Source organism: Hydrogenophaga sp. (assembly GCF_036675665.1).
Classification (GTDB): Bacteria; Pseudomonadota; Gammaproteobacteria; order Burkholderiales; family Burkholderiaceae_C; genus Hydrogenophaga.
The window spans coordinates 1-54389 of record NZ_JAKFEO010000037.1 but is presented as its reverse complement, the minus strand read 5'-3'; the positions used below and the strand labels follow the sequence as shown (position 1 = coordinate 54389).

Below are 54389 nucleotides of genomic sequence, written 5' to 3'. Positions count from 1 at the left end.
GATCGCGCCGAAGGTGGCGGTGCCGATGCCGCCCAGGCCGAACTGGCCGAACTTCAGCGTGTATTCGCCGGTGCCCAGAATGATCGGGATGGCGGCCACCAGCAGGTTCTTGTTGTCCGAGAAGTCGACCTTGTTGTCGACCCAGATCTTGGCGCCGGCAATCGCGATGAGGCCGAACACCACGATGGACACGCCACCCATCACGGCCAGCGGAATCGCCTGGATCAGCGCGCCGAACTTCGGGCTGAAGCCCAGCACGATGGCAATGCCCGCAGCCACCACGAACATGGCGGTGGAGTAGATCTTGGTGGCGGCCATCACGCCGATGTTTTCGGCGTAGGTGGTCACGCCCGTGCCGCCCGCCGCGCCGCTGACCATGGTGGCCACGCCGTCGCCAATGAACGCCTTGCCCAGGTAGGGGTTGAGGTCGCGCCCGGTCATGGCGCTCACGGCCTTGATGTGGCCCAGGTTCTCGGCCACCAGGATCAGCGCCACCGGCGCGATCAGCAGGATGGCTTGCACCTGGAACACCGGCGCGGCAAACGTCGGCAGGCCGAACCACGCGGCATTGGCGATGCCCGAGACGTCGATGGGTTTGCCCAGGCCCAGGCCGTTGGTGAGCACGGCGTAGATCAGGCTGGCCACGATGAGGCCGACCAGGATCAGCAGGCGCTGCGTCATGCCGCGCGCGTACACGGCCACCAGCGCCACGCTGATGAAGGTGATGGCCTGCATCCAGGCGTCGAACCCGGTGGGCGCCATGTTCTTGATCGGGATGGCCGCGAGGTTCAGGCCGATCACGGCGACCACGGTGCCGGTGACCACCGGCGGCATCAGGCGCTCGATCCAGTGCACCGCCACGCCCTCGTCCACTTCGTCCACCTCCATGCCGGCGATGGGCGTGGTCTTGTGGTGTTTCACGTTGGTGGCGTGCACGATGACGCCGATGACGGTGTAGACCAGGCCGCAGACGATGATGCCGCCCAGCGCCACGCCCAGGTTGGCGTTGGGGCCGGGGCCGGCGTAGCCGCTGGCGGCGATCACCACGCCGATGAAGGCGAAGCTGGAGCCGAGGTAACTCGGCACCTTGCCGCCGGTGATGAAGAAGAAGATGAGCGTGCCGATGCCGCTCATGAGGATGGCCACGTTGGGGTTGAAGCCCATGAGCAAGGGCGCCAGCACCGTCGCACCAAACATGGCGATGACGTGTTGCACGCCCATCATGGTGGTCTGCGGCCAGGGCAGGCGCTCGTCGGGGGCGATCACGCCGCCGTTGTCGAGCGTGGTGGATGTCTTCTCTGTCCAGTTGAACAGGCCCATCGGGTGGTCTCCTTGGTTGTTGTTGAGGCCGGCCGCACCGGCTGGCAGGCATTGTGCCGGCAAAACCGATGTGCGCAGCCGGGCGCCACGGGCAGCGCGACCGTGTTTAACGACTCCGATTGTGGGTATCCTGCGTTTTTTCGTTCAAATCAAAGTCAGGCGCCATGCAGCCCCCGACCCCTTCACAGCTTTCCCCATATGCACACACTGAAAGCAGCCATGCGAATAGTTGCGGCGGCGCTGATGGCCTTGCTCATCAACCATGGAACAGCGGCCGAAGCAGTCGTTGCCTGGCCGGACAAGGTCGTCACTCTGGAAGAGTTGCGCCCGCTGACGAACTTCAGCCTGAAGATTCCTGGCATCGTCGTGAAGGGACAGGTGCGCGGCCCGTCAGTCCTGCGGGTTCACGTAGACGCCTCTGGCGAAGTCGCAAAGATTGCGCTGCTGGAGTCCTGCGGAAACGGCGATCTCGACGAATCTGCGATGCGGGCAATGCGAAGAATGAAGTTCGCGCGGTACACCGTCGGCGAGGTTCCTGTGGAGGTTTCGCTTGTGGTTCCCATCCACGTTCCCAAGAACCTCGGCCGGTCTCGGTGAGGACGCCAACACGATGACGCCTGGCCAGTGCCTGACCATTTGGCACGCTGGGCCTCATTTCACGACCACGATTGGAGACATTGATGAGCCCTGAGACAACGGCTGGACTCTTTGGTTTGTTGGGCGTCCTTGTCGGCGGCCTGCTGTCCTGGTGGCTTCAGAAGGATCGTGCATCCACCGATCTGCAGATTGCGCTGGAGTCGATCAAGACCGAACACATGGCGGAAAAGACGGTTCAGTACTACTTGAGCCACAAGGGCTACACCGACCGGTCCTTTGATCTTCTGAGAAAGCGCCTGGGTGGCTTCGACGATGACGAGCTTCGACGGATTCTCGTTCGGGCCGGAGCGGTGCGCTACATCAGAGACGATGGTTCCGAATGGTGGCAACTGCTGTCTCGCTCGGCAGAGGCCTGGGACAAATCCCGCGCCAAAGCGCCCGGGAAGGACAACGACGACCTCTGACCATCCGTGCATCCGGGGCCGCCTGGCCAACGCGCGATCATCGCCCTACCTGGTTGGCCAGCCCACCTCACCCGATGGCCGGCAGCACCTCACCCCGGCTCTCACCAAACCCGATGCGCGCCGCGCCCGGCTTTTCGCACCAGCCGCGCAGGATCACGGTGTCGCCGTCTTCCAGGAAACGGCGTTGCGCGCCGATGCCGGGCAACGGCACGTCCTTCGTGCCGCCCACGCTGAGTTCGACGATGGCGCCCGCCTCGGCCGGCGTCGGGCCCGAGATGGTGCCCGTGCCCAGCAGGTCGCCCGGCTGCAGGTTGCAGCCGCCCACGGTGTGCTGTGCCAGCATCTGCGCGATGGTCCAGTACTGGTGGCGAAAGCTCGTGGCCGAGAGGCGGTCGGGCGCGATGCCGCGTTCGCGGTGCTCGCGCGCTTCCAGCCGCACTTCGAGCTGCACGTCCACCGCGCCGTGTGCGGTGTTGGCGGGGCTGTCCAGGTAGGCCAGCGGCTGCGGTTCGTCGGCCGGGTGCGCGAAGGGCGCGCGGTAGGGCGCGAGCGCTTCCATCGTCACGATCCAGGGTGACACGGTGGTGCAGAAGTTCTTGCCCAGGAAGGGGCCGAGGGGCGCCATTTCCCAGAACTGGTGGTCGCGCGCCGACCAGTCGTTGAGCAGGCACATGCCGAAGATGTGCTGTTCGGCCTCCGTGATCGGGATCGTCTCGCCCATGGCGTTGCCCGGGCCGATGTAGAAGCCCATCTCCAGCTCGTAGTCGAGCCGGCGGCAGGGGCCGTAGACCGGTGCGGCGGCGCCCGGCGCCATGGCCTGGCCCATGGGGCGGCGGAACGCCGTGCCGCTGACCACCACGCTGGAGGCGCGGCCGTGGTACGCGATCGGCAGCCACTGGAAGTTGGGCGTGAGCGGGTCGTCGGGCCGCATCACGCGGCCCACGTTGCGCGCGTGGTGGATCGAGGTGTAGAAGTCGGTGTAGTCGCCGATGCGCGTGGGCACGCGGTGTTCCACCTCGGCCTGCGGCACCAGGCTCGCGCGCAGCGCGTTCATGCCGGGGCCGCTGGCGCCTGTCTTGAGCAGGTCGAACAGCGCGTGGCGCAGTGCGCGCCAGGCCGTGGGTCCCAGGGCCAGGAAGTCGTTGAGCGCATCGCCGGTGCAGGCATTCAGGGCCTGCGCGGCCGGGCCCGACACCGCGTTGGCGCGCGCGATGGCCGCCAGGTCGATCACCTGGTCGCCGATCGCCACGCCGCCGCGGAAGGCCTCGCTCGTGCCCTGGCGGCGGAACACGCCCAAGGGCAGGTTCTGGATCGGGAAATCGGTGCCCGGTGCGTTGGCCGATTCGAGCCAGCTGCGCGCTTCGGGGTCGTGGGTGTGGTTCAGTTCCATGGTGTTCAGGCCGTTGCTTGAAGGGCGTCGTCGAAGATGGCCACGGCGCGCGTCCAGCCGGCGGAAGCGCCGCGGATCTTGTGCGGGAAACACGAGATGAAGAATCCATCGGCCGGCAGGGCTTCGAGGTTGTGCAGCTTCTCGATGTGGCAGTAGCCGATGTCGCGCCCGGCCTTGTGGCCTTCCCAGATCAGGCTGGCGTCCTTGGTCTCGCCATACTTCTGCGCGGTGTGCACGAAAGGCGCGTCCCAGCTCCAGGCGTCGGTGCCGGTCAGGCGCACGCCGCGCTCCAGCAGGTACATGGTGGCCTCGTAGCCCATGCCGCAGCCGGCGGACACGTAGTCGTTGTGGCCGTAGCGCGAGCCGGCGCGCGTGTTCACCACCACGATCTCCAGCGGCTTGATGGTGTGGTTGATGCGTTTGAGTTCGGCCTCGACGTCGTCGGCCGTGACCACGTAGCCGTCGGCGAAGTGGCGGAAGTCCAGCTTCACGCCGGGCTGGAAACACCACTCCAGCGGCACGTCGTGGATGGCGATCGCGGGCTTCTTCTCGCCCAGCGCCTTGTCCATGGTGGAGTGGAAGTGGTAGGGCGCATCCAGGTGCGTGCCGTTGTGGGTGGAGAGCTGCACCAGCTCCACCGCCCAGCCTTCGCCGTCGGGCAGGTCTTCCTTTTTCAGGCCAGGAAAGAAGGGCTCGATCTGCTCGAAGGTGTGCTCGTGCGTGAAGTACTGGATCTTGGGCGCGAAGGCGGGCGGATCGCTCAGCACGTCGTTTTCAAGGTAGATGGACAGGTCGACGAAGGTGCGTGGCATGGAGGGCCTCTTTCTGAAGCGGAATGATCAAGGGAGGGTGCTACCAGTGCACCATGGGCAGCCCCGCCACCGGGGACTGGAAGTACGGAATGCGGGTGCCCAGCAGGCTGCCGAGGTAGACCGTGCGCAGGTCGGGCCCGCCGAAGGTGAGGCTGGCCATCCAGGGCGCGATGCCGCCCTGCGCACGCTGCATGTCTTCGGCGGTGGCCGTGCCGTCCGTCATGCGCTGCACCAGCGTGCGCGCCGGCTCACCGTTGCTGTCGTCGAGCAGCAGGCGCTGGTCACCTTGCGGTGTGAGCGCGATCAGCTGGTCGACCATCACCAGCGTGCACCAGAGGTTGCCGAAGCTGTCGAAGGCGATGCCGTCGGGCGGGCCTCCCAGGTGCGCGGGGCCGAACACCTCGCGCCCGGTCAGCCGCACGCCGCCCGGGCCCGATTCGTCCAGCCGCATGCGGGTGATGTGCGGGCCGGTGGTCTCCACGATGTAGAGCCATTCCTCGCGCGCGTCCAGCCGCACCTCGTTGGTGAAGTGAAAACCCTCGGCCACCACGCGCAGACCGTGCTCGTCGACCACCGCGATGTAGCCGTCCTTCACGCGCCGTGCGGCGGCGGCCGTCCACGGGTTCACGCGGGTCGAGACGGTGAGCCAGAGGCGGTTCTTGCGATCACGCAGCACGAAGTTGACCTTGCCGATCGGCAGGCCATCGATGCGGTCGTGCAGCGTGCGGGTGCGGCCGTCGCGCGCCATGAGCTCCAGGCAGTCGGTGCCGAAGTTGGCGATCAGGATGTCGCCCTGGGCATCGAAGGCCAGGCCGTTGGGCAGCGTGCCCTGGGTGAACTTGGCCTCGAACGCGTCCGTGCTTGTCGCGGCTGCGGTGGCAAAGTGGTCGTCGGCGCGCTGGCCCACGAACTGCTGCGAGCCGTCGGGCGCGATGCGCGTGACACCGCCGCGCGCATCGGCCGCCCACAGCGTGCCGTCGCGCTCGGCCAGGATGCATTCGGGGCGCTGCAGGTCCTGGCCGACATAGCGGATGGCGGCGCGGTCCACCGTGAAACCGTCCAAGGGATTGGGCGCGGTCATTTCAGCAACACAAGGCTGAGTTGCGGGAAGACCATGAGCAGCAGCAGCACGCCGATCATGATCAAGGTGAACGGCGCGGTGCCACGAAAGATGTCGCCCAGCGTGATGCGCGGATCGTTGAGTGAACTCTTGACCACGTAGGCCGAGAGGCCGAACGGCGGCGTGAGCAGGCCGATCTCCACCGCCACCACCGTGACCACGCCGAACCAGATGAGGTTCATGCCGAACTGCTCGGCAATCGGCAGCATGAGCGGCAGCACGATCAGCAGGATGGACGAAGAGTCGATCACCGTGCCCAGCAGGATGACGATGGCCACGTAGACCAGCAGGAAGGCGAATTCACCGAAACCGGCCTGTCCGATCATCTCCATGAGGAACTGCGGCATGCCCGACATGGCGAGCATGCGGGTGTAGATGCTGGCGCAGATGATGAGGAAACTCACCGCCACGGTGACGTGACCGGTTTCGCTCAGCACTTCCCAGAAGGTGCGCGCGGTGAGCTTGCGCCGCAATACCGCGATCAGCAACGCCAGCGCAGCGCCCACCGCCCCGGCCTCGGTGGCGGTGAACAGCCCGCCGTAGAGGCCACCGAGCACGCCGCCGATCATCAGCACGATGGGCACGAGCTTGAGCAGCAGGGTGGCGGGTCCCATGTCGTCGCCATCGGGCACCGGCATTTCACCGCCCGCGTACACCAGGGACGGCTTGAAGTACGCCGCGAGCACGATGCCGGTTGCGAACGCAAACGCCAGCAACAGACCGGGCACGATGCCGGCGGTGAACAGGTCACCCACCGACTGGTTGGCCAGGAAGCCGTAGAGGATCATCAGCAGACTGGGGGGAATCAGCATGCCCAGCACCGAAGAGCCGGCCACCACACCCACCGCAAAGCGGGGCTGGTAGCCGAAACGCATCATCTGCGGGACGGCCACGCGGGTGAACACCGCGGCCGATGCGATCGAGATGCCGGTGATGGCGGCGAACACCGCGTTGGACGCCACGGTGGCCACGCCCAGCCCGCCGCGCAGTCGGCGCAGCAACTGGTTGGCCACCTCGAACGCGTCCTTGCCGATGTCGGCCTTGGCGACCAGAAAACCGGTCAGCACGAACAGCGGCACCACGCCGAAGATGTGGCTGGCGATGGCGTCGCTGGAGGCCTGGGCCAGCAGGTTGGCCGCCACGCCCACATCGTCGCGGATGATCCAGATGCCGATGAAGGACACCAGGCCCAGCACCACCGCCACATGCAGTCCCCCCCAGATCAGCAGCAGCATCAGGCCCAGCGAGAGCACCGCCACGGTGGTGGCGCTCATGAAGGCACCCCCCCGGCCTGGGCGGCAAGGTGCCGGGCGCGCTTCACGTCCATGGCGGCCAGCAGCACGAAAGTCAGCGCGGTCACGCTCAGGCCCACCAGCATCATCAGGCGCACCGGCCACACCGGCGCGGTGAAGTCGCCGAGCGCGCCCACGTATTCGCGCATGCGGATGGACTCCACCAGCGAAGGCCAGGCGGCCCAGAGGATGATCAGCATCAGGGCGGCGCCCAGCAGGTGGTAGACCGCCTGCAGGGCCGCGGCCAGCGGTGCACGGGTGCGTTTGAGCCGGTCGAGCAGCATGTCGGCGCGGGTGAAGCGCCCGCTGCGCAAGGTGTCGGCGAGCTGCAGGAACACGATGCCCACGATGGACAGCGACACCAGCTCGGTCACGCCGCGCACCGGCGCGTCGAACCCGGTGCGCCCCACGATGTCGGTGTTGATGAGCAGCATCAGCCCGATGATGATCAGCGTGCCCAGGGCATTGAGGCCCTGCGTGAGGCGGTGCAGACCGAAGGGCAGCGGCTGGTTGTAGGCGTCTTGCGAGGCCGCGTCCGGGGTGGACGCGGTCTCGCCGGGGATCGGCGTGGGCACGGTCATGCAGGCTCCGGCTTTACTTGGCCGACCAGTCGCGCGGCAGGTTGGCGCCGCTCTTCTTCAGGCCGTCCATGTAGGCCTTGAGCACCTCCTGGCCGGGCGCGCCCTTGCTCTGCAGGTCGGCGGCCCAGGTCTGCGCGACGTTGGGGATGGTCTCGGCCCAGCGCGTGCGCTCGGCAGCGGGCAGTTCGCTGATGGTGGCACCGGCCTCGCCCATCTTCTGCAGCAACGCGTTGGCGGTGGCGTTCTGGGCATCCGCGAAGCGCTTGTCGTACTCCATGCCGACCTCGCGGAACACCTGCTGCACCGCGGGCGGCAGGCCGTCGAAGCGGCGCTTGTTCATCACGACGGCACCCGCGTACATGGAGCCGAAGTTGACCTTGGTGATGTAGGGCGCGACCTCGTGCAGCTTGGCGCCCCAGGCCCCCGTGCTGAAGGTGATGGCGCCGTTGGACACGCCGGACTTGATGTCTTCGTAATAGGTGGGCAGCGAGCCGGCCACAGCCACCGCGCCGGTGTTGCGGATCCAGTTCGCCGACGGGCCGGGCGCGCTGATCTTCTTGCCCTTGAGGTCGTCGATCGACTTCACCGGGAAGTTGGTCCAGAGGTGGTAGGTGTCCAGCGCCGTGCCGCCCAGGTACACCAGCCCGTTCTTCGTCCAGGTGTCGCCCATGGCCGGGATGGACTTCTGCATGTCGCCCACGATGGCGCCCACGGCGCCGAGGTTGTCGGTGCCGAAGGGCGTCACGTAGCTGACGTTCTGCATCGGAAACCGGGCCGCCTCGAACAGCGTGCCGACGAAGCCGAAGTCCGCCACGCCATCGGCGATGCCCTTGGACTCGCTGCCGATCTTGATCAGCGTGCCGCCCCAGGCTTTGGTCCACTCCACCTTGTGCGCGTTGCCGGCCGCGGCCAGGCGGCGGTCCACTTCGGGGATGTAGAACTCGTCGAGCAGCTTGACCCACAGGAACACCGGCGGGTGGCCGCCAGCGGCCGTGAGCTTGATCACCTGTTGCGCCTGCGCGCTGCTCAGGCCACCCAGCGTGAGGGCGGTGGTGAGCAGCGTGGTCTGGAAGATTCGACGGTTCATGGTTGTCTCCTGGGGGTGGAAGAAGTGGGCGCTCTGCGGCGCGGGGTGCGGGAAACGGGCAGCAGCGCGGACACGCCGGCTGCGATGAAGTTGATCAGCAGGACGCCCGCGGCCGGGTCGTTGTCCTGGTTGCACCCGAGCGAAAGCACGGGCATGCGGTGGTCGCTGATGTGGTGCAGCAGCGCGCCCAGGGCGAACTGGTAGGCCCAGGCGGCCATCGCCCGGTCATTGCCGGGCCTGGCTGCGTGCAGCGCGTCGATGAAGCGGTGCGCCAATGGGTCGAAGAACTGGCTGAGCACACGCTGGGTCTCCGGCGTCTGGTGCGCCAGCTCGCGGGCCACCAGTTGCGCGTAGTACTCGCCCTCGGCGCTGGCGCGCTGCTCCAGCACCGGCAGCACAAAGGCTTCCACCACCTGGCGCAGGCGGTCGCGCTTGCTCGGTGATTGCGTGGCCTCGTGCAACAGCGCCAGCCGCTGCTCGGCGGTGGCTTGCCAGTGCACGAAGATGGCATGAAACAGCTCGTGCTTGGGACCGAAGTAGTAGGCGACCAAGGCCAGCGGCACCGAAGCTTCTTCGGCAATTTCGCGGAGGGTGACTGCGTGGTAGCCGCGTTGTGCAAACAGCTTCTCGGCCGCCAGCAGGATGGCGTGCTGGCGGTCGGGGCGCTGGGCACCGCGGGGTGCCGCTGCGCGTTGGCGCGTGCGGGGGACGTCTGTTGACGGACTGAGGCTGCGGGGCATGGCGGTATTGAACGGCTGTACAAATAAATTGAACATGCGTACAAACCCTGTGCAGAACCGATCGCCGGCGCTGGTCTGCGCTGTTAATCTGTGGCCAAAAAGGACAACAACATGAACGAGACAAACCCACCCCCCTTCACCCCGCAGATCCGGCTCTACCAACAGTGGCTGGCCGACCAGCGGGGGCTGCATTTCGACAGCTACGACGCGCTCTGGCGCTGGTCCACCACCGAGCTCGAAGCGTTCTGGCAAAGCATCTGGGACTACTTCGACATGCGCTCGCCCACGCCGCACACCGCCGTGCTGGAGCGCAACGTGATGCCCGGCGCCCAGTGGTTCCCGGGTGCGCAGGTCAACTACGCGCAGCAGGTGTTTCGCCACGTGCAGCCCGCGCACGAGGCTGGTTTCATGGCCATCGTGAGCCGCAACGAGAAGGGCCGCCATGTCGAGATGAGCTGGCCCGAGTTGCGCCGCCAGGTGGCCTCGCTCGCGCTGCACCTGCAGGCCCAGGGTGTGCAACCCGGCGACCGCGTGGCCGCTTACCTGCCCAACATTCCCGAGGCGATGGTGGCGTTTCTGGCCACGGTGAGCATCGGCGGCGTGTGGAGCATCTGCGCGCCCGACATGGGCACCAGCGCCGTGCTCGACCGCTTGCGTCAGATCGAACCGGTGGTGCTGATCGCGTGCGATGGCGTGACCTACGGCGCTCGCGACTTTGACCGCCTGGCCGTGGTGGCCGAGCTGCGGGCGGCCTTGCCCACGGTGCGCCATGTGGTGCTGCACACCAACCTGGCCGCCGACGCCGACGATGCCGCCGAGGCGGCTGAGCGTGCGCTCAAGGCCGCTGCACCCTGCACTTCGTTTGCCGAGGCCACGGCGCGCATGGACGCCGCCGTGGCGCAGTTCGAACCGCTCTGGCTGCCTTTCGACCACCCGCTGTGGATCGTGTATTCCAGCGGCACCACCGGCCTGCCCAAGCCCATCGTGCACGGCCACGGCGGCACCACCATCGTGGCGCTGGCGCTCAAGATCCTGCACAACGACATCGGCTGCAGCTACGAGCCCAACAGCTGGGGCGAGCGCTACCACTGGTACAGCTCCACCGGCTGGGTGATGTGGAACGCGCAGGTGGGTGGCCTGCTGGGCGGCACCACCTGCGTGATCTTTGATGGCAACCCCGGTGGTTCCCGGGACCAGCCCGACTGGACCACGCTGTGGCGCTTCGCGGCCGAACAGGGCGTGACCTTCTTCGGCGCGGGCGCGGCGTTTTTCGCGAACTGCCTCAAGGCCGGCGTGGACCTCTCGACCTGCGGGGATCTCTCGGCGGTGCGCGCGTTGGGCACCACGGGTTCGCCGTTGTCGGAAGACGCGCAGAAATGGGGCACATCGCAGTTCGCCGCCATCGCCCAAAGCGAAGACCAACGCGACATCTGGTGGTGCAACATCAGTGGTGGCACCGACTTCGCCGGCGCCTTCATCGGCGGCAACCGGGAACTTCCGCAGACGCCCGGGCGCATGCAGTGCCGCCTGATGGGTTGCGCGGTGGAGGCCTGGAACGAACAGGGCCTGCCGGTGGCCGACGAGGTGGGCGAGCTGGTGTGCACACAGCCCATTCCGTCGATGCCGCTGTACTTCGTGGGCGATGTCGACAACAAGCGCCTGCTCGGCAGCTACTTCGACATGTACCCCGCCGGCCACGGCCGCAAGCCGGGCGGAGGTGACCTCAATGCCAGCGCCGGTGCCGTCTGGCGCCACGGCGACTGGCTGCGCATCCACCCCGACGGCTCCTGCGTGATCTACGGCCGCTCGGACGCCACCATCAACCGCCACGGCCTGCGCATGGGCACCAGCGAGCTCTACAGCGCGGTCGAGGCGCTGCCCGAGGTGATGGACTCGATGGTGGTCGACCTCGAATACCTGGGGCGCGAGAGCTACATGCCGCTGTTCGTGGTGCTGCGCGAGGGCGTGGTGCTGGACGAGGCGGTGCGCGCGCGCATCAACGAGAGCATCCGCACCGCACTCTCGCCGCGCTTTGTGCCCAACGAGGTGTTCCAGGTACCCGAAATCCCGCGCACGCTCTCGGGCAAGAAGCAGGAGTTGCCGATCAAGAAGCTGTTGCTTGGCCAGCCGCTGGAGAAGGTGATCAACCGTGAGGCGATGGCCAACCCCGGCTGCCTGGACTGGTATGTGAAGTTCGCGGCAGAGCGCGCCCAGGCTTAACAGCGGACAAGCCCGATCCGCCGCCGGGCCGCCCCAAGGCGGATCAGCCCCCTCGGGGGGCAGCGACCCGCGCAGCGGCGGAGCGTGGGGGCCTGACGATCCGCCGCCGGGCCGCCCCAAGGCGGATCAGCCCCCTCGGGGGGCAGCGACCCGCGCAGCGGCGGAGCGTGGGGGCCTCAGTTCGCGACGGTGAAGCGCTGGCGCGTGTGCTTCGGTTTTTCGATTTCGTCAACGATCGCCACCGCCAGATCGGCCACCGAAATGCCGGCAGGCGCTTCGCCCGTGCCCGGCAGCAGCTGGTCGCCACCCACGCGGTAGCGGCCGGTGCGTTCGCCGGGCGCCAGCGCGATCGGAGGTGAAACAAAGGTCCAGTCCAGCGTGGTCTCGCCGCGCAGCCGCGTGAGCAGATCGCGCGCGGCCAGCGCGCCCTGTTTCCATTCGGCCGGGAATTCGGGTGTGTCCACCAGCTGCAGGCCGGGCGCCACCTCCAGGCTGCCCGCGCCGCCCACCGCCAGCACGCGTTTCACGCCGGCCTGTTTCGCGCCGGCGAGGATGCCGTCGTAGCCCAGGCCGAACAGGCGGTGGATCTCGGCCTCGCCCCAGCCGGGGTTGTAGGCGCTGACCACCGCGTCGTGGCCGGCGACAGCGCGCGCCACCTGGGCCGCGTCGGCCACATCGGCCTTCACCACCTCCAGCCCGGCTTGTGCGCCGAATTTTTCAGGGTGGCGCGCCAGCGCGGTCACGGCGTGGCCGCGCGAGAGCAGTTCGGTGAGCACGGCGCTGCCGACAAAGCCGGTGCCACCGATGAGGGCGATCTTCATGACGAGGTCCTTTCAAGGGGTTTGCAGATGGCACTTAGTGTCCCTGCTGCATAAAATACGCGGTAGATGGCCATTTCGGCTTTCTTTTTGTAGAAAATCTAATGAATGAGTGATGCCGCCAGCTGGACCGACAAGCTCAAGCGCATGGCCTTGTTCGCCGAGATCGTCGACAGCGGCTCGATCAGCGCTGCCGCGCGCCGCGTCGGCAGCACGCCTTCGGCCCTGAGCCAGCAGCTGCGGCTGCTCGAGCAATCGCTCGGGCTGGTGCTGCTGCACCGTTCCACCCGCCGCATCACCCTCACCGAGGCTGGCGAGCGCTACTACCCGGCCTGCGCCGCCATGGTGGCCCAGGCCCGCAGCGCCGACAGCGCGCTCGAGCGCCTGCGCGACGAGCCCGAGGGCGAACTGCGCCTGGCCGCGCCCATCGGCTTCGGCGAGCTGCTGGCCACCGCGCTGGAGCCGCTGCGCCGCCACCCCAGGTTGCGGCTGCACCTGCTGCTCGACGACACCCCGATCGACCTGATCGCCGAGCGGGTGGACCTGGCCCTGCGCGTGGGCCGCTTCACCGATTCGGCGTTGGTGGCGCGCCGCCTGGGCGAGCTGCAGCGCCAGCTCTGCGCGGCGCCGCGTTACCTGGCCGAGCGCGGCTGGCCGCGCCATCCCGATGAACTGGCCGGGCACGACTGGCTGGGTCTGCCACCGCGGGGTGCGGGGGCCGACTCGCTGGCGTTCGAGGGCCCGGGGGGCGAGCAGGCCGTGGTTCGGGTGGAGGCGCGCCGGCTCGCCTCGCAGGTGACCGCGCTGCAGGCGCTGGCCGTGGGGGGCTGGGGGCTTTACGTGGGCATGGCCGACGACGTGCGCCAGCCCATGGTCGAGGGTCGGCTCGCGCCGGTGCTGCCCGAGTGGCGGCTCGCGCCGGCGGCGGTGTACGCGGTGACACCGCGCCGCGACGAACAGCCGGCCAAGGTGCGCCACGCCTTGCAGGCCCTGCAGCAGCACTTTGCCGCGCGGTCGGGCTGAAGCCTGCCGCGCGGGCGCCCAGTCACGCGCGAGACTGCCTGCGGGAAGGCCCGGGGCCAACCCGCTTTCGCGGCCTGCGCGCTTGCGCTAAGTTGTGGTGTTCATCCACACAAGGAGACCCGCATGCGCCCCACCGACCGTTCCCTGAGCCGCCGCCAGGTGCTGACCGCCGCCGCCGCCGTTGCAGCCCCCGCGCTGCTGCCCGCGGGCCTGCGGGCCCAGGACAGGTTTCCCTCGCGCCCCATCACGCTGATCGCGCCCTGGCCCGCCGGTGGCAGCAGCGACGGCGTGATGCGCGCGCTCGCCCAGAGTGCTGGCAAGGCCCTGGGCGTGCCGGTGGTGATCGAAAACAAGCCGGGCGTGGGCGGCACGCTGGGCGCCAGCGCCATGATGCAGGCCAGGCCCGACGGTTACACCCTCACGCAGCTGCCGCTGGGCATCTACCGCCTGCCGCACATGCAGACCATGTCCTTCAACCCGGTGACCGACATCACCCACATCGTCTGCCTCACCGGCTACACCTTCGGCATCGCCTGCACGGCAGATGCGCCGTTCAAGACGCTCAAGGACATGGTGGCCTACGCCAAGGCCAACCCGGGCAAGCTGGAGTACGGCCACACCGGAACCGGCACCACGCCGCACCTCGCGATTGAAGAGTTCAGCGAGAAAGCCGGCATCCAGCTCAACCCGATTCCGTTCAAGGGCTCGGCGGAGATCATGAGCGCCATTCTGGGCGGCCACATCCGCATGATGAGCGGGACCACCGAGTTCGCGCCGCATGTGCAGAGCGGCAAGCTGCGGCTGCTGGCCACGCTCGGCCGGGAGCGCAACAAGGCATTCCCCGATGTGCCCACGGTGAAGGAAAGCGGCTGGGACACCATCTCCGAGTCGCCCTTCGGCATCGGCGGCCCCAAGGGCATGGACCCGGCCGTGGTGAAGGTGCTGCACGACGCTTTCAAGACCACGCTGGACGACCCCGAGGTCAAGGCCACCTTCGACAAGTTCTACCAGCCCACGATCTACATGAACACGGCGGACTACACGGCCTACGCGGCGCGCACGTTTGCGGCGGAGAAAAACACCATCGAGCGACTGGGGCTCAGCAAGAAGAGCTGAGGTCGCTGGGGCGGCATCGGGGTGCACTGGTTACCAGAACGGAACTCTGGTGTGTCCATGAGCCCGTCGCACGAGCCCGCGTCCCTGCGCATGGGGGTCATGGCGGGTCGTGCCGTCGCGGTGCTGAGTCTCGCGTACGCGGCCATCCTGGCGATCGGACTGCTGACGCTGCCAGCGCCGGACCAACCCATCCAGAACCCCTGGTTCACGCTGCTGGAGGTTCTGATCCTCGCGATCGCGCCCGCCATGGTGGCCTTGATGGCGGCGTTCCATGCCTGGGCGCCCGCCGAGGGCAAAGCCATGGCCGTGCTCGGCATCGCCTTCATGGGCATGTGCGCCGTCCTCACCTGCTCGGTGCACTTCGCCGTGCTCACGCTCAGCCCGCAGCCGGCCTTTTCGACGGGCGACTGGCCCTCGCTGGTCTTTGCGTTCCGCTGGCCGTCGGTGGCGTACGCGCTCGACATCCTGGCCTGGGATGTCTTTTTCCCGCTGGCCGCGGTGTGTGCCGCTTTCAGCCTCCGGGGAGCCGGACTTTCTGCTCTGGTTCGGGGTCTGTTGTTCGCCAGTGCGGGCTTCGCGTTCGCCGGGTTGGCCGGCGTGCCGCTGGCCAACATGAGCGTCAGGAACGTCGGCATCATCGGGTACGCCGTGCTCTTCCCGTTCGCTGCCGCCCTGTCAGCGGTCATCTTCCGCCGTGCGATGGCAACAGCGTCGGCGCCTGAAGTGGATCGCCGCTGAGCCTGCCGGGCACCCTCAGCGTTTCGAGACCAGGACGATACCGACGGCCACACCCACCAACGCCAGCACCAGCTGCAGCGTGAGCGGCTCGCTCAGCAGCACCACGCCGAACACCAGCGCGAACACCGGCGTGAGGAAGGTGAAGGTCGACATGTGGGTGGCCGGGTACACGCGCAGCATCCACATCCAGGTGAGGTAGCTGGCGAAGGCGCCCACCACGGTCTGGATGCCCAGCGAACCCCAGGCGCGCGCCGAGTAGTCGAGCGACCACGCCTCGCCCAGCGCGAGCGAGACGAAGGGCGCGACCGCCGCCGTCACCGCCACTTGATAGAACAGGGTCTTCTCCGCGCTGGCGCTGGACAGTTTCGTGGCGCGGATGGTCAACGTGGTCAGGCCCCAGAGGGTGCCGGCGGCCAGCGCCATGGCGTCGCCCAGCCACTGGCCCGCCACCGGTGAGCCTTGCGTGAAGCCTTCGCTGAACGCCACCGCGACCGCGGCAAACGCGATCGTCAAACCGATCCACTGGATGCGCCGCAGTTTTTCACCCGGCACCACCCGTGGCAGCAGCAGCGCCACCACGAACGGGCTCGTGTAGAGGAACACCGTGAGGCGTGACGCGGTGGTGTGCAGCAAGCCGAGGTAGATGAAAGCGAACTCACCCGCGAACAGCGAGCCCGCGAGCAGGCCGGCCTTGAGCGTGCCGTCGCGTTCGAACAGGCGCACGCCCCGCGCGGCGCACCACAGCCAGATCAGCACCGCGGCGCCCCAGAAGCGCAGCGAGGCCTGCCACAGCGGCGGCACTTCGGCCACCGTGTCCTTGATCAGGATCTGCTGGAAACCCCAGAAGGCACAACACACCACGAGCAGGGTGATGGCGAGCGAGTCGAGGTGGGTTTTCCGGACGGTGGTGGGGCTCATTTCACAGCGGGTGTTCGGTGTAGAACCGTCCGCCGTGAAACAGCAGCGGTGAGGCTTCCGCCCGATGGCTGCAGCGCTCTACCTCGCCCACGAAGATCACGTGGTCGCCCTCGGCGTACTGGCTGCGGTTGAAGCATTCGAAGGAGGCGGCCGCGCCGTTGAGCAAAGGCGCACCGTTGCCGCCTTCGCGAAACGCCACGCCGGCCCAGCGGTCGGTGTCCTTGGCGGCGAACTGTTCGGCCAGCGCCTGTTGATCGGCGGCGAGCACGTTGATGGCGTAGTGCCGCCCGTTGGAGAACGCGGCCATCGAACCGGCCGCCTTGCCCAGGCTCCAGAGCACCAGCGGGGGGTTCAGCGAGACCGAGTTGAATGAGTTGGCCGTCAACCCGACCAGTTCGCCGCTGTCGGTGCGCGCGGTGACGATGGTCACGCCGGTGGCGAACATGCCCAGCGAGGCGCGGAACTCGCGCGCCGAAAAATCGGGCGCGCGGGCCTGCAGGACAGGAGGGCGGGCAGAAGACATGGTGAACGTGGATCCAGAACGTGCGGCGATGAATCCTTGATTCTCGGCGATCGCTGTCTTTGCACGGTGCCGTTCATAAAATGCCGTGATGTCACGCAGCCCATTGTTTCGAGCGAATGCCTGTCCGCCGTTGTCGCGGGTGCTGGCGCTGATCGTCGGGCTGGTGCTGGCCACGGGCGTGCAGGGCGCCTCGTTGCTGCGCGGACCACCGCACCACCGCACCACCGTGCCAGCCACCGCCGCACCCTGTGTGCACTTGTCGGCCCGCCTGCCGCACATGGGGCGCGCGCTGTGCGATGCTGCCGGTCTTGTTCCCACCGAGGGCCGTTCAACGCAGGGCCGCACGCTGTACGCACGCGACGTGGTGGCGCCGCAGGTGCGCTTGCGTGTGCTGGTGGTGGGCGCCATGCACGGCGACGAGATGTCCTCGGCTTCGGTGGCGCTGCACTGGATCCAGCACGCGCTGAACGACCCCGCCGACACCCATTGGCGCTTCATTCCCGTGCTCAACCCCGACGGCCTGCTCGCGCGCCCCGCCAGGCGCGTGAACGCGCGCGGCGTGGATCTCAACCGCAACTTCCCCACGCCCAACTGGGCCAGCGACGCCCCGGTGTACTGGGAGCAGCGCACGCGCAAGGACCCGCGCCGCTGGCCCGGCCCGAGCCCGCTGTCGGAGCCCGAGTCGCGCTTCCTGCATGACGAGATGGCGCGCTTCCAGCCGCACCTGGTCGTGAGCATCCACGCGCCCTACGGCGTGCTCGATTTCGACGGCCCTGGCGCGCCTCCGCCCAAGCTCGGGCGGCTCTACCTGGACCAGGTGGGCATCTTTCCGGGCAGCCTGGGCAACTATGGCGGCGTGCACCGCGGCATGCCGGTGGTCACGATCGAGCTGCCCAACGCCTTTCGGGCGCCGCTTGAGGGCGAAATGCGGCAGATGTGGACGGACCTGCAGCGCTGGATGGTGGAGCGCCTGCGGCCCTGAACCCGCTGACCCTATGGTGCAGGCCGTATTCACACTGCACCGCGGCATGGGAACACTGGGCCTCCCTTTTCAGGAGATTCACCATGTTCATGACCGGTTGCCGTCGCGCCAGCTTCGTGCTGGCCAGCGCTCTTCTTTTTGTCCATCTCCCTTCACAGGCTGCGGAAATCGTGCGCGACAAGTTCGGCGTTCCGCACATCTATGGCGACAGCGTGCCCGATGCGTTCTTCGGCTATGGCTACACGGTGGCCGAAGATCGCCTGTTCCAGCTGGAAATGCGCAGACGTCAGGCCACCGGGCAACTGGCGGCCGTGCTGGGCGCCCAGATCAAAGGCGCCACTGGCACGACGGTGAACGTCCTCGCCATGGACGTGCAGACCCGTGAAGGCTACGACCCCGCCAGCTTGATGCGCCAGTTCAAGGGCCTCCCAACGAACGAGCAGGCCCTGATCCAGGCGTACCTGGACGGCGTCAACATGCGGATCCAGGAGGTCCTGGCCAGCGGCGGCAAGCTGCTGCCGCGGCAATTCAACGACGTGTGGGGCGAGCAGCTTGCCAGCAGCGAACTGCGCCTGTGGACGCTGGACGACATGCTGGCGGCAACCACGAACGCGCTCACCTCCTACTCGTCCCACACCACGGCGCAGCAGAACGCCGCCCTGCACGCGGCCCTGCAGAAGAAATACCCGAAGGACTTCCAGAAGGTGTTTGACACCCTGATGTGGATCAACGATCCGTATGCACCGACAACGCGCGCGGACAACACGGTGATGAAGCTCGCCGAGGCCGCTCCGGCCGGCACACGGCTGGCAGGGGTGCCTGCATCCACGGCGAATGTGACCGTGGTGCCGTCCGAGGGGGCGCCATTCGAACCCGAAGCGGTGACCACCAGCATGGCCCTGCTGTTGGGCAAGGACATCACCGGAGGGAAGTCGATACAGCTCAACGGACCACAGCCCGGCTGGTTCCAGCCCGGCTACTTCTACACCGTGGGTCTGCACGCGCCCGGCTACGACGTCGTGGGTCATGCGCCTGGAGGGATGCTGGCCGTCACCACCGGGGACAACGGCCACATCGCCTGGGGCAGCACCTCGGCCGGGGGCGACCACACCACGATCTTTCAGGAGAGCCTGAGCGGTGACAAGAGCCATTACGCCTTCCAGGACAAGTTGCTGCCCGTGCTCTCCGGGAAGGTGATGATCCAGATCAAGGGAGGCGCGCCCAAGGAAGTCGTCATCAACCGCACGCACCGCGGACCGTTCACCACGCCGCTGGACGCACCGGTGGTCTACAGCAAACAAAACCTGTGGAAGGGCCACGAACTCACGTCGGTGATGGCGTGGCAGCGGGCCTCGCAAGCGAAAGACTGGAAGACTTTCCACACCGAAGGACAGCTCATGGCGATGGGCTACAACTGGTTTTACTCGGACAAGGAAGGCAACATTGGTTGGCTGTTCGGCGGTTACTTTCCCAGCGATCTGTCGGCCCAGGGCGGGGATCCGCGCCTGCCCGTGGTCGGCCAGCAAGGCGAACGGCCAGGGCGCAGTTACGCGGGCGAGATCTTTCTCTACAACCCGCCGGCGGGTTACCTCGTCAACTGGAACAACAAGCCGGCGAAGGACTATGCAAACCGCGATCTGCACATCCCGCGCTGGTCTCAGGGCGACCGCGCGAACATCCTCGCGGACCTCATGCAGGAACGGGTCAAGACACACGCGCCCATGACGGAGGACGACGTGCGCCGGATCTACCAGAAAGCCACCACGGCCGACGTCAACTTCTACCACTTTGGTCCGCTGCTGCGACGCGTGGACGCCTCATTGGTTGCCAAGGCAGACCCGTCCACCCAGCAGGCGCTGGCCTTGCTGCAGCAATGGGACGGCGCCCGGGTGGCCGACCCGTCGGGCAACTACTACGCCAGTGCGGCGGTGCCGATCTTCCAGGCCTGGCTGGACCAGTTCGTGGGGCTCACGGTGGGCGCCGTGCTGAGCCGCGACGAGTTCTCCGGCATGCCCGCCTACACCGGGACACTGCAACTCAACTACATGAAGAACAGTGTGAACCTGTCGATGGGCACCAAGATCGCGCTTCGGGGGTTGCAGGCTCGCATGGGCCTGCGGCCCGACGACGTGCCACCCCACGATGTATTGCATGGGGAGGAGCCTTCCTCGCTGATGCTCAAGGCGTTGCAGGCGGCTGTGGCCAAGATCAAGCCCAAGGACGGCGCACCCCTCGCCAGCCTGCGCCAGGGCATGGTGCAACAGACCTTCTTCCCCGAGAATTACGAGTCGGTGCCCACTGCTTCGCCCAATGAAAGGCCTGCGCTTGCGCAGTCCGCCAACCGCGGCGTCATGCAGCGCCTGGCCATCGGCGACGGCACCCGGCTCCAGAGCACCGATACCAACCCGCCAGGGGTGTCCGCCGATCCCGCCAGCCCGCACTACCAGGATCAGTTGCCGCTGTATGGCGACTGGGGCTTCAAACCACTGCCCCTTTCTTCGCAAAAGACCGGTTCCGGCAAGGTGGTGAAGCCGCTCGCCAAGCTGTGAAGGAGGACAACGCCTCAGGCGCTGCGCCGCAACTCGTCGACCAGAGCGCGCAGTCGCGCGTCGCGGTCGGGCTCGTGGGCACTGGCGTAGCGTGGCTCGGGGTACACGGCCAACTGCACCACGGCCAGTCGCTCGGCGCGGTTGACGTAGATCCGCTGACCGCAATGGCCCATGGCCCACATGCCGCCGCTGCCATCGAGCCACCAGCTGTAGCCATAAGCCACCAGACCGAGTGCCCGGCGGCTTGCGCTCATGGCGCCGCCGGCGGGCAGGGCATGGGCCGGTGTGGCCGCCGCCTCGACCCAACCTGCGGGCAACACCCGCAGCCCGTCGTGCATGCCATCGTTCATCACGAGCTGCGCAAAGCGCCCCATGTCGCGCAAGGTCATGCCGGCACGGCTGCCGCCGATTTCGGTGCCTCCGTCCGACTCCAGCGTGTAGTAGGCATCGAACTCCATGCCGCAGGGTTGCCAGATGCAGTTCGACATGGTGTCGGCCAGCGTGCGTCCGGAGGCCGCACACAACAGGGCGCCGAGCAGGTAGGTGTCGCCGGTGTTGTAGCACCAGGCGCTGCCCGGGGGGTGTGCGCGCTGGAGACCGCACATCAAGGCCAGCACCCCTCCCGGAACCTTGGCCGCGAGCGAGCGGCTGTAGCGATTCACATCGGAGTTGCGATCGCCGTAGTCCTCCGACCATGTCACGCCCGAAGACATGGTGAGCAGGTGGCGCACGGTCACCCCCTCGTAGAACGAGCCCCGCAGTGCGGGCAGGTAGCGAACCACGGGATCGTCGATGCTCTTGATCGACCCCTCGCCCAGCGCAGCGCCCACGAGCATGGCGGTCATGGACTTCACGGTGGACATCGTGCTCCAGCGCTCCTCGGCCCGAAGTCCCAAGCCATAGCACTCCAGCACCAACTCATCACCCCGGATGACCAGCAGGCCCGACACGTTGTTGCCGTCCATGAACTGGCCGAGAGAGAGGCGTTGTCCGCCCACGGGTATATCGATGCCGATCTCGGCGCCACGGCGAAATGGTTGGCCTCGCCCTCGGTGAATCGTGCGGGTGGCAAACAGCTGGTCAACGATGCGGTAACCGTGCGACTGCAGGCAGGGAGGCCACATCAGGAACTCCTCGCCGTCGGGCAGGTGCTGCCGGGGCAGCGCCGCACCCGGCGGCGAGGAAGGTGCGTGAACGGACGTCATGAGGCCTTCACTCGTTCTGGATGCCGAGTTTGTTGATGATCGGGCCCCACACGGCGGCCTCGCGCTGCATCATGCGTGCGACTGCTTCGGGACCGTTGTCTTCCAGCGGTTCCATGTAGAGCATGTCCATCCGCGCCTTCACAGCCGGGTCTGCCCAGAATTTGCGGGTCTCGGCGTTGAGTCGCTCGATCACCGCCTTGGGCGTGCCCTTGGGTGCCATCAAACCATACCAACCGCCGATCGGAAAATCCTTCACACCGGCTTCGTGAATGGTGGGCACGTCGGGCAGCGCTGGCGACCGACGCGCGCCGAACACCACGATGGGCACGACCTTGCCCAGCTTGGCCTGGGCTGATGCCGTCACGATGGCGTCCGACATGAACTGGGTATCGCCGGCCATCACACCCATCAACGCAGGCGCAGCGCCCCGGTAGGGAACATGCGTGAGATCAAGCCCGAAGTGCTGCGCGATGAATTCCACGTTCAGGTGGGTCGAATTGCCCTTGCCGGCCGAGCCGAAGTTCAGCCCACCGGGCTTGGCCTTCGCCAGCCGCACCAGGTCGTCGAGAGACTTGATGCCCGAGTTCGGATTGGCCACCAGCACCTGGCTGGACGTGGCCAGCATCAGCACGGGGTCGAAGTCGCGCGTCGGGTTGTAGGGCAACGACTTGTAGGAGAACGGGTTGAGCGACATGTTCGAGGTGCTGCCGAACAGCAGTGTGTAGCCATCGGCCGGCTGTTTGGCCACGAAACCGGCGGCCACGCTGCCGTTGGCTCCGGTCTTGTTGTCGACCACGACGGGCACGCCGATGGATTTGCTCACCTGATCGGCCCAGGCGCGGGCCAACGCGTCGAAGGCGCCGCCTGCTGCCACCGGGACCACCGCGGTGATGGGTCGTTTGGGGTAGTCCTGCGCGCTCGACAGCGTCGGCAGCAAGACGGCAGCGCTGGCGCACACCAGGGCGGACAGGCGCGTCATGGCGCCACGGCGGTTCAAAGTCATGTGAGGTCTCCTGTGGTTTGAAGGGGAAGGACAAGAAGCTCGCGCGAGTGCCGCGTCGAGGGTGGCGGGAGGGGGCTGCATCCGGAAGGCCAGGTTCCTGCCTTGCGCCTTGCACGAAGGGTGGTAGGGGTGCGTGTGTGACAAAGACATGGATCGCATGATCGACGTGCGAAGTTGGCTTGTAAAATGGAAAAAAAGTCTGAACTCATCCATGAGATCAATCAATATTTCCATGCGTGACTTCGACGCCTTTCTGGCGCTCGCGCAGACGCAGCACTTCACCCGCGCTGCCGAGCGCTGTCACTTGTCCCAGAGTGCCTTCAGCCAGAAGATCGGCCGAATCGAAGCCAGTGCCGGTGTGCGTCTGTTCGAACGATCAACCCGGCACGTGACGCTGACGCCGGAAGGCGAGGTCTTTGCCGAAGAGGTGCGCCGCATTCAGGCCGATGTGCAGCACGCTTTCTCCGGGCTGCAGGATCTGGCCCATCGGCGGGTGGGCCGGGTGGCGGTGGCTGCGCTGCCGTCGGTGGCGGCGGAATGGATGCCACAGGTCGTCGCCCGTTACCGGGCGGACAATCCGCAGATCAAGGTCGAGTTGTTCGACACGCTCGCCGGGCCGGCGCTGTCCATGCTGCGGGAAGGCCGTGTGGACATGGCCATCACCTCGGGTGAAGACCTGCGCGAATTCGAGTGCATGGTGTTGCGCCTGGAGCGGTTTTTCTTTGTCTGTCGTGACGACCACCCGATGGCCGACAAGGCCTCCGTCAGCCTGTCGCAGGTGGTGGGCCCGGACATGATGCACCTGGCTCGCAGCAGCAGCGTGCGCCAGCACCTGCAGACGCAGCCTGCCATGCTCGCAGCGCCGCCACACGGCCTGGAGGTGGAGCACCTCGCTACCTTGGCCGCGTTGATTGCGCAGGGTCTGGGCGTGAGCGTGGTGCCCGAGCTCACGCTGTTTCACTTCCGCCGGCAGCGACTCAAGGCCATTCCGATCCGTGACCGGCAGTTGCGTCGCCCGATCGTGCTGGCGCGCCACAAGGCGCGGGCCTTGTCCATCGCCGCCCGGGTCATGTTCGACGAGGTGGTGGCCCAGGCTCGCGCCTGAACCGCCTGGCTCAGGCGCGGGTGGGCGGCGTGGTCATTCCGAAGCGCCGGTGCCCGCGGGGCGACTGCGCGGGAAGGCCATGAAACCCAAAGTCCATCGCGGGACGTTCACCGCTGATCAGCTCGGCCAGGGCCTTGCCGGAGCCCGCGCCGTGGGTCCAGCCCAGCGTGCCGTGGCCGGCGTTGATCCACAGCTTGCGCAGTTTCGTGCGACCGATCAGGGGAATGTTGGTCGGCGTGGCCGGGCGCAGACCGCACCAGAACTGCGGGTCGCCACCTTGCTCGGGTGTGCGGGTGTCGGCCACGCCGGGGAACACCTGCTCGATGCGGCGCACCAGCATCTCGCAGCGCTTCTTCGCCAGCGGCGTGTCCAGCGAGAGGTCAAAGCCGCCGAGTTCGATGGTGCCCGCCACGCGCAGCTGGTTGCCCAGGCGCGAGACGGCGATCTTGAGCTGGTCGTCGATCATGCTCACGCTGGGCGCCTGTCCGGGCTTTAGCAGGGGCAGCGTCGCGCTGTAGCCTTTGCCCGGGTAGATCGGCACGTCCACGCCGACGGACTTCAAGAGCGGCGTGCTGTACGAGCCGCAGGCGACCACGAAGGCGTCCGCCTTGAGCACGCGCGCCTGGCCGCTGTGGCGGTCACGCACCCGCACCTCGCGGATTTCGCGGCCGTCGCTGTCCAGACGCTCGATGTCGTGACCGAACATCAGCCGCGCGCCGCGCTGGCCGCACAAGGAGGCCAGCTTCTGCGTGAAAGTGCGCGCGTCGCCCGACTCGTCGCTCTGGGTGTAGGTGCCGCCCACAATGCGATCGGCAAAGGCCTGCAGCGCGGGCTCGATGGTGAGCAGTTCGTTGCGCGACACCACCCGGCGCTTGACGCCAAAGCGCTGCATCACGGCGGCGGCGTCGGTGGCGCCGTCAAAGGATTTCTGATCGGTGTAGTAGTGAGCGATGCCACGCTCCAACCGGTGGTAGTCGATGCCGGTGTCGGCCACCACGGCCTTGAGCGCGGCGTGGCTGTAAGAGCCCAGCGCCACGAGCTGTGCCACGTTGCGCTCGAAGGCCGCGTCGTTGCATTGCGCCAGAAACCGCAGGCCCCAGCGCCATTGCGCCCAGTCGAGCTGCGGACGGAACAGCAGCGGCGACTCGTCGGAGAACATCCACTTCAAGGTTTTGAGCGGCGCGTCCTTGTTGGCCCAGGGCTCGCAGTAGCTCACCGAGATCTGTGCCGCGTTGGCAAAGCTGGTCTCCAGCGCCGCGTCGGTTTGCCGGTCGACCAGGGTGACCTCGTGCCCGCGCTGCAGCAGGTGCCACGCCGTGCTCACGCCGATGATGCCCGCGCCCAGAACGGTGACTTGCATGACCCACTCCTTCAAACGATGAAACTGGTGTGCAGTATCGAAAGAAGGTGCTTCGAAGTGAAGCGGAATTAAACTAAAATTTTGGGCATCAGATCAGCTTATAGACCTCATGAGCACTTTCGATCCCGACGCCCTTGAATGCCTGGCCGCCATCATCGAGGAGGGCGGCTTCGAGCGCGCCGCGCAGCGCCTGTCCATCACGCAGTCGGCCGTGTCGCAGCGGTTGCGGGCCCTGGAGGCGCAGGTCGGCACCGTGCTGATCGTGCGCAGCCGGCCGCTCAAGCCGACACCGGCGGGCCAGCTCATGCTCAAGCACGCCAAGATGATGCGGCTGCTGCGCGCCGATCTGGAAAAGGACCTCAAGGAACTCGCGCCCAGCTCCACCGGCAGTGGTCGCGAGGAAGAGCGCATCTCGGTGGCCATCAACGCCGACAGCATCGCCACCTGGGCGCTGCCCGCGCTGGATGCGCTGGCGCAAAACGGCCTGCCGATCGAAATCATCACCGACGACCAGGAGTTCACCCACGAGTGGTTGCGCGAAGGTCAGGTGCTGGGCTGCGTCACCTCGCTCGGGCAAGCGTTGCGGGGTTGCAAGATGGAGGCGCTCGGCACCATGGACTATGTGGCCGTGGCGCGTGCCGATTTCGCTGCGCAGCACCTGCCCAAGGGCCTGAACGCGCACAACTTCCACAAGGTCCCGTTCGTGGCCTTCAACCGCAAGGACAACCTGCAACACGGCTTCGTGATGAAGGCTTTCGGCCTGCCACGGGTGATGCTCAAGCAGCTCTTCGTGCCGTCCAGCGAGGGCCAGGTGCGCGCCGTGCAGGCCGGCTGGGGGGTGAGCGTGCTGCCCGCGCTGCGTGTGCGCGACCTGATCGAATCGGGCGAACTGATCAATCTGGCGCCACGCCACCGTCTGGGGGTGGCGCTGTACTGGCATTGCTGGAACCTGAGCTCCGACGTGCTGGACGCCCTGAGCATGGCCTTGCGCACCGCGGCAGCCCACAACCTGCGCCCGGGCGTCGACGCCAAACTGCCGAAGCAGTGACTGACGGGTCTTCAACACTACTTTTCAGTAGTGATATCGACGGATTCGTCAAAGTGAAGCAAAATTCCAGAGCCACCCAAAGGTTCTCCATGACCAGCGCCGTTCACAAATCACCGTCCGAAGCCCCTCCAAAACGCAGCTTTCGCCAGCAGATGCATCTGGTCCGGGAAGATGCCATCGTCTCGGCGGTGAACCGCCTGCTGGCTGAAAAGGGTTTTGATGCCATGACGGTGGACGCGGTGGCCGCCGAAGTCGGCATCGCCAAGGCCAGTCTCTACAAGCACTTTCCCAGCAAGGAAGATCTGGCCGCCGCGGCCATGGTGCGGGTCATGGACCGTGCGCGAGCATTCCTCGACAGCCTTGAGGGCCGCCCCGGCAGCCAACCCATCGAACAGCTCCGGGCCGTGGCCCGCTGGACGATGGAGGTGCAGCTCGCTGGCGAAATGCCTTCATTGCCCAGCGCCAACTCCAGCCTGCGTGCCTCCCTGACGAACAACAAGGCCTATGTGGACGGCCTCATGGACGTGAGCGAGCGCCTGGGTGGCTGGATCACCCAGGCCCAGGCCGACGGCAGCCTGAACAGCAGCCTGCCCGCCATCGCGGTGCTCTACACGCTGTATGCACGGGCCTGCGATCCGGTGCTGGGCTTTCTCAAGGGTTCAGGGCAACACAGCAATGAAGAGATCATCGAGATGGTGCTCAGCACCTGCTTCGACGGACTGAAGTCACGCTGATTCCGGTCCATTCGCCCATGAAAAAGGCCGCGGATGCGGCCTTTTTCATGGGGCACAGGTGGGGTCAGCGAACCAGCAACACCGGCACGCCGCAATGGGCCAGAACAACGGTGGCCACCGAACCCATCACCAGATTGCCCAGCGCGCTGTGGCCGTGTGAGCCCATCACCAGGAGGTCGAACTTGCCGCTGTCAGCGGTCTTGGCGATCACTTCGCCTGCCGACCCAACCTTCTGGATGACAGTGGCGTCCATGCCGTGGCGCTTGAGGAATTTCACCACCGGTGCGGTGATCTTGGCGGCTTCATCGGCGTAGTAACCGTTGGCCACTTCGGCGCCGACCGCGGCGCGCGCCCGCGGAGGCAAGGGGGCTTGCACCGTGATGAGGGTCACCGCGTTGCTGCTGCCGAACATCTCGTCGTGGGTCGCCAGGTAGGCCAGCATCTTCTTGGTGTACGCGCTGCCGTCGACTGCGAGCAGGATCTTCATGAGGTTCTCCTTGTTGGGTCAGGGGGTGAATGAGCGAGTGTAGGGTCTTCGCGGGGCCGCCATTTGCGCTGCCTCAAACAGCCTGCACCTGGCTGTGCGGCGCTGCGCTCGCGCTCACGCGGATGCAGCATGCGGGCATGAAGCCGGCCTGTTCGTTCTTGTCTTGGTAACCCAGCGGGTTGGCCACGATGCGGCAACGCCCCACCTGCACATCGGTCGGGCAATGCAGGTGGCCGTGCAGCCACAAGTCGGCCAGCGGCAGCAGTTCGTCCAGGCCGTTGCAGAAGCCCGCCGTGCCGGGGCTTCTGCCGTAGCGCGGGTCCATGCTGTGCAGCGTGGGTGCGAAGTGGGTGATGACCACCGTCGGGCCATCGAAGGGCTGGGCCAGCGCATCGCGCAGCCAGGCCTGACAGTCCAGCGCCAGCGCGCGCATTGCCTCGGCGTCGAACAGTCGGCCGTGGCGTTGGCCCCCCATCTTCACCAGGTAGTGGTTGGCGGCACGGAAGGCCTTTTCGCGCTGCTGGAGACGGTGGGTCAGCGGATCGGGCGCCCGTTTCGGCGGTACCGCACCGGCCCGGCCGTGTCGAGCGGGCGTCGGAGTCGGGGCATGTTCACCCAAGGCGTCGTAGTCGCTCCAGAGCGTGGTGCCGATCAGGCGCACGCCCTGCATCTGCAGGGTTTCACGCTCCAGCCACTGGATGCCGAGCCGGTCACAGACCTTGCGCAGTTCGGCGTGCGCCTTGTCCAGGTCCAGCGCGTCGTACTCGTGGTTGCCGGGGACGTACACCACCGGCGCGGGCCAGCCCGCGTATTGGGGCAGGGGAGAAAAGCGCTGCAGACCCCAGTCCGGCTCGCCCATCACGCTGCCATCGCGCCGCACCTGGTAGGAGCCGATGTCGCCGGCCAGCACGAGCAGATCGGCGTCTCCCGCGGGCACGGGCACAAAGGTGGGGTTGGCTTCGAGGTGCAGGTCGCTGAGCAGCTGGATGTTCATGCGGTCATTGTCGGCCAGGGACCGTCAACCCCCATTTTTAACCTTGTGCGCCCCCGTGTGCGCCGGCACTGCCTTGACATTGTGGAAGCCGACCGCAGACGCCCGCTCAACCGCTTGCCGCAGCCAGCGATGCGCGCTGTTGTGGGTGGCCTGTCGGTGCCACAGCGCGTCCACATGCACGGCCGGCACCTGCAAGGGCAGGTCGACCAGGGCGAGCTCGTGTTCGATGCCGGTGGCGCCGACAAAGTGCCGCGGCAACACCGTGAGCAAATCGGTGGTGGCCACCACGCGTCCGGCGGTGAAGAACTGGTTGACCGTGAGCACCACGCGCCGCTGGCGGGAGAGCGCGGCCAGGGCTTCGTCCACGAAGCCGAACGGGCGTCCCGAGAAACTCACCAGCAGGTGGCGCGCGTTGCAGTAGGCGTCCAGGCTCAATGGCTGTCCGGCCAGGGGGTGGCCTTTGCGCATCACCACCACGTACTCGCCGTCGTACAGGCGCTGGTGCAGGAACTGCGGGTTGTTCTCCTGCAGATGCAGGGCTCCGAGCTCGGCCAGCGCGCCTGGAAAATGCCCGATGGCCAGATCGGCCGAGCCGTTTTCCAGCAGGTCGCGTGGGTCGCGGGTGGTCAACGGCACGACCCGCAGGTTCACCCCGGGGGCTTCGGTCTCGAAGATGTCCATGAGGCCGGGCACCAGCTTGGCCGCCGTGGCATCGGCCATGGCCAGCACGAATGCGTTGTGCGCACTCACGGGATCGAAGGTGCCCGGCGCCAGGGATTCGCGCAGTAGGTGCAGGGCGTCTCGCACCGAGGGCCACAGGCTCAGCGCCAGCGGCGTGGGTTCCACGCCGTAGCCGGAGCGGCGCACCAGATCGTCGCCCACCACCTCGCGCAACCGTCGCAACGCATTGCTCACTGCGGGCTGCGTCATGGCCAGGTTGTGCGCTGCGCGGGTGAGGTTGCGCTCGGTCATCACCTCGTCGAACACCCGGAGCAGGTTCAGATCGAGGGTGCGGAAGTTCAGGCTATTCATCACCATTGTGAATGTAAAGCATCACAAAGATAAATTGGCAATAACTGCGGGTTAACCCTAGTATTGCGCTGTCCAAAAGACATTTATCCCTCCTTAGGAGTTCGCCATGAGCACCCTCGCATCCACCCCCTCTTCCGTTTCACTGGGCCACGGCCGTGCACAGTCGGCCAAGCAGCCCCGCCGTCACACCGACAGCTCGCGCGGCCTGGCTGCCCTGTTGCTGGCCGCCGTGGTCGCCGCCATGGTCATCCTGGCCGATCGCGTGGTCAGCACCTGGGCCGATGGCCACCTCTTGCTCGCCTGGGTGTTCCTGTGGGTGGTCGTGTTCGCCGGGATGGCGTTGTTTGCCGACTCGGCCCGCCGCCTTGCTCGCCGCGGCATCGTGGTGCTCGACAGCTGGTCGCAGTCGATGGCCGAAGCCCGCGCGGAAACCCGCTTGTGGGAGATGGCCCGCCTCGACCCCCGCCTGATGAGCGAGCTGACCCTGGCCCGCAACCGCGCCGAGCTGGACGAACCTGTCGAAACGTTCGACGCTGCACTGGCACCGCTGGGTCTGCCCGCGCGGGCTGAAGCCGCAGCGCCCACCGAGTCGTACTGGGAACGTCTGGGCAAAGCACGCGCAGCACGCCACCTGCACAACCGCTACCTCTGAGCGCCAACGCGCCCCGGGCTCGCGCCCACAAAAAAGCCACCGGGTCCGGTGGCTTTTTTTTCGCCCGGGCTTCTTGACCCGGGAGGCTTCAGGTGCGCCGCAGATCGTGCAGCACACCCAGTCGGGGCTTTGGCCTCAAGCGGCCAGGCGCTTCTCGATCTTCGCTTTTGTCTCCTCGAGTTCCCGTGGCAGGTGGTGCGCCAGCTGGGTGAACAGCTCGCTGTGCAGTTCGAGTTCTTTCATCCAGGCGGCGCTGTCGATGCGGGTGACGGTCTTGTACTGGTCGGCCGAGAAACTCAGGCCATCCCAGTGGATGTCTTCATAGCGCGGGCTCACGCCGAAGGCGTGCTCGGTGCCCTGGCCGCGGCCTTCCAGGCGATCGATCATCCACTTGAGCACGCGCATGTTTTCGCCAAAACCGGGCCAGACGAACTTGCCAGCCTCATCCTTGCGGAACCAGTTCACGCAGAAGATGCCGGGCAGCTTGGCGCCCTGGCTCGTGAGCTGGTTGCCCATGTCCAGCCAGTGCTGGAAATAATCGCTCATGTTGTAGCCGGTGAACGGCAGCATGGCGAACGGATCGCGGCGCACCACGCCCTGCGCGCCAAAGGCGGCGGCGGTGGTTTCCGAGCCCATGGTGGCGGCCATGTACACGCCTTCGGTCCAGTTGCGGGCCTCGGTCACCAGCGGCACCGTGGTGGAGCGGCGGCCACCGAAGATGAAGGCGTCGATCGCCACGCCGGCCGGATCGTCCCAGGCCGGGTCGAGCGCCGGGTTGTTGGTGGCGGCCACAGTGAATCGGGCGTTGGGATGTGCGGCCTTGGCGCCGGTTTCCTTGGCCATCTGGGGCGTCCAGTCCTTGCCCTGCCAGTCGATGGCGTGGGCGGGGGCGTCGCTCATGCCTTCCCACCACACGTCGCCGTCATCGGTCAGGGCCACGTTGGTGAAGATCACGTCGCGGTCCAGGCTGGCCATGCAGTTGGGGTTGGTCATGGTGTTGGTGCCTGGGGCCACGCCGAAATAGCCCGCTTCCGGGTTGATCGCGTAGAGGCGGCCATCGGCGTGCGGCTTGATCCAGGCGATGTCGTCGCCGATGGTGGTGACGCTCCAGCCTTCAAAGCCCTTGGGCGGGATCAGCATGGCGAAGTTGGTCTTGCCACAGGCGCTCGGGAAAGCCGCAGCCACGTGGTACTTCTTGCCCTCCGGGTTGGTCACGCCCAGGATGAGCATGTGTTCGGCCAGCCAGCCTTGCTGCTTGCCCATGGTGGAGGCGATGCGCAGCGCAAAGCACTTCTTGCCCAGCAGCGCGTTGCCGCCGTAACCCGAGCCGTAGCTCCAGATCTCGCGTGTTTCGGGGTAGTGGACGATGTACTTGGTGGTGGGGTTGCACGGCCAGCCGGTCTGGTCCGTCTCACCTGCGGCCAGCGGCGCGCCCACGGTGTGCACGCAGGGCACGAATTCGCCGTCGGTGCCCAGCACGTCGAACACGGGCTTGCCCATGCGGGTCATGAGCTTCATGTTGACGGCCACGTAGGCGCTGTCGGTGAGCTCGATGCCGATGTGGGCAATCGGGCTGCCCAGCGGGCCCATGCTGAACGGCACCACGTACATGGTGCGCCCGCGCATGCAGCCATCAAACAGCGGTTGCAGGGTGGCGCGCATCTCGGCCGGTGCCTTCCAGTTGTTGGTCGGGCCGGCGTCTTCCTGCTGTTCGCTGCAGATGAAGGTGCGGTCTTCCACGCGGGCCACGTCCGACGGGTCGGAGCAGGCCAGGAAGCTGTTGGGGCGTTTGATCGGGTTGAGCCGCTTCATCGTGCCGGCGCTCACCAACTGCTCGCACAGGCGCGCGTATTCCTCGTCGCTGCCATCGCACCAGACCACGGTGTCGGGCTTGCACAGGGCGGCCATGTCGGCCACCCAGGCGATCAGCCGGGCATTCTTCACATAGGACGGGGTGTTGAGGGTCAGGCCCTGCATCACGGGAGAGTTCATGGAAAAGACTCCAGAAGTTGATAACCGGTGGGCACCAGAGACGCCGACAGCCGCGGGCTGCAGAAGTTGCAGCTGGGCGGCTGTCAGGGTCCCTTGTGCTTGAAAGGGGCGGTCGGCGCTGGTGGCTGTGGAGCGGTTGGCGCCCGGCAGCAAGAGGGACAAGGGGTGGGTTGGTGTGCCCGCGGCTCGGTCCGTGTGTCGTCCTTGCCCCGATTTTATGAAAGTGGGCGGCAGGTTACGAACGGGTTACATGCAAAACTTGCATAACGTGATGCATTGAACGGCTATTGGAGGGTCCTCGCCGCCAAACAAAACGGCCGAACGCCCGCAGGGGGCGTTCGGCCGTGCAGCCGGAGCGCGCTGGCTCAGGCCATGAAAACGGCGATGAAGGCCAGCAGGAACATCAGCACACCGCCAGCGATGGGCAGCACGATGGGCATCAGGGGAACGATGGACTCCACCATGTCGTGGGGCTGGTCGCTGGGGGTGTCGTGGTTGTGCTGGGACATGGGGCTCTCCGCAAGGTGGATCAAAACTCCGGCGATTTTAAGGCAGACGTTTCAGAGCAAAGCGTAGGTGGTGCTGGCGCGGCACACGCTGCGCCCGTCGGCGGCGCCGGCGATGTCGATTTCACCGAACACCAGGCTCTTGCCGGCCCGGATCACGCGCGCGGTGATGCGGGCGTCCTGGCCGGAAAGCGGTTTGAGGAAGCTGGTGTTGAGCTGCACCGTGGTCATGGGGCGCTGGTCGCCCAGCTGCGTGACGATGGCCAGCACCATGGCGGTGTCGGCGGCCGACATCATGGCCTGGCCGCACAGCATGCCGCCCACGCGCGAGAGCTGGTCGCTTTGCGGCAGACGCAGGGTGACTTCGCCGTCGGCAAACGACTCGACCTGCAAGCCCAGCGCCTGGATCCAGGGCGCAAACCACGCGGACAGCAGGCCTTGCAGCGATTCAACGGATATGGGGGGCGACGGAGCATGGGTCATTCAGTCCTCTTTGCGGAAACGGGCGAGCCAGTGGTCCATCAGTTTGCCAGCCGCCTCGCGTCCGCCCAGACCGAACGACAGCGCCACCGCCACCGCCACCGCGCCCAGCGTGAGGCCGAAGGCGAGATTGACGATGTCGTCGGCGAGGCCCATGGCGCGCAGACCCATCGCGATCACCAGCGCCAGGATGGCATAGCGGCCGATGCGCGCGAGCCCATGGGTGCGCGCGCCGCTGGCGCGGTCGATGGCGTCATGGGCCACGTTGGCCAGCCAGAAGCCGATCACCAGGATCGCGGAGCCCAGCAGAATGTCGCCGCCGAAACGGATGAAGCTGGTCACGATGTCGCTGACCTGGTGGAACCCGAGTTGCGCGGCCGCCTCCACCGTGGCGAACAGCATGGCGAAGAACAGCACCACCCGGCCGACCACCCGTGAGGCGCTGGTTTTTTCGAACGCGTGGGCCAGCCCCACGCGTGCCGGCAAGGTGTCGAAACCCAGCGTGGCGAGCAGGCCGACCAGCAACTGACTGGCAAAGCTGGCCACCAGCCAGGTGATGACGAGGATCAGGCCGGCGGCAAGGATGTTGGGCACGGCCTGCATCAGCGTGCCCAGCATGTCGGTCGCCGGGCGCGAAATGGCTTCGATCTTCAGGGCGTCCAGCGCGGCGATGAGCGAGGGCAGGAACACCGCGATGAAGACCAGCATGCCGATCGCGTTGGACACGTGCACCGCCTCGGCCAGGCCTGCGCGGGCACCCAGCTTGTCGACGCCCGCCGTGCGGCTGAGGTGCGTGCTGAGCTTGCGCAGCACGGTCGCCACGATCCAGCCCACGCCGCCGATCACGAAGGCCGCCACCACGTTGGGCAGCATGTCCAGCGTCTTGGTCACCATGTTGCGCAGGGGATCCAGCAGGCCCTCGAGCTGCAGCGCGCCCAGGATGGCCGGCACGAACAGCAGGATCACCAGCCAGAACAACGCGCCTGCCAGGCCTTCGCTCATGGGCGCCATGTCGGCGTGTTGCGAGAGCTTGTCGTCCAGCGTGGTCTTGTCCAGCAGTTTCTGCGTGAGGGCTCGCACCACGCTGGCCACCAGCCAGCCCACCAGCGCCAGCACCAGGCCGCCGAGCAGGCGCGGTGCATATTCAAACAGCCGCGTGGCGAAAGCCGAGAACGGACCGGAGACGATGGCCAGGTCCAGCGAGTTGAACACCGCCATGAGCGTGAGCAGGATCACCACCCAGAACAGGCCGAGTGCCACGGCACCCTCGATGTCCACGCCCGTGCCGGTGAGCTTGCCGAAGCGGTGGTTGACGCCGATGAAACCCAGGCTCTTGCGTGTGGCCGCCCGTATGACCACCGCGATCAGCCAGCCCAGAATGAAGATGGCCAGCGCCCCGAGCAACTGTGGGATGTGGGTGCCCAGGTTGTTTTGCAGCGAGTCCCACAAGGCGTTGGTGTTCATGGTCTTCCTCCGGTTGGTGTTTCAGGATCGGGCCATGATGCAGAGCGCCTAGGCCAGCGTCAACCGTGGCTGGCACCGGAGTTCACAACAGTGCCGTGTCGAAGCCCGCTTGCTGCAGGCGTTCGATCACCTGCGCGATGTGCTCGCGCCCGCGCGTCTGCAGCACGAGTTCGATCGCCACGTTCTGCGCGGCCAGCAGCGTGAAGGCACGCTGGTGGTGCACTTCGTCGATGTTGGCGCCGGCGTCGGCCACGGTGGCGGTGATGCGGGCCAGGTTGCCCGGCACGTCGCGCGCATTGACCTGGATGCGCGCCAGCCGACCGGCACGCACCATGCCCCGTTCGATGATGGAAGCCAGCAGCATCGGGTCGATGTTGCCGCCGCACAGCACCAGGCCCACACGTTTGCCGGCAAAGCGCTGGGGGTGTCTGATCAGCGCGGCCAGACCGGCGGCACCCGCGCCCTCCACCAGCGTCTTCTCGATCTCCAGCAGCATCACGATGGCCTGCTCGATGTCGCCCTCGTCGACCAGCAGCAGGTCGTCCACCTTCTGGCGCACGATGGCCTCGGTGATCACGCCCGGCGTGCCCACGGCAATGCCTTCGGCGATGGTGCTCGTGCCCTGCGGCAGGTGGGTGCCTTTGATGGCGTTGACCATGGCGGGGAAGCGCTCGGTCTGCACGCCGATGATCTCGATGTCCGGGCGGATCGCCTTGGCCGCGGTGGCCATGCCGGCGATCAGGCCGCCGCCACCGATGGCCACCACCAGCGTATCCAGGTCGGGCTGCTCGCGCAGCATCTCCAGCGCCACCGTGCCCTGTCCGGCCACGATGGCTTCGTCGTCGTACGGGTGCACGAACACCAGCCCTTGCTGCTTCGCCAGCTCGCGGGCGTGGGTGCGCGACTCGTCCAGCGTGTCGCCGTGCAGCACCACCTCGGCGCCGAAGCCGCGCGTGCGCTCCACCTTCACGCCAGGCGTGAAGCGCGGCATGACGATCACCGCTCGCAGGCCCAGGCGGTGAGCGTGGTACGCCACACCTTGCGCATGGTTGCCCGCGCTCATGGCGATCACGCCGCTCGCCCGTTCGTCGGCGCTCAGTTGCGCGAGCTTGTTGCAGGCACCGCGCTCCTTGAACGAGGCGGTGTACTGCAGGTTCTCGAATTTCAGGAACACCTGGCAGCCGGTGAGCTGCGAGATGGTGCGCGATTCGACGAAGGGGGTGTCCAGCACCTGCCCGGCCAGGCGCGCGGCGGCGGCTTGAATGTCTTTGAGTTCCAGCATCGCGCGATTGTGAACTGGCGGCCCGGACCGCGCGCCACCTTAAAGCCGGACAAATCCCACAAACACGGTTCATCACTCTCTTCCATGATTCATCAAGCTGGGTTATGGTCCGCTGAAATGCCGGCTCCGCCCGGCATGGCGTCACTGGATGGAAGGCAGTCCTGGAGGTGGTTGGATGACCAAGCGCTCGTTGCCGCCTGCTGCAACCGCAACCCGCACCGTTCTCGATGCGCGCGAAAGCCGCGGCCCCTTGATGGCCGAGGGCCGCGTGTTCGTGCCGCACGGCCTGCGCCAGGCGCCGGTGCTCGACCTCATGTGCTCGCACTTCGTGCTCACCCTGGCCGCGCGGCAGGGCCCGCGCTTCAACGTGCGGCGCGACCTCAACACCTTGCTCTCGCTCGCCGGCCGCCACCTGGTGTGGCCGCAGACCGTGCTGCTGCGCCTGCGCGAATTCCTGCAGCGCCGCTGCAAGGACAACGAACTCTGGAGCGGCCACGACCGGCTCGCGACCAACGCCTTCATGGAGCGCTACGGAGTCTGGCGCGGCCCATACGAAGAAGGCACGCTGTTCTTCTACCTGGACGAATACGCCAAGGAGTCGCCCAAGGACCTGCTGTCGGTGCTGGCCGTCACGGGTGAATGGCTGAGCCACTCGTTGAAGAAGCAGTCCACGCTGGTCGAGAAGAACATCGACGCGCTCGCCGGCCTGCTGCAGCTCAACCGCGCCGAACGCGCGCTGTTGCTTTACGGCACGCTGGCGCGCTACCAGCGCGACCTGCGTTCCATCCTGGTCGAGTTCAAGGTGAACAACGCGCCCGAGGCCTACGCGGCGATCGCCGACGTGGCCGGCGTGAAGGCGAGCGAGGTCGGCGAGGCCTTGCGCGCCGGCTCGCGGCTGGAGCGCATCGGCATGGTGGAAAACCTCATCTCCGAGCACAACATCACCGACCTGGCCGATCTCATGAAGGTGAGCGAAAAACTGCCACCGGTGCTGATGCGCGAGTACCGCACGCAGAGCGAACTCATGGCGGTGTTCACGCGACCGGCCGCGCGCTCGGCGCTGAGCGCGAAAGATTTTGACTACGTGGGCGAGGACGTGCGCCTGCTCTGCGGCCTGCTGCGCGAAGCCGTGGCGCGCAAGGAGCCCGGCGTGAACGTGCTCATGTACGGCCCGCCCGGCACCGGCAAGACCGAACTGGCGCGCGTGGTCGCGCAGGCCGCCGGCCTGGAGCTGTTCGAGGTGGAGTACGCGGACCGCGACGGCAACGCGCTCTCGGGCCGCGACCGCTACCGCTCGCTGCAGATCGCCCAGGTGTTCCTGAAAGGCACGGCGCATTCGGCGCTGCTGTTCGACGAGGTGGAAGACGTGTTCCCCCCCATCTCCAGCGAGGCGGCGCAGATCATGGCGCGCGCCGAACACGTGGCGGCCTCGCACACCGGCAGCGTCAGCGGCAAGGCCTGGGTCAACCAGATCCTGGAGACCAATGCCGTGCCCACGCTGTGGGTGACCAACCGCATCGAGCAGATCGACCCGGCGTTCCGCCGCCGCTTCGCCTACCACCTGGAGCTCAAGAGCCCGCCGCCCGGCGCACGCGAGCAGCTGGTGCGCAAGACGCTGGAAGACGCACCGGTGTCCGACGCGCTGGTGGCGCGCCTGACCGAGCGCAAGGGCCTCACGCCGGCGCAGATCCGCACCGCCCTGCGCTTCGCCCAGCTCGCGGCCAGCCCGGCCAAGCCAGCGGCGCGGCGCAGCGCCAAGGCGCGCGGCGCCGCGGCGCCGGTGCTGGACGACCTGATCGAACGACAGCTGAAGAACGCCGACCTGGCCCTGGGCCGCAAGCCGGACCTGGTGCAGCGTCCCAGCGTCACGCAGTACAACCTGGACATGCTCAATGTCGAGTCGCGCTACGAGCTGCCGCGCGTGATTGCCGCGCTCAAGGCACGCGGCCACGGCTGCCTGTGTTTCCACGGTGCGCCGGGCACCGGCAAGACAGCGCTGGCTGAACACCTGGCCCAGCAGCTGGAGCGTCCGCTGATGATCCGCCGAGCCAGTGATCTGGTGAGCAAGTTCGTGGGTGAGACCGAGCAGCAGATGGCGGCGATGTTCCGCGAGGCCGAGGCCGAGAAGGCCGTGCTGCTGCTCGACGAGGCTGACAGCTTCCTGCAGGACCGGCGCGGCGCGCAGCGCACCTACGAAGTGACCGAGGTCAACGAGATGCTGCAGGGCATGGAGCGTTTTGCCGGCATCTTCATCTGCACCACCAACCTGATGGACAGCATCGACCAGGCGGCGCTGCGCCGCTTCACCTTCAAGATCCGTTTCAAGCCACTCACGGCCGCGCAGCGCGAGACCATGTTCGTGGTGGAGGCGCTGGGGGGCGACGTCACGCGGCTGAGCGCGGCGCACGCCGCTCGGCTGACCAAGCTCGACCAGCTCTGCCCGGGCGACTTTGCGGCGGTGAAGCGGCAGGTGGAGATCCTGGCCGAGGCGCTGGAGCCCGAGGAGTTCATCGCCCAGCTGGAGGCCGAGCACCGCATCAAACCCGAGGTGCGCGAGGCTCGCGGCATCGGCTTCGTGCATTGAGCCAACGCGCTCTCCATGCAAAAGGCCACCGTGAGGTGGCCTTTGCTTTGTCCAGGGTGACGCCGCAGGCGGCGCGGGGGTGCCCTCTAGTGCATGAGCAGCATGGGCTTGCTGGGCAGTTCGTCGGCCGAGTAGTCCGGGTGGTTGTTCACGAAGAAACGCAGCTTCTGATCGAGTCGGCCGATGCGGGTGTTGGCCACGCTCTCGCAATGGTGTTTGGAGATCAGGCCGAACAGCTTGCTGCGCAGGAACCAGAGATCCTTGGGGCTTTGGCAGGACAGGAGCGCGGCGTGGATGCGCACGCGGATCGGGTCCTGGATGTCGGCCATCGCGGCGTGAAACTCGTCCACCAGGAAGTCCAGCTCGAGCACCTGCGTGTCGTGGTACTGAACCCTTTTGCTTTTGCCAATCCAGGGCAGCCAGGAAAACATGCAGTGCTCCGTTCGAGATGTTCGGGGAAGTCCCCGGGTACACCTCAAGCATCGTCAGATGGGCGGCTGACTTGAGCGATGACAGGTACTCAAGACCCTTGGTGCGATGAGCGGTCGAGCGTGTCAGCCGATGGTGGTGGTCGGGGCGTCGTGCCCGGTCAGGCGATCACCCGAAAGCACTCACCACCCGCAACACCTCTTCACCGTAGGCCTCGCGTTTTTTCACGCCCAGGCCGGCAATGCCGTCCAGATCGGCCAGCGTGCGGGGCTGGCGCGCGGCAATCGCGCGCAGGGTGGTGTCGTGAAAGATCACGAAGGCCGGCAGGTTGTGTTCCTTGGCCACGCCGGCGCGCCAGGCCTTGAGCGCGTCCAGGCTGTCGCGCGCCGCCAGGGTCAGCGGCTGGCCGTCGTCGGCCACGGTGGCGCGCGCGCTGCGCTGGCGGCTGGTGCGCCCGGAGCCGGCGGCCTTCTCGGCCAGCGACTTGAGCCACACGGCGCTCTGGCCCTTGAGGATCTCGCGCGCCGCATCCTGCAGGTGCAGGGTGTTGTAGTGCGCCGCATCCACCTGCACCGCTTCGCGGGCGATGAGCTGGCGCAAGAGCGCACGCCACTGCGTCTCGGACAGGTCGGCGCCGATGCCGAAGGTGGACAGCTTGTCGTGCCCGTGTTGCGTCACCTTCTCGGTGACCTTGCCGCGCAGGATGTCCATGATGTGGCCGGCGCCAAACGCCATGCCGCTGGACTGCTGCACGCGGTAGATGCACGAGAGCAGCTTGCGCGCGGATTCGGTGGCGTCAAAGAGCTGCGGGGGGTGCAGGCAGTTGTCGCAGTTGCCGCAAGGCGCACTGTTTTCACCAAAGTAGGAGAGCAGGCGCACGCGCCGGCAATCACTCGCTTCTGCCAGCGTCAACAATGCGTCGAGCTTGCCGCGCAGCACCTGCTTGAATTCGTCGGCCGCCGGGCTCTCGTCGATCATGCGGCGCTGGTTCACCACGTCCTGCAGACCGTAGGCCATCCAGGCGTTGGCGGGCTCGCCGTCGCGCCCGGCGCGCCCGGTTTCCTGGTAGTAGCCCTCGATGTTCTTGGGCATGTCCAGGTGCGCCACAAAACGCACGTCGGGCTTGTCGATGCCCATGCCGAAGGCGATGGTGGCGACCATGATCAGGCCCTCCTCGCGCAGGAAGCGGTCCTGGTGGCGCTGGCGCACGCCGGCGTCCAGGCCGGCGTGGTACGGCAGGGCATGCAGACCGGCTTCGCACAGCATGGTGGCCACCTCTTCCACCCGGCGTCGCGACTGGCAGTACACGATGCCCGCGTCGTGCTCGTCACCGCTGGTGTGCTCGTCGCGGATGAAGCGCAGCAGCTGGGTGGTGGCGTCCTTCTTTTCCACCAGCTGGTAGCGGATGTTGGGTCGGTCGAAGCTGCTGATGAAGGTGCGAGCTTCCTGCAGTTGCAGGCGCTCGACGATGTCGGCGCGCGTGAGATCGTCGGCGGTGGCGGTGAGGGCCACGCGCGGCACGCCGGCGAAGCGCTCGTGCAGCACGGCCAGACCACGGTACTCGGGGCGGAAATCGTGGCCCCACTGGCTCACGCAGTGCGCCTCGTCAATCGCAAACAGGGCCAGCTTGCCGCGCTCGCGGAGCGAGTCGAGCAAGGCCAGGAAACGCGGGGTGGTCAGGCGCTCGGGCGCTGCATACAGCAGGGTGAGGTCGCCGCGCAGCATTTCCTTCTCCACCCGTTGCGCGTCTTCGCTGGACAGGCTGGAGTTGAGGAAGGCTGCGGCCACGCCCGCTTCGAGCAAGGCACCCACCTGGTCGTGCATGAGCGCGATCAGCGGCGACACCACCACGGTGAGGCCCTGGCCGCTTCGCTCGCGCACGATGGCCGGCACCTGATAACACAGCGACTTGCCGCCACCCGTGGGCATGAGCACCAGCGCGTCGCCACCGCCGCCCACGTGCGCCACGATCTCGGCCTGCGGGCCACGGAAGGCGTCGAAGCCGAAGACCTCCTGCAGCACGCCGACGCTGGCCTCCAGGATTTCGCTCTCGGGTGCGATGTCGATCACATCTGCTCCCACGGCAGACCATCGTGCCGCCAACCGTTCAGGCTGGAGCGTTTGAAATCTTCGTTGAGCTCCCCCTCGAAACCGTGCACCACGTGCGCCACCTCGGTGAACCCGGCGGCCTCCAGCGCCTTGCCCGCGTCCAGCGTGCGCTTGCCGCTGCGGCAGATCAGCAGCACCGGACGCTGCTTGTCGCCCGCTTCCTGCTCGACGGCCTTCGCGAAACGCACCGGGTCGGGCGTGAGGTCGGGGTATTCGTACCAGGGGATGTTCTCCACGCCGGGCGGGCGGCCCACGTAGAGCGACTCGATTTCCATGCGCACGTCCACGAACAGCGGTTCGGCTTCGCCAATGGTTTTGCGGCGCTCGCGTTCGGCCTGCAGCCAGGCCCAGGCCTGCTGGGGCGTGAGGTGTTTCATGGGGGCTATTGTCGGGGAAAGCCTGAGGCCACCCATCAGCCGGCGGGCCCGGACCCGTGTCGCTTCTTACAATCCCGGCATGACTTCCCCCGCCTACACCCGCGCCCGGGCGCTGCCCGAGATCCTGAAACACCGCATCGCCATCCTCGATGGCGCGATGGGCACCATGATCCAGCGCTTCAAGCTGGGCGAGGCGCAGTACCGCGGTGAGCGTTTCAAGGACTTCCACAAGGACGTGAAGGGCAACAACGAGCTGCTCAGCCTCACGCGGCCCGACGTGATCCAGGACATCCACGAGGGGTACCTGGCGGCCGGTGCCGACCTGATCGAGACCAACACCTTTGGTGCGACCACCATCGCGCAGGACGACTACGACATGGGCCACCTCGCGCGCGAGATGAACCTGGCCTCGGCGCGCATCGCCCGCGCGGCCTGCGACAAGTTCAGCACGCCCGACAAGCCGCGCTTCGTGGCCGGGGCTCTCGGCCCCACGCCCAAGACCGCGAGCATCAGCCCCGACGTGAACGACGCGGGCGCGCGCAACGTGACTTTCGAGCAGCTGCGCGCGGCCTACCTGGAACAGGTCGAGGCGCTGGTCGAGGGCGGGGCGGACGTGCTGCTGGTGGAGACCATCTTCGACACGCTCAACGCCAAGGCCGCGCTGTTCGCCATCGACGAGTACTTCGAGAAGAGCGGCGAGCGCCTGCCGCTCATCATCAGCGGCACGGTGACCGACGCCTCCGGCCGCATCCTGAGCGGCCAGACGGTGAGCGCCTTCTGGGCCAGCGTGCGCCACCTGCAGCCGCTGGCCGTGGGTCTGAACTGCGCGCTGGGTGCCGCGCTCATGCGTCCCTACATCCAGGAGCTGGCCAAGGTCGCGGGCGACACCTTCATCAGCTGCTACCCCAATGCCGGCCTGCCCAACCCCATGAGCGAGACCGGCTTCGACGAGACGCCCGAAGACACCAGCCGCCTGCTGCGCGAGTTCGCGGCCGAGGGCCTGGTCAACATCGTGGGCGGCTGCTGCGGCACCACGCCGGAGCACATCGCGGCCATTCACCAGAGTGTGGAGCCGTTGGCGCCGCGCCAGCGCGCAGTCTTCTATCGCGAAGCGGCCTGAAGCGAATCTTCAGATCACGGGCGCACCGCGGACGGTATCGGTCATGGCGTGTGCAAGGTTTTGCAGCAAGAGTTACAAGGTCGATCCGCCTTCTCACGACTCGATGTGGATCAGCGGCAGGCCGCTGGCGGGGTCGAACGCGCGCCGCAGGTGCGCGGGCGATTCGACCAGCAGCACTTCCAGCGTGGGGCGCACGGTCGCGCGCATCAAATGGCCGCCGCAGGTGCTGCCGTCGCGCCGGCCCAGCACCACGTGCGCATGCAGCTTGGGTGCGTCTTCGTGCAGGGCCAGGTCGCCCAGCAGCGAGAGCACCTTCAGCTGTTCGTCGAAATCGATGGGCAGGTAGTCCTTCTTGTCCCAGTCGAAGTAGCCCAGACCCACCTGGCACAGCGCGCCGATGGCGCTGAGCCGACTGGCCGTGAGCTTGTGCTCGCGCGCGAAGGCCTCGATGGTCGAGACCACTTCGTCGCCCTCGGCGAGCACCAGCGCGTAGGTGCGCTCGGTGTCCTGGCTGATGAGCTTCCAGCGCATCCCGGGCCTGTGTTTCAGTGCGCCCGGGGGTTTTGGCGCACGGTCTGCTTGTGGGTGTCGAAATGCACCTCGCGTGCCGCCCACCCGATGCTCTGCATCTCCTGAGCGGGCACCTTGACCTGTCCACCCGGCAACCAGAGGCGCGTGTCCACGACGGGTCGCCGTCTTCAGCGGGCCGCGACAGGAGGGCGCCACTGCCCTCGTACACCGGATAGGCCGTCGGCCCCCAGGCCATCGGGCCGACCCAGTAGTACGGACAGCGGTAGTGGTCGGCGTGCGCTTTTTCATACAGCCGGGAGACCGGCTCCTGTGTCTGCACGGGTGGGCTGTCGCGCACCTGCTCGCGCGTGAGTTCCACGCCAATGTCGCCTTCGGTGGACTCGGCCATGCGCACCGCCCAGGGCGATATGAGGAGAGCAGCAATCGGTGTTCCCGAAAACGCCGGGCACGTCGCTTGCTGCCCGTTGTCGATGACGCGCCAGGGCGGCGAGTTCTTGAGAGGCACATCCTGCTCACCTGTTTTCAGCACGTCAGCCAGCGTTCACATCCAGAGGCACGTAAAGACTGGCTTCGCCGCGGCGCACCAGCACGGCCAGGCTGCCGCCGTCGGGAACGGCGTCGAGCAGCCGCCGGAACTCGGTGAGGCTGCCAAAGCGCTGCTGGTTGACCGCCACGATCACGTCGCCGGGGCGCAGGCCGCTGTCGGCGTTGTCGCCCTGCACGTCATTGACCAACAAGCCGAAGTCCACGCCGAGTTCGCGTCGCTGCGCGGGTGTCAACTCGCTCACGTGCAGGCCCAGGCGCGCCGTGTCCGACTCACCAGCCCGCGGACCCGGTGTGTTGCCCGGCGCCTGGTTGCGGCTCGCCACGGGTGCGGCATCCACCGTCACCTCGAGCTGTTGTCGGCGTCCTTGCCGCCAGATCTCCAGCGGCACGGTGGTGCCGGGCGCAACACCCGCCACCAGGCGCGGCAGCGTGCTTGCGTTGTCCAGCGCCTTGCCGTTGAACTGCAGGATCACGTCACCCACCTGCAGAGCTCCGCGTTGCGCGGCGCTTCCGGGCTCCACCGAGGTCACCAGCGCACCGCGCGTGTCCTCGCGCCCGAAGGCGCGCGCCAGCGACTCGTTCACCGGCTGGATGCCGATGCCCAGGCGCCCACGCGTGACGCGGCCCTCTTTGCGCAACTGGTCGGCCACGCCCATGGCCACATCGATCGGGATCGCAAAGGCCAGTCCCATGTAGCCCCCCGTGCGGCTGTAGATCTGCGAGTTGATGCCCACCACCTCGCCTCGCGTGTTGATCAGCGGGCCGCCCGAGTTGCCGGGGTTGATCGCCACATCGGTCTGGATGAAGGGCACGTAGGTCTCGTCGGGCAGCGAACGCTGCGTGGCGCTGATGATGCCGGCGGTGATGGTGTTGGCAAAGCCGAACGGCGAGCCGATGGCCGCGACCCATTCGCCCGGCTCCACGGCCGCCGCGTCGCCAATCGGCGCCACCGGCAGGTCGGTGGCGTCCACCTTGAGCAAGGCCACGTCGGTGGGCGGGTCGGCGCCCATCACCTTGGCGGTGAGCTCTCGCTGGCTGCCGGCCAGCCGCACCAGCACTTCATCGGCATCGGCCACCACATGGGCGTTGGTGAGGATGTGGCCTTGCGCATCGATCACGAAACCCGAGCCCACCCCCTCGCTGCGGAACTCCCGTTGACCCGATGGGGGCGGGGGCATGAAGCGGCGAAAGAAGTCGAACATCGGATCGTCGGGGAAGTCCGGTCGCATGGTGTTGATGGCGACGGCGCGCCGCGTGGTGACATTGACCACCGCAGGCCCCACGCGCTTCATGAGCGCGGTGAAGTCGGGTGGCAGCGCCTGCGTTGTGACGGGCGCGGCGGGCGCCACCGTCGAGGCGGTGGGGGCCATGGGTGGATCGAGGGTCGGCGCTTCGGCGGCGCGGCAGGCCGTGAGTGTCAGCAGCGTGGCGGCCATGAGCGGGGCGCTGCGCCAACGCCACGCGGCGGGGGCATGGCGGGTGTGCATGGCGTCCATGGTGCATCTACCAGTTCAGCACCACATGGCGGTGGCCCGTGCGCGGCACATCCACGGCGTGGCGCCGGGTTTCCCCCTCAAAGGTGCCGACCACGGTGTAGCGACCGGCGGGCAGATCGACCAGGACCATCGGGTCCTGGTCCTCGCGGGACAGCACGGTCTTGCCGCGTGCGTCGAGGATCTCCAGATCCACGCCGGTGATGAAGGCACCGTCGGCACGCGCGAAATTGAGGCTCAGGCTGTAGTCGCTGCGGGCTTGCTGCATGGCCATTTGCGAGGTCTCGCCGATGCCGCCGCTGAGGTAGCGCACATCGCCTTTCGGCGTGGACAGGGTCGACGGACCCGCGGCGAGGGCGGCGGTGGTGCTCAGAGCCACCAAGGCGGTGGCGATGCCCGAGCGGGTGAAGAGCGATGATGTTTTCATGGCGTTCTCCTGAATCGTGACATGGTGAAAAGGCACGCGCTCAGCGCGTGGACGCGGGCGGCTGGGTGGGCGTCATGCGTTCACGAAAGCTCAGTTCCAGCAGCGGTGAGGCCGGGTCGATGCGCGCGGTCACACTGAAATCGAGCACCTCGCGGGGAACGAATTCAAACGTGCCGACATACGAGACCCGACCCTGGTCCTCCACCTGGCGCAACTCGACGTCGCGCTGCACACCCAGCAAGGTCGTTCGCGTGGCGCTCACGGCCGCACGAATGGGCCACTGCACGCCGTCAACATCCCTGAACACAACGACATTGAGCACGGCGCGCTGCTCCGAGGGCTCGATACCGTGTTGGCGCGCTGTCTCCGCCGAAATGCTCTGGGTGTTGACGACGCTGCTGCTCAGCGTGAAGAGACCGTGCCGCACGGCGTGCGGCTGGGCCAGCGCGACGGCGCTCCAGACCGTGCAGGCCAGGACCGCGACAGCCGGGGTCCGTCGCGTGACACGGGAGAGAAGGCGTTGCATGGCAGGCTCCTGGTTCTCCGGTGGCGGTGCTCCAGGTGCGGCAATTGGTGTTCCTGCGCCGATGCCACGGCGCCTTCTGCCCGCGGTTCGGGGTCAGCCCGGCAAGGCTTTGTCGATCTCCTGCTGCATCGACAGCACGAGTTGACCGTACAGCTGCAGCTTGGCGTCGTTCTCGCGCAGCCGCTGGCTCAGGCGCTGGGCCACGGCGCTGAGCAGTTTGGCGGCGGTGGTGGGTTCTTCGTCGATCAGGCACTGCAGGGCGGCCCGTGTGAGCACGGCGCAGCGCACCTCGGTGCTGGCGGTGCAGGTGGCCGAGCGGGCTTCGCCGTCCATCAGCGACATCTCGCCCATGAGGTGGCCCGGCCCGAGCACGTTCACCGTGTGCGGCTCGGTGCGGCTCACCGTCACCGCCTCCACCGTGACCTCACCCTCGATCACCAGCGCCATGAAGCCGTCTTCCCCGCCACTGTGGCCCTGGCGGATGATGGCTTCGCCCTCGGCGCAGCGCCGCAGCTCCATGTAGCCCACCACCGTCAGCGCCTCGGCGGCAGTGAGCTGGATCAGCGCGTTGGTCGAGCGCAGCAACTCGGCGGCGCGGTGGGCGGTGGTGGAGACAGTCACGCGGCTGTGGCGGCGCTGGCGCGCGCGGGCGGCGGTGTAGCGCTCGCCGAAGAGTTTGTCGAACAGGGCCATGGGAGATACCGGTGACTGCGGGGTGTGGTGCTGCGCATTGTCACCCGGCGCCCACCGCACCACGCACCGCTTTGGCACATTCATTGCGTGCGGCGAGCGCATGCTGATCGACGCCCCCACCCCGCCCACCCGTGCCTGGGGCGATCCGCTGGCGTTGCTGCTCGCCTCCACCGGCGAAGGTGTGTTCGGCATTGATCTGGACGGCCTGTGCGTGTTCATCAACCACGCCGGCGCCCGCATGATCGGCTTTGAGCCCGACGAATTGCTGGGCCGCAACATGCACGACCTCACCCACCACTCGCATGCCGACGGCGCGCACTACCCGGTGGAAGACTGCCCGATCTTCAAGGCGTTTCTGGAGGGCCTGCCCTGCCGCATCGACACCGAGGTGTTCTGGCGCCGCGACGGCTCAAGCTTCCCGGTCGAGTACTCCAGCCACCCCATCATCGACGGCGGCGCGGTGCGCGGCGCGGTGGTCACCTTCGTCGACATCACCGAGCGCAAGCGCGCGGCCGACGCCCTGCAGCGCGCCAAAGACGAGCTGGAAGAGCGCGTGGGTGAGCGCACGCTTGCGTTGGCAACAGCGCTCAAGCAGGTGCGTGAGCTGGCTGCGCGCTCGGAAGCCGTGCGCGAGGAAGAGCGCACGCGCATTGCGCGCGAGGTGCACGACGAACTCGGCAGCCTGCTGGTGGCGCTCAAGATGGACGTGAACTGGCTGGACAAACGCCTCTCCGAGCAGGAGCAGCGCACGCTGGAGGCCGCCGGCGACATGCGCGAGCGCATGCGCTGCAAGTGCCAGAACATGAGCCGCCTGATCGAGAACGCGGTGGACAACGTGGGCCGCATCATCACCGACCTGCGACCGAGCATCCTGGACCACCAGGGCCTGTGGGCCGCGCTCGAATGGCAGGCGCAGGAATTCGTGCAGTCGGCCGAGATGTCCCTGAACTGGTGCATGGAGGTGGACGACGCACCCGACCCGCCAGAACCGCTGTCCATGGGCGTTTTCCGCATCTTTCAGGAGATGTTGAGCAACGTCGGGCGGCACGCGCGCGCCCGTCGTCTGGACGTGCAGATCGTCGTGCAGGCCGGGGTGCTGAGCCTCTCGGTGCAGGACGATGGCGTCGGTGCGCCGGCGCAGGCGTTTGAAGCGGCCGACGCCTACGGGGTGATGGGCATGCGCGAGCGCGCCCGCCACTTCGGCGGCGACATCCGCATCACCAGCGCACCAGGACAGGGCACGCTCATGCGCCTGTCGATCACATTGCCCGCGGGAGCCCATACATGACCACCGTCTTTGACCTCATGACTGAAACCATCCGCGTGCTGATCGGCGACGACCACCGCATCGTGCGCGAGGGCCTCAAGCAGATCCTGGCCGACGCGCCCGACGTGGCGGTGGTGGCCGAGGCGCAGACCGGTGACGAGGTGCTGGCGCAGGTGAGGGCGCTCGGTGGCCTGGCTGGCCTGGACCTCGTGCTGCTCGACATCGCCATGCCCGGACTCGATGGCCTGGACGTGCTGCAGACCCTCAAGCGCGAACACCCGAAGTTGCCGGTGCTCATGCTCAGCACCTACCCCGAGAAGCAGTACGCGGTGCGCTGCATCCGCATGGGGGCTTGCGGGTATCTGAACAAAAGTGCCGACCCCGACGACATGCTCTACGCGGTGCGCAAGGCCGCGGGCGGGGGCGTGTTCCTCACGCAGGCCACGGCCGAAGCGCTGGCCGCCGCCGTGGGCAACGTGAGCGCGCAGGCCGGGCCCGAGACGCTCTCGCACCGCGAACACCAGGTCTACCGCCTGCTCACACAAGGCCAGACGGTGAGCGAAATTGGTGCGCAGCTCGGCCTGGCGCCCAACACGGTGAGCACCTACCGGGCCCGCGTGCTCGAGAAGACCGGCACCAAGAACGACGTGGAGCTCGCGTTGTACGCCGAGCGGCACCGCGCGCCGCGTTGATCGGCACCGTTTGACCACCGCCGTGTAGGGCTGGCCCTACACGGCGTCGGCGAAGGCCTCGCGACTTTGCCCGCGCGACGAAGAACGGGCACGCCCGGGCCGCCACTGGCCCATTGCTTGCAACGCCCACCGCGTCATCAACTCCCGAGGTGCGCGCCATGTCCGAATTCTTCGATCCCTACAACGCCGACCGTCCGCTCATGCTCAAGTGCAGTTGCGGGCGCGACCACACAGTAGCCGACCACCACGCCGAGGTGGCCGCCGATGGTGCGGCCGTGGAACTGCGCCGGCGCAGCGAGACCGCCGAATTCGAGGCCTACAGCAACGAATTCATCGAGGCCACGCTGGTCAAGGCGCTGTTCCCGCACGACGAGGTGCGCCGCCGCTTCCTGCGCGCGGTGGGCAAGGGCACGGCCATGGCCGCCATTGCGAGCGTGTTGCCGGTGGCCAGCCTGCAGGCCATGGCACAAGAGAAACAAGGCTCGCTGGAAAAGACCAACCTGAAGATCGGCTTCATTCCGATCACCTGCGCCACGCCGCTGATCATGGCGCACCCGCTGGGCTTCTACCAGAAGCAGGGCCTGAACGTCGAAGTCACCAAGACCGCGGGCTGGGCCCTGGTGCGCGACAAGATGATCAACAAGGAATACGACGCCACCCATTTCCTCTCGCCCATGCCGCTGGCCATCAGCCTGGGCCTGGGCAGCAACGCCGTGCCGATGAACGTGGCGACCATCCAGAACATCAACGGCCAGGCCATCACGCTGGCGCTCAAGCACAAGAACAACCGCGACCCGAAGAACTGGAAGGGCTTCAAGTTCGGCATCCCGTTCGACTACTCGATGCACAACTTCCTGTTGCGCTACTACCTGGCCGAGAACGGCCTGAACCCCGACACCGACGTGCAGCTGCGCGTGATCCCGCCGGCCGAGATGGTGGCCAACCTGCGCGCGGGCAACATCGACGGCTTCCTCGGCCCCGATCCGTTCAACCAGCGCGCGGTGTTCGACGAGGTGGGCTTCATCCACGTGCTCACCCGCGACCTCTGGAACGGCCACCCCTGCTGCGCCTTCGGCACCAGCACCGAGTTCATCCAGAAGAACCCCAACACCTTCGCAGCGCTCTACCGCGCGGTGCTCACCTCGGCCGCCATGGCGCGCGATCCAAAAAACCGCGAGCTGATCGCCAAGGTGATCTCGCCCAGCCAGTACCTCAACCAGCCCGAAGCCGTGGTCACACAGGTGCTCACGGGCCGGTTTGCGGACGGCCTGGGCAAGATCCAGAACGTGCCCGAGCGCGCCGACTTCGACCCCATGCCGTGGCAGAGCATGGCCGTGTGGATGCTCACGCAGATGCAGCGCTGGGGCTACGTCAAGGGCGACGTGGACTACAAGGCCGTGGCCGAGAAGGTGTTCCTCATCACCGACGCGCGCAAGCACATGAAGAGTCTGGGTCAACCATTTGCGGCTGGCGGCGGCTACACCAGGCACACCATCATGGGCAAGGAGTTTGATTCGGCGAAGCCAGCGGAATACCTCAAGAGCTTCGCCATCAGCAAAGCGGCTTGAGCATGAAAACCAGCCTCAACCTGCGCGCGGCCCTGGTCTCGCTGATCATCTTCTGCGTCTTCATCGGGGCCTGGCAGCTGTCCACCTCGGGGCCGTCGATCGGTGGCGCGTCGGCCGGCATGACGGCCGAAGAGATCGAGTACGCCAAGATGATGGGCAAGGACCCCGGTGCCGAGAAGAGCACCGGCTTCCCGCCGCCCATCGAGGTGGCCAAGGCGAGCTGGGGGCATCTGTCCGATCCGTTCTACGACAAGGGTCCGAACGACAAGGGCATCGGCATCCAGCTTGCGCACTCATTGGGTCGCGTCGGCCTGGGCTTTCTGCTCGCGATGGCGGTGGCGATCCCGCTGGGTTTTCTCATCGGCATGTCGCCGCTGATGCGCAAGGCGTTTGATCCCTTCGTGCAGGTGCTCAAACCCATCAGCCCGCTGGCCTGGATGCCGCTGGCGCTCTACACGCTCAAGGATTCGGACGTCAGCGGCATCTTCGTCATCTTCATCTGCTCGGTCTGGCCGATGTTGATCAACACCGCGTTCGGCGTGTCCGCCGTCAAGCGCGAGTGGCTCAACGTGGCCAGCACGCTGGAGGTGAATCCGATCCGCAAGGCCTTCCAGGTGATCCTGCCCGCCGCCGCGCCCACCATCCTCACCGGCATGCGCATCAGCATGGGCATTGCCTGGCTGGTGATCGTGGCCGCCGAGATGCTGGTGGGCGGCACCGGCGTGGGCTATTTCGTGTGGAACGAGTGGAACAACCTCTCGCTGACCAACGTGATCTTTGCCGTGCTGCTCATCGGCGTGGTCGGCATGTTGCTCGACCTGATGTTCGCCCAACTGCAGAAGGCGGTGACCTATGTGGAGTGAGTCCAGCGTGCGCGAAGGCGTGGCGCTGCCCCAGGCGCCCGCACCGGCCCCAACGAAAGCCCCCAAGATGACCGGTTTCCTCCAGGTTGAAAACCTCGCCAAGGCCTACCAGGCCGACAAGCCGGTGTTCGCCGACGTGTCCTTCGCGATCGACAAGGGCGAGTTCGTCTGCATCATCGGCCACAGCGGCTGCGGCAAGACCACCATCCTCAACGTGCTCGCGGGTCTCGACACCGCCACCTCCGGCCACTGCTTCATGGACGGCCGCGAAATCGCCGGCCCGAGCCTGGAGCGCGGCGTGGTGTTCCAGAGCCACGCGCTCATGCCCTGGCTCACCGTGCGGCAGAACATCGCGTTCGCGGTCAAGTCGCGCTGGCCCGACTGGAGCCGTGCCCAGATCAACGCGCACGTCGAAAAATTCGTCGCCCTCGTGGGCCTCTCCCCGGCCATCGACAAGAAGCCGAGCCAGCTCTCGGGCGGCATGAAGCAGCGCGTGGGCATCGCGCGGGCGTTTGCCATCCAGCCCAAGATGCTGCTGCTCGACGAGCCCTTCGGCGCGCTCGATGCGCTCACGCGCGGCACGATTCAGGACGAGCTGATGGGCATCGTGCGCGAGACGCACCAGACCGTTTTCATGATCACGCACGACGTGGACGAGGCCATCCTGCTGGCCGACCGCATCCTGCTCATGACGAACGGGCAGGAGTTGCCTGACGGCAACGTGGGCACCGAAACCATTTACAAGCCCGGCGGCATGGCCGAGGTGGTGGTCAATTCGCTGCCACGCAGCCGCACACGCGCGCAACTCCATCACCTGGACGGTTACTACGACCTCAGAAACCACATCGTGGACTTTCTGGTCTCGCGCGCAAAAGCGCACTGACGGTTTCCCCCCTTTCCTTTCTCTTCAACACAAGCAACGAGGCAACCCATGAGCCGACTCGACGTCACCGAAAAGATCATCACCACCAAAGTCACCAAAGGCCTGAGCTGGGCCGACGTGGCCAAAAAGGTGGGCCAGTCCAAGGAATGGACCACGGCGCTGTGCCTGGGCCAGATGACCGCCACGCCCGCGCAGGCCAAGGTGTTGGGCAAGATCTTCGGTCTCTCCACCGAAGAGCAGAAGTGGTTGCAGGTCGTGCCGTACAAGGGTTCGCTGCCCACCTCGGTGCCGACCGATCCGCTGATCTACCGCTTCTACGAACTGGTGAGCGTGTACGGCACCACCTTCAAGGAACTCATCCACGAAGAGTTCGGCGACGGCATCATGAGCGCGATCGATTTCAAGATGGACATGCAGCGCCAGGCCGACCCGAACGGCGATCGCGTGAACATCGTGATGTCGGGCAAGTTCCTGCCCTATAAACAGTATTGACCCCCCGCCGCGCTGCGCGCGTCCCCCCTGGAAGGGGGGCGGCAGCTTGGGCCGGCGGAGCCGGACCCTCGTTGCCCCTGGACGGGCGTCGCTTCATGCGGTGCGCACTTTCGAAAAGCCGAGCACATCATGGAATCCCGACCACCACTGCCGCCCTTCACCACCGAGACCGCCACGCAGAAGGTGCGCGGGGCCGAGGATGCGTGGAACTCGCGCGACCCGGACCGCGTGGTCAAGGTCTACACCGAGGACACACGCTGGCGCAACCGCGCGGAGTTCCCGGTGGGCCGCGACCAGGTGCACGCCTTCCTGGTGCGCAAGTGGGCGAAGGAGCTCGACTACCGGCTCATCAAGGAACTCTGGGCCTTCACCGACAACCGCATCGCGGTGCGCTTCGTCTACGAATGGCATGACGACTCGGGTCAGTGGTTCCGTTCGTTCGGCAACGAGAACTGGCAGTTCAACGAACTCGGCTACATGGAGCAGCGCCACGCCAGCATCAACGACCGGCCCATCGCGGCGAGCGAGCGCCTGTTTCATTGGCCGCTGGGCCGGCGGCCGGATGAGCACCCGGGCTTGAGCGCGCTGGGGCTGTGATCGCAGGGCTCACACCGGCGTCGCCGTCCCCGGGCTCTGGTGTTCGAGCCAGTCCTGGAACGCCTTCATGGCCGTGCTCTTGCGCCGCGTCTTCAGGCGCGTGAGCCAGTAGCCACCCACGTCCACCTCGACGCTGAACAGGCGCACCAGCCGCCCGCTTTGCAGGTCGCGGCTGAACAGCGCCAGCGGAAGCAGTGCAACGCCCGCGCCCTGGGCCGCGGCGTCGGCCAGCACCAGCGACGAGTCGAACATCGGCCCGGTGAGCAGGGGCGCGCGAGCACCGGCCGCTTCGAACCACTGGGGCCACTCGTCCGAGCGGTACGAGCGCAGCAGCGTTTCGCGCCCGAGATCGGCCACCGCGCGGATGCGGTGGGCCAGCGACGGTGCGCACACCGGCGCCAGCGGCGCGGCCAGCAGGTGCCGTGTCTGCATGCCGGGCCACTGGCCGTCGCCAAAGCGGATCGCGCAGTCCAGCCCCTCAGCCGCGAGGTCGATGCGGTTGTTGTGCGTGAACAGCCGCAGCTCAATGAGCGGGTGACGCGCCTGGAAGTCGCGCAGGCGCGGCAGCAGCCAGCCCACCGCGAACGTGCCCACGGCGCCCACCGACAACACGGCCGCCAACCTCATCCTGGCCAGCTACGGCGGCCCGGCAGCGCTCACCGCCTTTGCGCGCCGCCTCGGTGACACCGTCACGCGGCACGACCGCACCGAGCCCGAACTGAACCGCCGCGCCGCCAGCGGCGAGCCGCTGGACACCACCACGCCGCGCGCCATGGCGCACACGGTGCGCACGCTGCTGCTGGGCGATGCGCTGGCGCCGGCCTCGCGCGAGCGGCTGCAGCAATGGCTGCTGGCGAATACCACTGGCGGCAAACGCTTGCGGGCGGGCGTGCCGGCAGGCTGGCGTGTGGGCGAGAAGACCGGCACCGCCGGCGACGATGCGAACGACATCGGCATCGCGTTCCCACCGCAGCGCGCGCCGCTGATCGTGACCGCCTACCTGGCCGAGAGTGCCACCGATGGCGCGACGCGCGATGCGGCGCTGGCCAGCGTGGGGCGTTTGCTGGCGCGGGTCTGAAGATGCGGGCTCACCGGGGTGTCGGGCTCGGCACGCGATGTGCTTTGACATCCGCATGCCTTCTTCCCCCCTGATTCGACTTTCCCACTCCTGGCTCGACGACGGCCATGCGCTGGTGGCCGGCTCGCTCTTCGTGGCGCTGGGCATGACCATGTTTGCCCACGCTGGATTGCTCACGGGCGGGGTGGCGGGAGTGGCCTTTCTGGTGAGCTACGCCACGGGCCTGAGTCTCGCGCTGTGCTTCTTCGTGTTCAGCCTGCCGTTTTTCTGGCTGTCGTGGAAGCGGCTGGGGCTGGAGTTCACGGTGAAGAGCCTGTGTGCTGTGGCGCTGGTGTCGCTGTGCACCGCGCTGGCGCCGCGGGTGGTGCGTTTCGAGCTGCTCAACCCCTGGGTGGCCTCGGTGCTCGGCGGATTCCTCATCGGCTTCGGTCTGCTCGCCCTGCTGCGCCATCAGGCCAGCGTGGGCGGCGTGAACATCGT

At 67.0% G+C, this 54389-nt stretch carries 55 protein-coding genes (1 of these 55 running past the window's edge); 23 read left to right on the top strand and 32 right to left on the bottom strand.

Translation table 11 applies throughout. From position 1 onward, the window contains the following. On the bottom strand, positions 1-1320 hold the 5' portion of the coding sequence (locus tag V6M63_RS14905; protein WP_332743094.1) for a solute carrier family 23 protein. The gene continues 57 nt to the left of window position 1, outside the view; the window shows 1320 of its 1377 coding nt (coding positions 1-1320); it begins with the start codon at positions 1318-1320; its stop codon lies beyond the left edge, outside the window. 198 nt (positions 1321-1518) lie between these two features. On the opposite strand from V6M63_RS14905, the gene V6M63_RS14900 reads away from it, so the two are divergent. Together V6M63_RS14900 and V6M63_RS14895 are read left to right on the top strand one after the other, a co-directional pair. Further along, positions 1519-1917 carry an energy transducer TonB gene (locus V6M63_RS14900; RefSeq protein WP_332743092.1) on the top strand — a complete coding sequence of 133 codons (399 nt, stop codon included), beginning with the start codon at positions 1519-1521 and terminating at the stop codon, positions 1915-1917. Positions 1918-2000: 83 nt separating this feature from the next. Further along, entirely contained in the window at positions 2001-2381 is a 381-nt protein-coding gene (locus V6M63_RS14895) for a hypothetical protein (protein WP_332743091.1), read from the top strand. Between the two features lie 67 nt (positions 2382-2448). Here V6M63_RS14895 and fahA read toward each other — a convergent pair whose 3' ends face one another. Genes fahA through V6M63_RS14860 form a run of 7 tightly spaced genes read right to left on the bottom strand, consistent with a single transcriptional unit; the run spans position 2449 to position 9403 of the window. Beyond that, entirely contained in the window at positions 2449-3771 is a 1323-nt protein-coding gene (fahA, locus tag V6M63_RS14890) for a fumarylacetoacetase (RefSeq protein WP_332743089.1), read from the bottom strand. Positions 3772-3776: 5 nt separating this feature from the next. Continuing rightward, entirely contained in the window at positions 3777-4583 is an 807-nt protein-coding gene (locus V6M63_RS14885; protein WP_332743087.1) for a cyclase family protein, read from the bottom strand. Positions 4584-4623: 40 nt separating this feature from the next. Continuing rightward, a complete protein-coding gene (locus V6M63_RS14880; protein WP_332743085.1) occupies positions 4624-5664 on the bottom strand; it encodes an SMP-30/gluconolactonase/LRE family protein in 1041 nt (346 codons plus the stop codon). Beyond that, the gene (locus tag V6M63_RS14875) at positions 5661-6977 is read right to left on the bottom strand and encodes a TRAP transporter large permease (protein ID WP_332743083.1); all 1317 of its coding nucleotides are present in this window, start codon (positions 6975-6977) and stop codon (positions 5661-5663) included. The genes V6M63_RS14880 and V6M63_RS14875 overlap by 4 nt, the downstream gene beginning before the upstream one ends. Beyond that, positions 6974-7576 (bottom strand): TRAP transporter small permease subunit, encoded by a 603-nt coding sequence (locus V6M63_RS14870; protein WP_332743081.1) that lies wholly within the window; start codon positions 7574-7576, stop codon positions 6974-6976. Before V6M63_RS14870 ends, V6M63_RS14875 begins: the two co-directional genes overlap by 4 nt. 13 nt (positions 7577-7589) lie before the next feature. After that, complete coding sequence (locus V6M63_RS14865) at positions 7590-8663, bottom strand: C4-dicarboxylate TRAP transporter substrate-binding protein (RefSeq protein ID WP_332743079.1); 1074 nt, start codon at positions 8661-8663, stop codon at positions 7590-7592. Then, positions 8660-9403, bottom strand: a complete 744-nt coding sequence (locus V6M63_RS14860) for a TetR/AcrR family transcriptional regulator (protein ID WP_332743077.1) — start codon at positions 9401-9403, stop codon at positions 8660-8662. Before V6M63_RS14860 ends, V6M63_RS14865 begins: the two co-directional genes overlap by 4 nt. A 111-nt stretch (positions 9404-9514) precedes the next feature. Here V6M63_RS14860 and V6M63_RS14855 point away from each other — a divergent pair, with 111 nt between their 5' ends. Beyond that, on the top strand, positions 9515-11623 hold the full coding sequence (locus V6M63_RS14855) for an acetoacetate--CoA ligase (protein WP_332743075.1): 2109 nt from the start codon (positions 9515-9517) through the stop codon (positions 11621-11623). A 176-nt stretch (positions 11624-11799) separates the two neighbouring features. Here V6M63_RS14855 and V6M63_RS14850 read toward each other — a convergent pair whose 3' ends face one another. Next, complete coding sequence (locus V6M63_RS14850) at positions 11800-12444, bottom strand: NAD(P)-dependent oxidoreductase (protein WP_332743073.1); 645 nt, start codon at positions 12442-12444, stop codon at positions 11800-11802. Positions 12445-12549: 105 nt separating this feature from the next. On the opposite strand from V6M63_RS14850, the gene V6M63_RS14845 reads away from it, so the two are divergent. From V6M63_RS14845 to V6M63_RS14835, 3 genes are all read left to right on the top strand, one after another. After that, positions 12550-13464, top strand: a complete 915-nt coding sequence (locus V6M63_RS14845) for a LysR substrate-binding domain-containing protein (RefSeq protein WP_332743071.1) — start codon at positions 12550-12552, stop codon at positions 13462-13464. Between the two features lie 123 nt (positions 13465-13587). Continuing rightward, on the top strand, positions 13588-14580 hold the full coding sequence (locus V6M63_RS14840) for a tripartite tricarboxylate transporter substrate binding protein (protein ID WP_332743069.1): 993 nt from the start codon (positions 13588-13590) through the stop codon (positions 14578-14580). A 57-nt stretch (positions 14581-14637) separates the two neighbouring features. After that, complete coding sequence (locus V6M63_RS14835) at positions 14638-15318, top strand: hypothetical protein (protein WP_332743067.1); 681 nt, start codon at positions 14638-14640, stop codon at positions 15316-15318. 15 nt (positions 15319-15333) lie between these two features. On the opposite strand, the gene V6M63_RS14830 is transcribed toward V6M63_RS14835, so the two are convergent. Further along, positions 15334-16236 carry a DMT family transporter gene (locus V6M63_RS14830; RefSeq protein WP_332743065.1) on the bottom strand — a complete coding sequence of 301 codons (903 nt, stop codon included), beginning with the start codon at positions 16234-16236 and terminating at the stop codon, positions 15334-15336. A 1-nt stretch (position 16237) separates the two neighbouring features. Continuing rightward, a complete protein-coding gene (locus tag V6M63_RS14825) occupies positions 16238-16759 on the bottom strand; it encodes a flavin reductase family protein (protein WP_056264933.1) in 522 nt (173 codons plus the stop codon). A gap of 88 nt (positions 16760-16847) precedes the next feature. On the opposite strand from V6M63_RS14825, the gene V6M63_RS14820 reads away from it, so the two are divergent. After that, entirely contained in the window at positions 16848-17741 is an 894-nt protein-coding gene (locus V6M63_RS14820; RefSeq protein WP_332743058.1) for a M14 family murein peptide amidase A, read from the top strand. An 83-nt stretch (positions 17742-17824) separates the two neighbouring features. Further along, positions 17825-20290: a penicillin acylase family protein gene (locus tag V6M63_RS14815; RefSeq protein WP_332743056.1), complete on the top strand. Its 2466-nt coding sequence runs from the start codon at positions 17825-17827 to the stop codon at positions 20288-20290. Between the two features lie 14 nt (positions 20291-20304). On the opposite strand, the gene V6M63_RS14810 is transcribed toward V6M63_RS14815, so the two are convergent. Both V6M63_RS14810 and V6M63_RS14805 read right to left on the bottom strand, forming a co-directional pair. Next, positions 20305-21495 carry a serine hydrolase domain-containing protein gene (locus tag V6M63_RS14810; protein ID WP_332743054.1) on the bottom strand — a complete coding sequence of 397 codons (1191 nt, stop codon included), beginning with the start codon at positions 21493-21495 and terminating at the stop codon, positions 20305-20307. A gap of 7 nt (positions 21496-21502) precedes the next feature. Then, positions 21503-22498 carry a Bug family tripartite tricarboxylate transporter substrate binding protein gene (locus V6M63_RS14805; protein ID WP_332743052.1) on the bottom strand — a complete coding sequence of 332 codons (996 nt, stop codon included), beginning with the start codon at positions 22496-22498 and terminating at the stop codon, positions 21503-21505. Between the two features lie 211 nt (positions 22499-22709). Between V6M63_RS14805 and V6M63_RS14800 the strand changes: the two genes are divergently transcribed. Beyond that, positions 22710-23603, top strand: coding sequence for a LysR family transcriptional regulator (locus V6M63_RS14800; RefSeq protein ID WP_332743050.1), 894 nt, complete (start codon positions 22710-22712; stop codon positions 23601-23603). Positions 23604-23613: 10 nt separating this feature from the next. Here the strand turns inward: V6M63_RS14800 and V6M63_RS14795 are convergent, their stop codons facing one another. After that, a complete protein-coding gene (locus V6M63_RS14795) occupies positions 23614-24963 on the bottom strand; it encodes a D-amino acid dehydrogenase (protein WP_332743048.1) in 1350 nt (449 codons plus the stop codon). 109 nt (positions 24964-25072) lie between these two features. Between V6M63_RS14795 and V6M63_RS14790 the strand changes: the two genes are divergently transcribed. Further along, positions 25073-26011: a LysR family transcriptional regulator ArgP gene (locus V6M63_RS14790; protein WP_332743047.1), complete on the top strand. Its 939-nt coding sequence runs from the start codon at positions 25073-25075 to the stop codon at positions 26009-26011. Positions 26012-26100: 89 nt separating this feature from the next. Beyond that, a complete protein-coding gene (locus V6M63_RS14785) occupies positions 26101-26745 on the top strand; it encodes a TetR/AcrR family transcriptional regulator (RefSeq protein WP_332743045.1) in 645 nt (214 codons plus the stop codon). Positions 26746-26809: 64 nt separating this feature from the next. On the opposite strand, the gene V6M63_RS14780 is transcribed toward V6M63_RS14785, so the two are convergent. The 3 genes from V6M63_RS14780 to V6M63_RS14770 form a co-directional block, all read right to left on the bottom strand. Further along, on the bottom strand, positions 26810-27232 hold the full coding sequence (locus tag V6M63_RS14780) for a universal stress protein (RefSeq protein WP_332743043.1): 423 nt from the start codon (positions 27230-27232) through the stop codon (positions 26810-26812). 73 nt (positions 27233-27305) lie between these two features. Continuing rightward, complete coding sequence (locus V6M63_RS14775; protein WP_332743041.1) at positions 27306-28226, bottom strand: metallophosphoesterase; 921 nt, start codon at positions 28224-28226, stop codon at positions 27306-27308. Between the two features lie 24 nt (positions 28227-28250). Continuing rightward, entirely contained in the window at positions 28251-29258 is a 1008-nt protein-coding gene (locus tag V6M63_RS14770; protein ID WP_332743039.1) for a LysR family transcriptional regulator, read from the bottom strand. A gap of 106 nt (positions 29259-29364) precedes the next feature. Between V6M63_RS14770 and V6M63_RS14765 the strand changes: the two genes are divergently transcribed. Further along, positions 29365-29910: a hypothetical protein gene (locus tag V6M63_RS14765; protein ID WP_332743037.1), complete on the top strand. Its 546-nt coding sequence runs from the start codon at positions 29365-29367 to the stop codon at positions 29908-29910. Positions 29911-30045: 135 nt separating this feature from the next. On the opposite strand, the gene V6M63_RS14760 is transcribed toward V6M63_RS14765, so the two are convergent. The 5 genes from V6M63_RS14760 to V6M63_RS14740 form a co-directional block, all read right to left on the bottom strand. Beyond that, positions 30046-31902 carry a phosphoenolpyruvate carboxykinase (GTP) gene (locus V6M63_RS14760; RefSeq protein ID WP_332743034.1) on the bottom strand — a complete coding sequence of 619 codons (1857 nt, stop codon included), beginning with the start codon at positions 31900-31902 and terminating at the stop codon, positions 30046-30048. A 365-nt stretch (positions 31903-32267) separates the two neighbouring features. Then, on the bottom strand, positions 32268-32411 hold the full coding sequence (locus V6M63_RS14755; RefSeq protein ID WP_332743032.1) for a hypothetical protein: 144 nt from the start codon (positions 32409-32411) through the stop codon (positions 32268-32270). A 51-nt stretch (positions 32412-32462) separates the two neighbouring features. Continuing rightward, complete coding sequence (locus tag V6M63_RS14750) at positions 32463-32891, bottom strand: PaaI family thioesterase (RefSeq protein ID WP_332743030.1); 429 nt, start codon at positions 32889-32891, stop codon at positions 32463-32465. Next, complete coding sequence (locus V6M63_RS14745; RefSeq protein WP_332743028.1) at positions 32892-34352, bottom strand: mechanosensitive ion channel; 1461 nt, start codon at positions 34350-34352, stop codon at positions 32892-32894. Between the two features lie 82 nt (positions 34353-34434). Then, positions 34435-35634: a threonine ammonia-lyase gene (locus tag V6M63_RS14740; protein WP_332743026.1), complete on the bottom strand. Its 1200-nt coding sequence runs from the start codon at positions 35632-35634 to the stop codon at positions 34435-34437. A gap of 253 nt (positions 35635-35887) precedes the next feature. Here V6M63_RS14740 and V6M63_RS14735 point away from each other — a divergent pair, with 253 nt between their 5' ends. Next, a complete protein-coding gene (locus V6M63_RS14735; RefSeq protein ID WP_332743356.1) occupies positions 35888-38218 on the top strand; it encodes an ATP-binding protein in 2331 nt (776 codons plus the stop codon). 86 nt (positions 38219-38304) lie between these two features. Here V6M63_RS14735 and V6M63_RS14730 read toward each other — a convergent pair whose 3' ends face one another. From V6M63_RS14730 to V6M63_RS14720, 3 genes are all read right to left on the bottom strand, one after another. Beyond that, positions 38305-38649, bottom strand: coding sequence for a hypothetical protein (locus V6M63_RS14730; RefSeq protein ID WP_332743024.1), 345 nt, complete (start codon positions 38647-38649; stop codon positions 38305-38307). Positions 38650-38815: 166 nt separating this feature from the next. Beyond that, complete coding sequence (gene recQ, locus V6M63_RS14725) at positions 38816-40717, bottom strand: DNA helicase RecQ (RefSeq protein WP_332743022.1); 1902 nt, start codon at positions 40715-40717, stop codon at positions 38816-38818. Beyond that, positions 40714-41133, bottom strand: coding sequence for a rhodanese-like domain-containing protein (locus tag V6M63_RS14720; protein WP_332743020.1), 420 nt, complete (start codon positions 41131-41133; stop codon positions 40714-40716). The genes recQ and V6M63_RS14720 overlap by 4 nt, the downstream gene beginning before the upstream one ends. 79 nt (positions 41134-41212) lie before the next feature. Between V6M63_RS14720 and V6M63_RS14715 the strand changes: the two genes are divergently transcribed. Then, the gene (locus V6M63_RS14715) at positions 41213-42253 is read left to right on the top strand and encodes a homocysteine S-methyltransferase family protein (RefSeq protein ID WP_332743018.1); all 1041 of its coding nucleotides are present in this window, start codon (positions 41213-41215) and stop codon (positions 42251-42253) included. Between the two features lie 93 nt (positions 42254-42346). On the opposite strand, the gene V6M63_RS14710 is transcribed toward V6M63_RS14715, so the two are convergent. From V6M63_RS14710 to V6M63_RS14685, 6 genes are all read right to left on the bottom strand, one after another. After that, entirely contained in the window at positions 42347-42784 is a 438-nt protein-coding gene (locus V6M63_RS14710; protein ID WP_332743016.1) for a PPC domain-containing DNA-binding protein, read from the bottom strand. Positions 42785-42798: 14 nt separating this feature from the next. After that, positions 42799-42936: a hypothetical protein gene (locus V6M63_RS14705; RefSeq protein ID WP_332743014.1), complete on the bottom strand. Its 138-nt coding sequence runs from the start codon at positions 42934-42936 to the stop codon at positions 42799-42801. 378 nt (positions 42937-43314) lie between these two features. Beyond that, positions 43315-44817: a DegQ family serine endoprotease gene (locus tag V6M63_RS14700; protein WP_332743012.1), complete on the bottom strand. Its 1503-nt coding sequence runs from the start codon at positions 44815-44817 to the stop codon at positions 43315-43317. A gap of 16 nt (positions 44818-44833) precedes the next feature. Beyond that, positions 44834-45250: a carboxypeptidase regulatory-like domain-containing protein gene (locus V6M63_RS14695; protein ID WP_332743010.1), complete on the bottom strand. Its 417-nt coding sequence runs from the start codon at positions 45248-45250 to the stop codon at positions 44834-44836. Positions 45251-45290: 40 nt separating this feature from the next. Continuing rightward, positions 45291-45776 (bottom strand): DUF4426 domain-containing protein, encoded by a 486-nt coding sequence (locus V6M63_RS14690; RefSeq protein WP_332743008.1) that lies wholly within the window; start codon positions 45774-45776, stop codon positions 45291-45293. A 93-nt stretch (positions 45777-45869) separates the two neighbouring features. Beyond that, the gene (locus tag V6M63_RS14685; RefSeq protein ID WP_332743006.1) at positions 45870-46469 is read right to left on the bottom strand and encodes a Crp/Fnr family transcriptional regulator; all 600 of its coding nucleotides are present in this window, start codon (positions 46467-46469) and stop codon (positions 45870-45872) included. A gap of 100 nt (positions 46470-46569) precedes the next feature. Here V6M63_RS14685 and V6M63_RS14680 point away from each other — a divergent pair, with 100 nt between their 5' ends. The 7 genes from V6M63_RS14680 to V6M63_RS14650 all read left to right on the top strand — a co-directional run bounded on the left by V6M63_RS14680 (position 46570) and on the right by V6M63_RS14650 (position 52831). After that, on the top strand, positions 46570-47757 hold the full coding sequence (locus V6M63_RS14680) for a sensor histidine kinase (RefSeq protein WP_332743004.1): 1188 nt from the start codon (positions 46570-46572) through the stop codon (positions 47755-47757). A gap of 17 nt (positions 47758-47774) precedes the next feature. After that, a complete protein-coding gene (locus V6M63_RS14675; protein ID WP_332743355.1) occupies positions 47775-48428 on the top strand; it encodes a response regulator transcription factor in 654 nt (217 codons plus the stop codon). Positions 48429-48586: 158 nt separating this feature from the next. Beyond that, positions 48587-49996 (top strand): CmpA/NrtA family ABC transporter substrate-binding protein, encoded by a 1410-nt coding sequence (locus V6M63_RS14670; protein ID WP_332743002.1) that lies wholly within the window; start codon positions 48587-48589, stop codon positions 49994-49996. Positions 49997-49998: 2 nt separating this feature from the next. After that, positions 49999-50859 carry a nitrate ABC transporter permease gene (gene ntrB / locus V6M63_RS14665; RefSeq protein ID WP_332743000.1) on the top strand — a complete coding sequence of 287 codons (861 nt, stop codon included), beginning with the start codon at positions 49999-50001 and terminating at the stop codon, positions 50857-50859. Continuing rightward, positions 50849-51742 (top strand): ABC transporter ATP-binding protein, encoded by an 894-nt coding sequence (locus V6M63_RS14660; protein ID WP_332742998.1) that lies wholly within the window; start codon positions 50849-50851, stop codon positions 51740-51742. Before ntrB ends, V6M63_RS14660 begins: the two co-directional genes overlap by 11 nt. 48 nt (positions 51743-51790) lie before the next feature. Beyond that, entirely contained in the window at positions 51791-52234 is a 444-nt protein-coding gene (gene cynS / locus V6M63_RS14655) for a cyanase (protein WP_332742996.1), read from the top strand. Positions 52235-52363: 129 nt separating this feature from the next. Beyond that, positions 52364-52831 (top strand): nuclear transport factor 2 family protein, encoded by a 468-nt coding sequence (locus V6M63_RS14650; RefSeq protein ID WP_332742994.1) that lies wholly within the window; start codon positions 52364-52366, stop codon positions 52829-52831. 9 nt (positions 52832-52840) lie between these two features. Here V6M63_RS14650 and V6M63_RS14645 read toward each other — a convergent pair whose 3' ends face one another. Beyond that, entirely contained in the window at positions 52841-53443 is a 603-nt protein-coding gene (locus V6M63_RS14645) for a LysR substrate-binding domain-containing protein (RefSeq protein WP_442909597.1), read from the bottom strand. On the opposite strand from V6M63_RS14645, the gene V6M63_RS14640 reads away from it, so the two are divergent. Both V6M63_RS14640 and V6M63_RS14635 read left to right on the top strand, forming a co-directional pair. Continuing rightward, positions 53418-53909, top strand: a complete 492-nt coding sequence (locus V6M63_RS14640) for a serine hydrolase (protein ID WP_332742992.1) — start codon at positions 53418-53420, stop codon at positions 53907-53909. The two genes, V6M63_RS14645 and V6M63_RS14640, sit on opposite strands and share 26 nt — an antisense overlap. A 55-nt stretch (positions 53910-53964) precedes the next feature. Beyond that, a partial coding sequence (locus V6M63_RS14635; protein WP_332742990.1) for a YitT family protein occupies positions 53965-54389 on the top strand: 425 nt, incomplete at its 3' end.

Bases quoted from the DNA above. Each gene is read 5' to 3' on its own strand.
- V6M63_RS14855 (WP_332743075.1), top strand. From the start codon at position 9,515: ATGAACGAGACAAACCCACCCCCCTTCACCCCGCAGATCCGGCTCTAC.
- V6M63_RS14885 (WP_332743087.1), bottom strand. From the start codon at position 4,583: ATGCCACGCACCTTCGTCGACCTGTCCATCTACCTTGAAAACGACGTG.
- V6M63_RS14895 (WP_332743091.1), top strand. From the start codon at position 2,001: ATGAGCCCTGAGACAACGGCTGGACTCTTTGGTTTGTTGGGCGTCCTT.
- V6M63_RS14860 (WP_332743077.1), bottom strand. From the start codon at position 9,403: ATGCCCCGCAGCCTCAGTCCGTCAACAGACGTCCCCCGCACGCGCCAA.
- V6M63_RS14750 (WP_332743030.1), bottom strand. From the start codon at position 32,891: ATGACCCATGCTCCGTCGCCCCCCATATCCGTTGAATCGCTGCAAGGC.
- V6M63_RS14740 (WP_332743026.1), bottom strand. From the start codon at position 35,634: ATGCTGGAACTCAAAGACATTCAAGCCGCCGCCGCGCGCCTGGCCGGG.
- V6M63_RS14760 (WP_332743034.1), bottom strand. From the start codon at position 31,902: ATGAACTCTCCCGTGATGCAGGGCCTGACCCTCAACACCCCGTCCTAT.
- V6M63_RS14845 (WP_332743071.1), top strand. From the start codon at position 12,550: ATGAGTGATGCCGCCAGCTGGACCGACAAGCTCAAGCGCATGGCCTTG.
- V6M63_RS14720 (WP_332743020.1), bottom strand. From the start codon at position 41,133: ATGAAACACCTCACGCCCCAGCAGGCCTGGGCCTGGCTGCAGGCCGAA.
- V6M63_RS14770 (WP_332743039.1), bottom strand. From the start codon at position 29,258: ATGAATAGCCTGAACTTCCGCACCCTCGATCTGAACCTGCTCCGGGTG.
- ntrB (WP_332743000.1), top strand. From the start codon at position 49,999: ATGAAAACCAGCCTCAACCTGCGCGCGGCCCTGGTCTCGCTGATCATC.
- V6M63_RS14650 (WP_332742994.1), top strand. From the start codon at position 52,364: ATGGAATCCCGACCACCACTGCCGCCCTTCACCACCGAGACCGCCACG.
- V6M63_RS14865 (WP_332743079.1), bottom strand. From the start codon at position 8,663: ATGAACCGTCGAATCTTCCAGACCACGCTGCTCACCACCGCCCTCACG.
- V6M63_RS14800 (WP_332743050.1), top strand. From the start codon at position 22,710: ATGAGATCAATCAATATTTCCATGCGTGACTTCGACGCCTTTCTGGCG.
- V6M63_RS14675 (WP_332743355.1), top strand. From the start codon at position 47,775: ATGACTGAAACCATCCGCGTGCTGATCGGCGACGACCACCGCATCGTG.
- V6M63_RS14755 (WP_332743032.1), bottom strand. From the start codon at position 32,411: ATGTCCCAGCACAACCACGACACCCCCAGCGACCAGCCCCACGACATG.
- V6M63_RS14835 (WP_332743067.1), top strand. From the start codon at position 14,638: ATGAGCCCGTCGCACGAGCCCGCGTCCCTGCGCATGGGGGTCATGGCG.
- V6M63_RS14660 (WP_332742998.1), top strand. From the start codon at position 50,849: ATGTGGAGTGAGTCCAGCGTGCGCGAAGGCGTGGCGCTGCCCCAGGCG.
- fahA (WP_332743089.1), bottom strand. From the start codon at position 3,771: ATGGAACTGAACCACACCCACGACCCCGAAGCGCGCAGCTGGCTCGAA.
- V6M63_RS14795 (WP_332743048.1), bottom strand. From the start codon at position 24,963: ATGCAAGTCACCGTTCTGGGCGCGGGCATCATCGGCGTGAGCACGGCG.
- V6M63_RS14765 (WP_332743037.1), top strand. From the start codon at position 29,365: ATGAGCACCCTCGCATCCACCCCCTCTTCCGTTTCACTGGGCCACGGC.
- V6M63_RS14840 (WP_332743069.1), top strand. From the start codon at position 13,588: ATGCGCCCCACCGACCGTTCCCTGAGCCGCCGCCAGGTGCTGACCGCC.
- V6M63_RS14685 (WP_332743006.1), bottom strand. From the start codon at position 46,469: ATGGCCCTGTTCGACAAACTCTTCGGCGAGCGCTACACCGCCGCCCGC.
- V6M63_RS14790 (WP_332743047.1), top strand. From the start codon at position 25,073: ATGAGCACTTTCGATCCCGACGCCCTTGAATGCCTGGCCGCCATCATC.
- V6M63_RS14820 (WP_332743058.1), top strand. From the start codon at position 16,848: ATGTCACGCAGCCCATTGTTTCGAGCGAATGCCTGTCCGCCGTTGTCG.
- V6M63_RS14880 (WP_332743085.1), bottom strand. From the start codon at position 5,664: ATGACCGCGCCCAATCCCTTGGACGGTTTCACGGTGGACCGCGCCGCC.
- V6M63_RS14810 (WP_332743054.1), bottom strand. From the start codon at position 21,495: ATGACGTCCGTTCACGCACCTTCCTCGCCGCCGGGTGCGGCGCTGCCC.
- cynS (WP_332742996.1), top strand. From the start codon at position 51,791: ATGAGCCGACTCGACGTCACCGAAAAGATCATCACCACCAAAGTCACC.
- V6M63_RS14900 (WP_332743092.1), top strand. From the start codon at position 1,519: ATGCACACACTGAAAGCAGCCATGCGAATAGTTGCGGCGGCGCTGATG.
- V6M63_RS14815 (WP_332743056.1), top strand. From the start codon at position 17,825: ATGTTCATGACCGGTTGCCGTCGCGCCAGCTTCGTGCTGGCCAGCGCT.
- V6M63_RS14830 (WP_332743065.1), bottom strand. From the start codon at position 16,236: ATGAGCCCCACCACCGTCCGGAAAACCCACCTCGACTCGCTCGCCATC.
- V6M63_RS14680 (WP_332743004.1), top strand. From the start codon at position 46,570: ATGCTGATCGACGCCCCCACCCCGCCCACCCGTGCCTGGGGCGATCCG.
- V6M63_RS14875 (WP_332743083.1), bottom strand. From the start codon at position 6,977: ATGAGCGCCACCACCGTGGCGGTGCTCTCGCTGGGCCTGATGCTGCTG.
- V6M63_RS14825 (WP_056264933.1), bottom strand. From the start codon at position 16,759: ATGTCTTCTGCCCGCCCTCCTGTCCTGCAGGCCCGCGCGCCCGATTTT.
- V6M63_RS14690 (WP_332743008.1), bottom strand. From the start codon at position 45,776: ATGCAACGCCTTCTCTCCCGTGTCACGCGACGGACCCCGGCTGTCGCG.
- V6M63_RS14785 (WP_332743045.1), top strand. From the start codon at position 26,101: ATGACCAGCGCCGTTCACAAATCACCGTCCGAAGCCCCTCCAAAACGC.
- V6M63_RS14870 (WP_332743081.1), bottom strand. From the start codon at position 7,576: ATGACCGTGCCCACGCCGATCCCCGGCGAGACCGCGTCCACCCCGGAC.
- V6M63_RS14695 (WP_332743010.1), bottom strand. From the start codon at position 45,250: ATGAAAACATCATCGCTCTTCACCCGCTCGGGCATCGCCACCGCCTTG.
- V6M63_RS14715 (WP_332743018.1), top strand. From the start codon at position 41,213: ATGACTTCCCCCGCCTACACCCGCGCCCGGGCGCTGCCCGAGATCCTG.
- V6M63_RS14745 (WP_332743028.1), bottom strand. From the start codon at position 34,352: ATGAACACCAACGCCTTGTGGGACTCGCTGCAAAACAACCTGGGCACC.
- V6M63_RS14700 (WP_332743012.1), bottom strand. From the start codon at position 44,817: ATGCACACCCGCCATGCCCCCGCCGCGTGGCGTTGGCGCAGCGCCCCG.
- V6M63_RS14780 (WP_332743043.1), bottom strand. From the start codon at position 27,232: ATGAAGATCCTGCTCGCAGTCGACGGCAGCGCGTACACCAAGAAGATG.
- V6M63_RS14775 (WP_332743041.1), bottom strand. From the start codon at position 28,226: ATGAACATCCAGCTGCTCAGCGACCTGCACCTCGAAGCCAACCCCACC.
- V6M63_RS14710 (WP_332743016.1), bottom strand. From the start codon at position 42,784: ATGCGCTGGAAGCTCATCAGCCAGGACACCGAGCGCACCTACGCGCTG.
- V6M63_RS14670 (WP_332743002.1), top strand. From the start codon at position 48,587: ATGTCCGAATTCTTCGATCCCTACAACGCCGACCGTCCGCTCATGCTC.
- V6M63_RS14805 (WP_332743052.1), bottom strand. From the start codon at position 22,498: ATGACTTTGAACCGCCGTGGCGCCATGACGCGCCTGTCCGCCCTGGTG.
- V6M63_RS14735 (WP_332743356.1), top strand. From the start codon at position 35,888: ATGGCCGAGGGCCGCGTGTTCGTGCCGCACGGCCTGCGCCAGGCGCCG.
- V6M63_RS14730 (WP_332743024.1), bottom strand. From the start codon at position 38,649: ATGTTTTCCTGGCTGCCCTGGATTGGCAAAAGCAAAAGGGTTCAGTAC.
- V6M63_RS14850 (WP_332743073.1), bottom strand. From the start codon at position 12,444: ATGAAGATCGCCCTCATCGGTGGCACCGGCTTTGTCGGCAGCGCCGTG.